We start from the raw sequence: 57,671 nt of genomic DNA, 5'->3' as shown, positions 1-57,671 counted from the left end.
CTCAGGCACAGCTACCGCGCGGGCGAGGCACATCTGGAAAGCGGACACGGCCCTCCGTGCTCCCACCCACGGTGCAAGCCGCCGACGCCCCGACCGCGGGCGGGCGCGGTGAAGCTCTCAGGTTGCGACGACAGATGGGGAGACCCGGGCCGCCGCATGCCCCCGTGCATGCCCGGCAGGTCCGTGCCCGTCCCCCGTCCGCCGCGCCCGACAGCCCGGCCCCACCGAGGAGCACCCCCATGACCGCCGGCCCCCGCCGCACCGCCCTGGACGCCGTCCACCGCGCCCTCGGCGCCACCATGACCGACTTCGCGGGCTGGGACATGCCGCTGCGCTACGGCAGCGAGCGCGACGAGCACAACGCCGTCCGCACCCGGGCCGGGCTCTTCGACCTCTCCCACATGGGCGAGATCACCGTCAGCGGCCCGCAGGCCGGCGAGGCGCTGGACCACGCCCTGGTCGGCTTCGTCTCCGCGCTCGGCCCGCACCGCGCCCGGTACACCATGATCTGCGCCGAGGACGGCGGCATCCTGGACGACCTGATCGTCTACCGCACCGGGGAGCAGGAGTTCCTCGTGGTGGCGAACGCCTCCAACGCCCAGGTCGTCCTGGACGCGCTCACCGCCCGCGCCGCCGGCTTCGACGCCGCCGTCCGCGACGACCGCGACGCGTACGCGCTCGTCGCCGTGCAGGGCCCGGAGGCCGCCGCGATCCTGGGCGCCCTCACCGACGCCGACCTGGCGGGGCTGAAGTACTACGCCTGCCTGCCCGCGACCGTGGCCGGCCGCGAGGTCCTGCTCGCCCGCACGGGCTACACGGGCGAGGACGGCTTCGAGGTCTTCGCCGCGCCCGCCGACGCGGAGCACCTGTGGCAGGCCCTCACCGAGGCCGGTGCCGGGCACGGGCTGGTCCCGTGCGGCCTGTCCTGCCGCGACACGCTGCGGCTGGAGGCCGGCATGCCGCTGTACGGGCACGAGCTGACCGCCGCCACCACCCCCTTCGACGCGGGCCTCGGCCGGGTCGTCCGCTTCGACAAGACGACCAACGGCGGGGACTTCGTCGGCCGCGCCGCCCTGGAGAAGGCCGCCGCCGACGCCGAGGCCGCCCCGCCGCGCCGCCTGGTCGGCCTGGTCTCCGCGGGCCGCCGGGTGCCGCGGGCCGGGTACGCCGTGGTGGACGCGGACGGCGCGCCGGTCGGCGAGGTCACCTCCGGCGCCCCCTCCCCCACCCTGGGGAAGCCGATCGCCATCGCCTACGTGGACGCCGCCCACGCCGCCCCGGGCTCCTCCGTCGCCGTCGACGTGCGCGGCACCCGCGAGCCGGTCGAGGTCGTGGCGCTGCCGTTCTACAAGCGCGCCCGCTGACGGCGGCCCGCACCCCCCGCCGCCGCCCGCGCGGACCCCGCCCCCTCCGGGCGGTGCCGCACCCGCAGGCGCGCCGCTGACCTGCCGCTTCGCCGGAGCCCCGGCCGACATGCGGCCCGTTTCGCCGTACCCGCATCCCATCCTGGAGAATTGCCGCCATGAGCAACCCGCAGCACCTGCAGTTCAGCAAGGAGCACGAGTGGCTGACCGCCCCGGAGGGCGGCGTGTCCACCGTCGGCATCACCGCGCACGCCGCCGACGCGCTCGGCGACGTGGTCTACGTCCAGCTTCCCGAGGTCGGCCAGGCCGTCACCGCCGGCGAGCCGTGCGGCGAGCTCGAGTCCACCAAGTCGGTCAGCGACCTGTACTCCCCCGCCAGCGGCGAGGTGACCGAGGTCAACCAGGCCGTGGTGGACGACCCCGCGCTCGTGAACTCCGGCCCGTTCGAGGACGGCTGGCTGTTCAAGGTCCGGCTCGACGGCGACCCCGAGGGCCTGCTGAGCGCCGACGAGTACACCGCCTTCACCGGCGGCTGAGCACTCGCCGGCCACCCCCGCAGCGGCCGCAGCCGGGCAGGACCCCTGCGCTGCGGCCGCCCCGGTCTCCCCGCCCGCCCTTTCACCGGAAGACCCCTGATGACGGTTCTCAACCAGTCCCTGCACGCCCTCGACCCCGAGGTCGCCGCCGCGGTCGACGCCGAGCTCACCCGCCAGCAGACCACCCTCGAGATGATCGCCTCCGAGAACTTCGCCCCGGTGGCGGTCATGGAGGCGCAGGGCTCGGTCCTCACCAACAAGTACGCCGAGGGCTACCCCGGCCGCCGCTACTACGGCGGCTGCGAGCACGTCGACACGGTCGAGCAGATCGCGATCGACCGCATCAAGGAGCTGTTCGGCGCCGAGGCCGCCAACGTGCAGCCGCACTCCGGCGCGCAGGCCAACGCCGCCGCGATGTTCGCCCTGCTCCAGCCGGGCGACACCATCCTGGGCCTGGACCTGGCGCACGGCGGCCACCTGACCCACGGCATGCGGCTCAACTTCTCCGGCAAGCTCTACAACGTGGTGGCGTACCACGTCGACGAGCAGACCAGCCTGGTCGACATGGACGAGGTGGAGCGCCTGGCGAAGGAGCACCGGCCGAAGCTGATCGTGGCCGGCTGGTCCGCGTACCCGCGGCAGCTGGACTTCGCCGCCTTCCGCCGGATCGCGGACGAGGTCGGCGCCTACCTGATGGTGGACATGGCCCACTTCGCCGGCCTGGTGGCCGCGGGTCTGCACCCCTCGCCGGTGCCCTACGCGGACGTGGTGACCACCACCACCCACAAGACCCTGGGCGGCCCGCGCGGCGGTGTGATCCTCTCCAAGGCCGAACTCGCCAAGAAGATCAACTCCGCGGTCTTCCCCGGCCAGCAGGGCGGCCCGCTGGAGCACGTGATCGCCGCCAAGGCGGTCGCCTTCAAGGTCGCGGCCTCGGAGGAGTTCAAGGAGCGCCAGCAGCGCACCCTGGAGGGCGCGGCGATCCTCGCCGAGCGCCTGGGCCGCGCCGACGCCGCCGAGGCGGGCGTGGCCGTCCTCTCCGGCGGCACCGACGTCCACCTGGTCCTCGTGGACCTGCGCAGCAGCGAGCTGGACGGCCGTCAGGCCGAGGACCGGCTCCACGAGGTCGGCATCACCGTCAACCGCAACGCGGTGCCCTTCGACCCGCGCCCGCCGATGGTCACCTCCGGCCTGCGGATCGGCACCCCGGCGCTGGCCACCCGCGGCTTCGGCGCCGAGGACTTCCGCGAGGTCGCCGACATCATCGCCGAGGCCCTCAAGCCGGGCTTCGACGAGGCGCGGGCCGAGGAGCTGAAGGCCCGCGTCGCCGCGCTGGCCGCGAAGCACCCCCTCTACCCGGGGCTCTGACCCGCAGCCCGGGCCGGGGACCCCGGCCCGGGCGGTCTCCGCGCGGGGCGGCGCGCGCCGCCCCGCGCGGAGGCCGCCGCCCCTCCGGGGCACCCGCCTTTTGGAGGGCCCGGCCCTCCGGGTGACACTGGGGGCGGGCGGACGCGACCCGTCCGCCCGCCCCGTTCGCTTTCCCCCGTCCGCGCGACCCCTCCCCCGGCACCCCCGGGGAGGACCGTGCGGACCCGAACCCGCCCCACACCGCCGTGGGGCCCCCGGGAGTCGGTTCCACCGTGGCCATCAGCGTCTTCGACCTCTTCTCCATCGGCATCGGCCCGTCCAGTTCCCACACGGTCGGCCCGATGCGCGCCGCCCGGATGTTCGCCCGGCGGCTGAAGTCCGAGGGGCTGCTGGTCCGCACCGCCTCCGTGCGCGCCGAGCTCTTCGGCTCGCTCGGCGCCACCGGCCACGGTCACGGCACGCCCAAGGCGGTGCTGCTCGGCCTGGAGGGCCACTCCCCGCGCACCGTGGACGTCGAGGCGGCCGGGCAGAGCGTGGAGCGGATCCGGGCGACCGGCCGCCTCAGCCTGCTGGGCGCCCACGAGATCGCCTTCGACCCGGACCGCCAGCTGATCCTGCACCGCCGCCGCTCACTGCCGTACCACGCCAACGGCATGACCCTGTGCGCGTACGACGAGGCCGGGGTGCCGGTGCTGGAGAAGACCTACTACTCGGTCGGCGGCGGCTTCGTCGTGGACGAGGACGCCATCGGCGCCGACCGGGTCAAGCCCGACGACACCGTGCTGCGCCACCCGTTCCGCACCGGCGAGGAGCTGCTGCACCTGACCCGCACCACCGGGCTGTCGATCTCCGCGCTGATGCTGGAGAACGAGAGGGCCTGGCGCAGCGAGGCCGAGATCCGGGCCGGGCTGCTGGAGATCTGGGGCGTGATGCAGGAGTGCGTGCGGGCCGGGATGACCCGCGAGGGCATCCTGCCGGGCGGGCTGAAGGTCCGCCGCCGGGCCGCCACCGCCGCCCGCGCGCTGCGCGCCGAGGGGATCGGCCCGGCCAACGCGATGGAGTGGGTCACCCTCTACGCGATGGCCGTCAACGAGGAGAACGCGGCGGGCGGCCGGGTCGTCACCGCGCCCACCAACGGCGCCGCCGGGATCGTGCCGGCCGTGCTGCACTACTACATGAACTTCGTCCCGGGGGCGGACGAGGACGGCGTGGTCCGCTTCATGCTGGCGGCGGGCGCCATCGGCATGCTCTTCAAGGAGAACGCCTCGATCTCCGGCGCCGAGGTCGGCTGCCAGGGCGAGGTCGGCTCGGCCTGCTCGATGGCGGCGGGCGGCCTGGCCGAGGTGCTGGGCGGCACCCCGGAGCAGGTGGAGAACGCGGCCGAGATCGGCATCGAGCACAACCTCGGGCTGACCTGCGACCCGGTGGGCGGACTGGTCCAGATCCCGTGCATCGAGCGCAACGGCATGGCGTCGGTGAAGGCCGTCACGGCGGCCCGGATGGCGCTGCGCGGCGACGGCCGCCACCACGTCTCCCTCGACAAGGCGATCAAGACCATGAAGGAGACCGGCGCCGACATGAAGGTCAAGTACAAGGAGACCTCGCGCGGCGGCCTCGCGGTCAACGTCATCGAGTGCTGACGGGGCGGGTGCCGACCGCGCGTTCCGGTCCGCCACGGCCGGTGCTCCTCCTTCGCCCGGCCGGGGCGCCCCGGCCGGGCGAAGGAGGAGCACCGGCGGGGGCGCACGCGACCGTGACGCCACCGGCGCCGGGACCACGCCCGCCCCACGGAGCCCCGGAGGCGTCCTCGCCCTCCGGGGCCGTGCCGGCCGGTCACCTGGGGCGGCGCCTGCGTGCTCTGCGCTTCCGGGACGCCGGCACGTCGGGGGCGGAGGCGGCCTCCCGGCCGAGGAACAGCATGGAGGCGAACTTCAGCACGTCGCTGCGCACTCCCTCGCCCTTCCGGGAGAACCACTCCAGGACGAGCAGCTTGAGCAGCACGGCGGCGGCCAGGACGGCGATGCCGACGGCGAGGGCCTGGAGCGGGGAAAGGCCGGCGACGTGGGCGGTGACGGAGCCGGTGCCGACGGCGGCACAGGTCTTTACGGACGTGGTGGGCATGTAACTCACTCCTGCGGGGAGGCTCGGCCCTTCCTGGGCCTGCGGGCCGGGTGCCCGTGGAACCCAGGGAACCGGGTAGTCCTCAGCCGCCCCATGGGCTTCGCCCTGAACTTGAACCCGTCCGGCAGGAAGGGTTGCTGACTTTGGTTCAGGTACGGTTCAGACAGCCCCTCCCGCTCCAGCGGGACATGCCCCGGGAGTGCGCCGCAGCAGGGCTCGCCGCCCCGTGGCGCGGAAGGTCCGGACGTGCCCGCGGAGGCGAGCGGTAAACCGGTCCGGACCGGGCAGGCCCGCGCCCGTCGCCCGGGTGTCCGGGAGCCTTGCTCCCGCGCAGGGGCCGGGCGCCTCGGATGCACCCGTCCCTGCCCGGTCCGCCGTACCGCGCTCTAGCATGAGGCCATGGGGGACGGGGTTCCGGAGCAGGACAGGCCGTACGTCAGCGCGCTCGGTGAACTGGTCGTGGAGAGCTCCGCCGGGGGGCGGACGCCGCTCGTCGGGGTGGGAGCGGCCATCCTGCTGCGGCTGCTCTTCATGCAGGGGCAACTGGTGTCCTGCGAGAGCATCAGGGACATGCTGCCGCGCCGGGGGTCCTCCGGCGCGGTGTACACCCATGTCGGCAAGGTGAACGCGGTCCTCAGGAGGCACGGGGTCGAGATCCCCAGGTCGGCTTCGAGCGGCTACCGGCTGCCGAAGGACCTCCTCCGCCTGGACGTGCTCGAATTCCCGGGCCGGGTCGCGGCCCTGGGAGGAGCACCGGACACCGGCGAGGTGGCCCGCCTGCTCGCGATGTGGCGCGGGGATCCGCTCCAGGTGCACCACCTGGTCGAGGACAGGCACTGGAACGCGGCGGTCAGGGCACGGCGGCAGCTGGTGGACGCCGTGTCGGCGCTGTTCCGGCAGGGTGTGGAGGTGGAGGGCTGGGCCGTGTTCGCGGACCGGTTCGGACACGACCCGGCCGTGGGGCGCGCGGACGCCCTTTACCCGGGGCGGAGGGCCAGGGCACGGCGGCGGCTGCTGATCGTCGAGGACGACGAGCAGATGTGCCGGCTGCTGGAGACCCTGTTCGGGGACTGCGACATCACCACGGTCAGAAACCTGGACGAGTACCACCGGCTCATGGCCGGCGATCCGCCCCAGTTCCACGGTGCCCTGGTCGACCGCCACCTGACCCCGCGCAACGACGACAACCACGGCTTCCACGCCCTGATGGACCTCCAGAAGCGCAGGATCCCGAGGATCCTCATCACCGCGTACTTCCTGAGCGGCGACGTCGAGCAGAACTACCGGCACCTCACCGAGCGCTTCGGGCTGTCCGGGATCTGCACGAAGGCCGACCGGACGGACGGCACCTTCGACAGCCTCCACGTCCGGGAGGCGGTCGACCGCATGCTGGGCCCGGGCTGATCTCAGCCGGCCGGGGCCCCGGTGACCGGCAGTTCGATGCGCACGTGGGCTCCGCGGAGCTCGTGCGAGCGCCCCAGGAACCGGAGGGTGCCGTTGTGGTCCACGATGAAGTTCCGCGCGAAGGCGACCCCCCGGCCGCTGCCCTTAGGCGCGGTCGGCGGAGGGCCGCCCACCAGCCCGTTGAGGAAGGGCAGCCAGCACTCGGCCACCCCCGGCCCGCTGTCCTCCACGTCGATCCGGGCGACGGGGCTGCCGGCTCCCCCGCGTCCGCGCGGCAGGAGGCCGAGGGTGACCCGGATCCTTCCGTCGGTCCCGACCTCACGGAGCGCGTTGTCGAGGAGGTTGCCCACAGCCATCTTGAGGAGCTGATGGCTGGCCCAGACGACCACCTCCCGGTCGGTGCCCGGGACGAAGTCGACGGCGACGCCGGGCGGCGCCTCGGCCAGCAGTCCCAGGCAGTGGCTCTCGAGTTCGGACCGCAGGTCCAGAGGCTCCTTGGTGTTCAGGTCGTCGTACAGGCGCTTGGGGTCCCGGGCCCGCGCCTCCGCCAGCTGGCTCTCCTCCACGGCCCGCAGTGCACCGTGCAGGTTGGCGCGCCCCCCCTCCGAGAGGTCGTCGCGCTCCAGCGTGCGCCTGATGGCGTCGGCCGCTCCGGCCAGCCGGTTGACCCTCGTGTGCGCGTACGACTCGCGCACCTCCAGCAGGCCGAGCACCGCGCTCTCCTCGCTCCGGTCCCGACGGTCGTAGAGCTCCCGCAGGTCCTGGTCGAGGAGGGACTCGACACGACGCGGGTCGGGGCCGGTGAGGAGGGCCGCCAGACCGGGCCCGTTCCAGCGGTACCGGCCGCTCCCCGGGTCCTGGCGCAGGAAGCCGGCGGCCGCGACCCGGGAGAGGGCGGCACCCAGTTCCATCGGCAGGCTTCCCGCCGTGGACGCGGACGGACCGAGGACCGCCGCGACGTCCTCGGGCGACAGGGCCAGGTCGGGCTCACCGCGGACGAGCAGCAGGACCGAGCGCAGTGCAGCGGCCGCCTCACGGTCGGAGCCGAGGAACGACTGCTCCACCACCGTGTCGTGGAAGGCCGCCTGGGCGTCGGGGTCGGCGCGCCACTCCTCCAGCGCCTCGGACGTCAGCTCGTAGGGCCGGTCGGTGTCCGGTATCAGCCCTGCCAGCGCGGCCCGCAGCGCCACAGGATGGCCGTCGGTGTCGTACAGGAGCATGTCGACGGCGGCATCGGTGGAACGGACGCCGAGCAGGTCCAGCCACCAGGCGAGGTCCTCGTGCTCCTCGTGCGGATGGGCGGCGGGACCGGAGCGGTCGTCCGGCAGCGGCTGCCGGCCGACGATGTCCACGACCCGCAGGCCCCGGCCCATGGACCGCAGCAGGTTGACCGTGCGGTGGCCTCGTGAGGTGGCCCGGCCGTGGCGGTCCGGGGCGGCGAGCTGGAGCACCGTACGGACGTCGAGAACCGCCACGCCCGGCGGGACGAGCTCCCGCTGCCGGGCCGTGGCCTGCATGCGCAGAACCAGCCAGGCCGCCGGCCGGTCCTTCTCCGGGACCTCGGGCGACCAGCCGTCCGGGCCCACGTACAGCCGGAGCTTGCGAGGCAGGGCGAGTTGCGGGATGCGCTGGTAGTCGGCGACACCCGAGAGCCAGGTGACGAATCCGCCTCCGTACTCCTCCACCTGGTGCCGGGCGGCGTCGGCTCCGAGATGGGTGTCGAGGGCGTTGGCGAAGCCGCGCACAGTCTCGGCCGACACGTTCAGGTGCAGCTCTGCGAGTGCCGCCACCAGCGCGGTGCCGGACTCGTCGTCCGGCAGCCACTGGCTGCCGAACTCCGGGCGGGCGCCCACCGAGCCGGCGTACCACGCCAAAACCTCGCGCACGGGCACGTCCGCCCACGGCCAGATCCGCTGGCCGGGCACGGTGAGCGGTCCGCCGACGGCATCCGGGGAGGGACCTGCGTCCAGCAGCCTTTCGGCGGCGGCGAGTTCACCCTGGCGCAGGCAGTTCCGTACGGCCTGCTCCCAGTCGGCGCAGGCCTGACCGGGCGCGTCGGTCCCGCCCGAGGTCCAGCCGTCCTCCTCCACCGCAGCGCAGAGCCGGTCATCCAGTTCGGCGACCCGGCGCCTCTCGGCCTGCTCCAGGCGCCCCTGCCAGTCGGCGAGGACCGCGTCGGCGTCCGCCGACCGGACCTCCAGCAGCGGCTCCAGCCCCTCCGGTGGTCGGTCGGCGAGGCCGGCGCGGACCGCCCGGCGGGCCAACCGGTCGAGACGGCGCCCGAGCCGGGCCCTGGCCTCGGCGACGGCCGCCTCGACGGCGCCCTCCGCGTCAACCCAGCCGGGCACCTGCCGGGCCGCTGCGAACTCGCCCCGCTCGATGAGCGCCGATGCCGCGTGCTCGGGGAGCCCCATCGGGCGAGCAAGTCCGTCGGCGACCGCGTCCGCCGCCGCGTCGGCTCCGAGCGCCGCATCCTCGCCCGTGCGGCTGAGCAGGGCCAGCAAGGACGGGTAGCGCCATCGCCCGGCCCAGTGGGCCACCAGGTCGCGGGGGACGGCGGGGACCTCGGGCTGCTCCTGCGCTGCGGTCATATGGATCCCCCCCAGGCGGCGATGTCGGACAGTCGGGCGAGCACGTCCCGGGCGAGCAGCGGCTCGGGGCCGTCCAGGTCCTCCGCCGCGGCAACCACCCGGGGCAGCAGCGAGGACAGCGCGCGGGCCACGGGAGCGTGCCCGGCAAGCCTGCGGGTGCCTGCCGGGCTGTCCGCGTTCAGGAGCGCCACAAGGTCGGCGGCGCCCTCGGCGACCTCGACGAGCCTGGCGACGAAGTTGAGACGCTGGTTGTTGGCCATCAGCCGAAGCTCGTGCGTGGCCCCCACCGAACGGGTGGCACGGTCCAGGACCCGGTCGACGTCGGAGGCCGGATGGGCGGCCAGCCACTGCCGTACGGCTTCGCCGTCCCTGGCGTCGATCGGGCCCTTGAGGCAGCCGAAGTCGCCGTCGGGGCCGAAGAGCCGGGCATGGGTGCGGGTGCCGGACTGGAAGCGGAAGGTGACCTGGGCCGCGCGGCCGTGGCGCCGGGACAGTTCCTCCCACGCCCGGTCGACCTCCGTCCGGTGCCGGGCGCGGTCCGCCTGGGCCCGGATCTCGGCCACGGGCACCGGGCCGAGGGCGCTGTCGCCCCAGTGGTCCCGGCCGAGCCGGGAGAGGGCCCTCCAGGGTTCGGCGAGGTACTGCTCCAGCAGGTCCAGGGCCTCCGCGGCGGCATCTCCCCGTTCCGCGGTCAGGATCTCCGCCACACACAGCGAGACCAGGGCGGCGGCCTCGGCACCGGCCCAGGGTCTGGACCGCTTCAGGCTGTCCTCGACGTCGAGGGCGGCCTCCAGCACCGCTTCGTCGAAGTGGGCGCCGCCGCGAGCGGCCGCCACCAGCGACAGCGGCAGGCGGGGGCGGGTGTGGTCCCCGGGGATGGCTGCACGCAGCACCACGGCCTCGACGAACATGCCGCGCTCCCAGCAGTCGCGCATCAGCCAGCGGCGCCAGGTCCGGGCCTCGGGGCTCCCGGCGAACCGTCCGCTCGCGTACGCGGCCGCCGGACGCAGCACCGGGCGGTAGGCGTCGTGCCGCCTCAGGGTGTCGAGCAGGGCCCACACGGCGTCGCCCCCCTGGGTTGCGAGCTGCTCGACGCAGTCACGGGCCAGTGCCGCAACGGCGGCCGGGTCTCCGGACGGGGCCTCCTCCGCCACGGTGTTGAGCAGGCGCTGGGCGCGGCCGGCCATGTCCGGTGCCGCCGCCTCGGCCTTGGCGGCCGTGGGCGGGCTGCTCTCCACCGAATCCGGCGCGTCGCGCTGCGGGGCACCGTGCACGGCATCGACCAGCTGGTCGGCTGTGCGCCGGTCGATCAGCCTGAGACCGATCTCGCTGGGACGCTTGTGGGAGAGACCGGGAGCCTGGCTGCCGAGGGAGAGCAGGTCGAAGCTGCCGACCAGCGCCTCGTCGTCGCTCACCATCAGACGGGCGTTGGTCGCCTGCTGGACGACCTGGAGACCACGGTCGGCGAAGGCCGCCTTCAGGCCGGCCAGCAGGCGGCGGGGGCCTTCGGCGACGCCGGTCGACTCGGTGGGCCGGCCGTGGGCGACGGTCACCCGGACACCCGCCCGGAGCAGCTTCTCCAGGGCCGCGGACGCGCGGAAGTCGAAGGCGTCCGGGCCGACCCGGGCACCCGACAGCAGCAGTCGGGAGCGGCTGTGGCGCAGTGCCTGCCACAGGGTCTCACGGTGCGCCCCGTCCACCTGGACCATGGCCCACGGCAGTGTGCGGGCCTCGAGCTGTCGGCGCAGGGCGGCCGCATACTCGACCCATGCCTGGCCCCACACCGCCGTCACCGCCGCAGAGGGCGGCGCGCCGTCGGCGGGCACGGCGGGTTCGGCGGGGAGCCCGGGAAGCAGGGGCTCCCAGGAGGAGGACCGCTCCTCCTCGGCCTCCCCCTGCCTCGCTGCGTCACCGGGCGGCTCCCCACCGGACGCGGTGCTCGCGCCTTCGGTACCCGCGGCCTCCGTGAAGTCGCTGTGCCGGATGTGGACCTTCTGGCCGACCGAGTAGTCGGGCACTGCGGTCCTGGCCCAGCGCAGGAGCCCTTCCACGGGATCGCAGGGGCCGGAAGTCGGGGCCTCGACCCGCACACCGACCTGCAGGGCGCGGTTCTGCCGGTCGCGGCCCTCCCTGCCGTGCCGGGGCGGTGGAGGGCTCAGGAAGCGGTGGCCCGTCACCAGCGCGGCCCGGTCGTCGCAGACCGCCAGGCAGGCATGGGTCCGGCTGGGACGGTAGGTCCATACGAGCTTGCCGCGGCCCGCCCGCCGCAGGTCGTTGAGGAGGTTGCGCACCTTCTCCGAGACCTCGTCCCCGTGCCTCTCCCCCCACAGCAGGACAACGTGGACGCCCCTGGCCAGCGCCTGGCGCAGGTGCTCGGAGAAGGCGTAGAGGGGCTCGTAGCCGACGGAGGGGCAGGCGAGGACGATCTGCCGGCGCGCGCGTTCGATCAGCTCGACGACGGTCTCGCGGTGGTCGTCCGGGTCGACCACGACGCGGGTGCGGACCTCGGAGGCGACCCGCAGCCGAAGCAGTTCCGTCACCTGGCGGCTCTGCCTGGCGAGTTCGTTGTGCCGGGCATGCTGTGTCCCGGGGGCGGATCCGGAGACCCCGGCCGCCGCCTCCTCCAGTCGCTCCAGGGCCGTCTCCAGGGACGGGGCCTCGACGAACTGGCTGTTGGCGGCACGGCGTACCTGGGTGGCGAAGGCGTTCTCCGGCAGGGTCTCCAGCAGCTCGGCGATCCGGCTGAGGGCGCGCAGCCGGCTCTCGGTGGGAAATGCCGGGTCGTCGGAGAAGAGGCGGATCTTCTGGGCGTCGTTGTCCCACCCCACGGTGATGCTCAGGGGCAGCCAGCGGTTCTGCGGCGGCGGACGGAGGTCGGCGGGGACGAGCTGGGCGGTGAGCACGCGCTGCTCCCGGCCCTGTGCGCCCTGGCGGCGCTCCTGGCGGCGCTCCTGGCGCAGGTGCTCGTGGAGGGCGTCGGCCAGCTCGGCCTGGGTGAACGTGTCGTCCGTGGCCCAGCGGTCGAGCACCGGGACGACGTGGTGGCCCTCCTGCGGTCGGGGGGAGCCGTTGACCGGCATGAGGGTGCCGGTCAGGGAGTCCACCATCAGGGGGTACTCGACGCTGTGGACCTCGGCGCCCTCCAGTTCGTGCAGCGTCCCCTGCGCCGCGCGGCGCCGGACGTGGTCCGCGGCCCGTACCACGCCCCGGGCGAGGTCCAGGGTGATGTAGTTCTTGTGCCACAGGTCGGAGATGATGTCGAGGGTGAGGCGCTGACCGAGGCCGAGGCTGCGGGCCAGTTCGTCGGCTCCGTAGACGGCCGGCTCGTCGAGGCCGTCGGCCTCGTGGAGCGTGAGCTTCTTCAGGACGATCTGTTCGATCGGGGAGACGAACCGGCCGTAGCCCAGCGTGACCCTGACCGGCACCACCACGCACCGCACACTGACCGTCAGGTTGCCCATCCGTGCTCCTCCCCCGTCCCCCGTGCGCCGATCGGACCTGCCGTGCCGCGGCGCTCAGTCACCGAACGCCCGCCCGGCCGGCAGGACCAGGCCGTACTGCCGGAACGCATCGCAGACCTGCGCCCAGAACTCCACCCCGCTGCCCGCGAAATGCTCGAGGTCGCCGACCATGACCAGAAGTCGCCGAGCGCGCGAGCACATCACGTTGACCAGATCGGGCTGGACCAGGTGGCCCAGGTTCTTCCACGGCTGGTCCTTCGCCTCGCTCCGGTTGCGGTCCCGGACCAGGGAGACGACGACCGCCTCGGCCTCCCGCCCCTGGTAGGCGTGGACGGTGTGGACGAAAGGGGCCAAATCGCTTCGGGCGCGCAGCAGATCGGTCTGCTGCCGGTACGGGGCGAGCACGGCCAGGGCGTCGTGGCCCCCGCCATCGCGACGCGGCTGGGGACGCGGGCTGAGCCGGGACACCAGCTCGGACACGACCTCGACCTCACCGCGGTTCTTCCAGGCGGGCTCGTCCTCGCAGCCGGTCAGGGCGTGCGTGTCCAGCCAGACGAGCGACGCGTCGCCCAGCCATTCCGGCGCACCGTAGCCGTGCGGCTCGTCGGCCTTCCCGGTGCGGATGAGCCCCTCGCCCCCGGGGTCCTCGGGATCAGGGTAGAAGACCCGGCTGATCAGGTTCCCGATGGGCCGGTTCATCCGGAACTGCGTGCTGAGCGTGCGTACGGGCCGGGACAGGGAGCCGTCGGCCCGGTCGGTGCCGGCGGCCGGCCGGTCGAAGAGGCTGCCGAACATGTTGAAGACGCGCAGGTACTCGGCACTGCGGGAACCGTGCAGGGCCAGAGCGGGGTCGGGGTGGTCGGCGGAGTCGTGCAGGAAGCGTTCGACGTCCTGTCTGCGGTGGGCCGGGAGCTGGTGGTGATCGCCGATCAGGGTCCATCGCAGGCCCTGGGCGAGGGGGATGGCGATCTCGGTGGGCCACGCCTTGGCAGCCTCCTCGATCAGCACCCAGTCGAACGGCTCCTCGTTGCCGGTGACCGACATGTGCTCCGGGTCGGCGGACGAGCAGGTCGCGAAGACGAGGTTGGCGGAGCGCCGGATGCGGTCCGTGAGTTCGGGCACGGCCCCCTTCGCCACCTTCTCCCACTCCTTGAGCAGCTGCAGCTCCCGGCTGTCCCGGCCGGCCTCCTTCTGCGCCCTGACGGCGTACTTCTGGAGGGCCTCGGAACGCGCCTCGGCGAGCTCTGCGGGACGGAAGGGGCGCAGGCGGTCGTCCACGCGGTCGGCGGAGGAACTCGTGGTGACACGCAGCGCGATGATGTCGCCCACGGTGAGCGCGTCGAGCGGACGGTTCTCCGGCGCGTCCTTCCCACCGGCCTCCCCCTGCTGCTCGTCCTCCGGGGCGAGCCGCTCCAGGATCCGGGCGGCCAGGTTGTCCAGGGCCCAGTTGGACTGGGCCGAGACCATCACCCGGGCAGCGGGCTCCTGCCGGAGGTAGGCGATGACCGCTCTCGCGGTCATCTCGGTCTTGCCGGTGCCGGGGGGCCCCTGGAGGGCGAAGAACGGCTGCGACACCAGCATGTCGGTCACCACCTCGCCCCCCACCAGGCCGGTGCCCGCGTCCTTCCAGCGCTCCGGAAGCCCCTTGATCGTCGTCGGGCTCTGGAGCTGCTGGAGGAGCACCTTGTTTCCCAGGAGCTTCCAGCGCGCGTGCAGCTGGCGGCGGTAGGCGACCCAGCTCCCGAGATCCCCCGCGGGACGGATCCAGCCCCGGTCCGGGGGCCTGCCGCTGTCGGAGTGCAGGCGGACCCGGATGGCCTGCTCGCCCAGCTGGTCGTCGAGGCTGACGAGGACCCGGCGGTCGCGATGGCGCCGGGGAGCACCGTTGCGGTCGTCCAGGACCTCGATGTCGCCCCCCTCCTCGGAGGCGAAGGAGGCGAAGAAGTCGCCGAGGGGCGGCCGGAGCGCCGGGTCCTCGCAGTAGTAGGTCAGCATGGCGTTGCGGTGCCTGCGGGCGTCGTCGCGCGCCGCGTCCAGCCGCAGCGTCAGGTAGCGGGCTCCGCTGTCCTCCTTGTCGACCTCGTAGGCGTACTCACGGGCCTGGAGTTCCACCTCCTGGTAGCTCAGCAGCCAGTCGAAGGCCTGCTCGTAGACCAGGTCGGTCGGCGAGTCGACCACCGCCCGCGCGATCGCATCGACGAGCGGGGTCCACTTGGGCCGGCCGGCCTGCGCCCTGGCGAACTCCGCCGGGTGGATGTTGTAGGCGACGGCCTCGACCGAGGGGATGGTGCGGTGGAAGCGGGTCCGGGCGACGTCGTCCAGAATCGAACGGCCTGCGGAGCTGTCGAGGGACACCGTGTACTTGATCACCAGGGTGTCCTCGCGGGGCGGGCCCAGCGCGGTGCCGAGCGCACTGAACGGCCGGTAGCGCTGGCAGAACCAGGCCGCCCGCGCCCCGATCAGGAGCAGCTGGGCCTCCCGCTTGGTCTGCTTGTCCCCCGGAACGACGTAGGGCACGGCCCCGTGGGGCGCGTGGACCAGGCGCGCCCCGCACAGGTCCTGCTCGATGAGCTCGGCGAGCTCCCGGTGCCCTTCCTCGGACTCCGGGTCATGGGTCAGCCATCCCCAGTGGTACAGCGTGTGGCGGGACTCGGCGGGGAGGAAGGCCATCAGGTAGGGCAGCTGGACATCCGAGACCTGGGCCCAGTGGCCCGATATCTCCTCGTAGTTGCTGCTGATCCGCTCCACGACCTCGTAGCTGGTGGGCCGTTCGCGGTGGTGGTGGGCGAGCATGTCGGTGAGGAGCGTCCGCAGGGGGCCGGGAAGGTCGGGGTGGCCGGCGAGGGCTTCCCGCAGCGCCGTGTGCCGGTTGCGCGCCCAGGCGAGCAGGTGGTCGCTTCCCGGGGCGGAGGGAGCCGCCGGACCGGGCCTCTCGGGGAGGAACCACTCGGCGACGGTGGCGCCCAGGCTGAAGACGTCGGAACTGGCGTGGTCGGCGGGCTCGGTCCCCTGGACCGGGAAGAGGTAGGCGAGCCTCTCCGGGGCGCAGTAGGCCAACGCCTCGGTGTCCTGCCCGAGCAGGAGGCGGGTGACCTGCTCGGCGGCGTGCTCGGTGTCCATCTCGGTCGCCCGCAGCAGGTTGCCGATGAGGGCGCTCATCTCGAAGCGGGAGAGTCGCAGCTGCAGGCGCTCGGGACCGACGGGCATGGAGGTGTCCTGGTGGACGTCGATGCTGCCGGGCCACAGGTTCCGGTGCACGATCTTCTGTCCGTGCAGTACGGACAGTGCGTCCGCAAGGAAGAAGAACTGCCTGACCGCCACCGCGTGCTGTCCCCGGAGGTCGTCCAGGAGGCCGCCGTCGGCAAGGCTGTCGACAGCGCCCTTGGTGACCACGTACGCGAATCCGTTGACATCGAAGCCCTTGGAACGGGTCGCCTCGGCATCCCGGTAGCCGCCGGTGACGATCTCCGGGAGTGCCGGGTGCCGCAGGGCCGCCGCGCGCAGCAGCACGCGGACCTCCTGTTCCCACAGGTGGCCCGCGACGTTGGAGAGTCCCTGGTAGAGCTGGAGCGTCACCGGGAACTGGCCGCCGTCGGTGAGGTCGTACCGGTGCAGCGCACCGGAGATCAGCTCGTGGCCGCACTCGGCGACGTTCCGTCCGGCGGGTGTGCCGTAGCGCCCCAGGGCGGTCTGGGGGTCGCAGAAGAAGTACTCGACCAGCCGGTCCGTCTCCGCCGCTTCCACTGCGCCTCCGCTCGCCCCCAGGTCCCCGCTCGCACTGCGGCTCGTCCATACATAGCGCAAACCGGCCCGGGAATCAGCCGGTTGGCACGGTGATGGCTCCTTCCGACACCAGGGCCGCCGTGCGCGGGGGCGGTCAGCCCGCGGTGCAGACCGGGGTGAGCGTGCCGGGCGGGCCGGTCACGTTCGCCTGGAAGCCCAGGTCGGTCGAGGCCCCGGGCGCCACCGACGCGTTGTAGTCGACGTTGGCGGCGGAGACGGACGCGCCGCTCTGCACGACCGTGGCGTTCCAGGAGTTGACGATCTTCTGGTCGCCGCCGAAGGTCCAGGTGACCTTCCAGCCCTTCGTCGGCGCGCTGCCGGTGTTCTTGACGGTGACGATGCCGATGAAGCCGCCGCTCCACTGGTTGTCCACGCGGAAGGACGCGGTGCAGCCGGAGTCGCCGCCGCCCGTGCTCCCCGCCTGGGTGGTGGCGGTGACGGCGGCGGACGCGGGCGAGGTGTTGCCGGCCGCGTCACGGGCCTTCACGGTGTAGGCGTAGGCGGTGGAGGCGGTCAGGCCGGTGTCCGTGTAGGAGGTGCCGGCGGTGCTGCCGACCTTGGCGCCGCCGCGGTAGACGTCGTAGCCGGCGACGCCGGTGTCGTCGGTGGCGGCCCCCCAGGAGAGCGAGACGCTGCTGCTCGTGGTGGCGGTGACGACCGGTGCGCCGGGCGCGGTGGGCGGCGTGGTGTCGGTGCCGCCCCCGCCGGTGCCGCTGTAGACGGACGCCTCCTTCGCGGTGGACCGGATGCCGTTGGCGCCGTTGAAGACCCGCTGGCCCCAGCTGGTCAGCCGGGAGGCGTCGAAGCCCGTCGCCATGTCGAGGTACTCGACCCCGCCGCCGTTGCCGCTCCACGACCAGCCCAGGTAGCCGAGCCCCAGCGACTGCGCGGTGGACATGATGGCGTCCTCGTCGGGGTCGCCGTCGGTGTGCTTCCAGCCGAACTCGCCGACCACGATGGGCAGTTTCGCCGAGACGAAGCGGTTGAGGTAGTCGCTCACCTTGGCGGCGGTGTTGAAGACGCCGTACATGTGCACCGAGAAGACCGTGTTGGCCTCGGGGTCGGCCGAGAAGACCGTGCGGGCGTTGTCGCGCATGGTGAAGGACCAGTCCTGGCCCCAGTTCGGCGCGTCGACCATGAGGGTGTGGTGGAAGCCGGCGGCGCGCATCTTCCGGATCGCGTCGGCGGTGTCGTTGGTCCAGGCGCCGGTGTTGGCGTTGCCGTAGGGCTCGTTGCCGATGTTGATGACGACGTAGCTCTCCTGGCCGTCCAGCGCGCTCTTCACACCGGCCCAGTAGTCGGCGGCCCGGCTCAGGGAGACGGCACCGCTGCTCTCGCCGTAGCCGGTGGTGTCGTGGACCTCCAGGACGCAGATCAGGCGGTCGGCCTTGCACCGGGAGACGATGTTGGCGACGTCGGCCGTGTCGTTCTTCGTGTAGAGGTCCCCGCTGGAGAGCACCACCCGGACGGTGTTGGCGCCGAGCGCCTTGATGTCGTCGAGGGCGTTGAGGTGGGTGGGGTACCAGGTGTGCGCGTGGCTGACGCCGCGCATGACGAAGTCGCTGCCGCCGGCCTCCACCAGACGGCCGTTGCTCACGTGGAGGCCGGTCGCGGCGTGCGCGGGCTGGGCGGCGGCGAGCATCGGGACGACGAGTGCGAAAAGCGCCGCCAGGGCACCCGCAATGCGTTTTCTCATGGGACGACTCCCCTGTCGGGAGGAATCTCGCGGATTCCGTTCGGGGGTCGCGGCACAGCACGGCGACCGGGCTCTGCCCCTGTTCCGGCCTGGGGCTTCGACACCGTGTCGACCGGCGACATCGTCGCCCGGGGCCGGGGCGCAGGGCGCCCTTCCGGCTGCCCGAATGGTCGACGGCATTCGGCGCGGGACTCAGCGTAAAGGCGCACCCGAACGATGACAACGGTGTGAACCGAACCGGTTTAGCAGATTCCCCGGGAGACTGCCCGGACCCTCCCCGCGGACACTGCACGGACGCCGCACGGGCCCTGCACGGACGCCGCGCCGGGAGGGGCGTACGCCGTGCGGGCAGGGCCGCACCGGGGGGCGGACGCACACTCCGGAGCCAAAGATCCGGCGCAAACAAGGCCTGCAGCCCGACAGGCTCACGAACACAAGGTGAATCGATATGCACACCTTTGAATGCCAGGCGTACGGTTTGCCCGACTGTCCCACCCTGTGGGACACTGGTACCCGTTGACCACGGCCTCCGCACGACCCGGCACGGCCGTCACGCACCGCACGGCACGCACCCCCTCTGGCCTGCGCGGTGAGCTGCAGGGCCCCCGCACCGCCTCATCACGGCGCACGGGGGCCCGCATGCGTTCCGGGCGCCTCCCGCCCCCCCGGCGGTCCTGCCTCCCGGGCGGTCCCTCGGCCCCTCAGCGCTCGCGCACCCGCAGCTCGAACCAGACGCTCTTGCCCCGCGACAGCAGGTCGGCGCCCCAGCGGTCGGACATCGCCTCCACCAGCTGCAGCCCCCGCCCGGAGTCCGCGTCGGCCTCCACCCGGATCAGGCACGGCAGCGCCCGCGACGGGTCCCGCACCTCGACGCGCAGGCAGCCCGGCCGGCGGGCGAACCGCACGCCCACCGTGCGGCCGCCGGTGTGCCGTACGGCGTTGGCGACCAGCTCGCCCACGAGCTGCTCGGCGGCCTCCCGCTGCTGCACCAGACCCCAGAGCTCCAGCACGGAGAGGGTCAGCCGCCGCGCCTCGCCGGCCGACTCCGCCGTCGCCGGCAGCCGCACCTCGTCGACGGCGGGGTGCGAGAGGCGGTCGAAGAAGGCGGCCTCCAGCGGGTCCGGGGCGAACTCGTCCGGGAACCCCGGGCTCGGGTGGTGCGTCCGCTCTGCTTCTCCCCGGCCCGACATGCGCCCATCATGGCCGCTGCGGCCCCCGGACGTGGCCACAACCGGGAAAGGATCATCAGTCGTACGATCGCGCCGCCCGCGCCGCGGCGGGGTCCGGCCACGGCGCGGGCAGCGGTCACGGGCGGCGCCCACGGGCGCCCGGCCACGGCGCGGACGGGGCGCGGGCGCGTCAGCGGAACTTCGCCTTGCCCGGGCCCTCCTCGACGAAGCTGCGCATCCCGATCTCGCGGTCCTCGGTGGCGAAGAGCCCCGCGAAGAGGCTCCGCTCGATCGCGAGCCCCGAGTCCAGGTCGGTCTCCAGGCCGCGGTCGACGGCCTCCTTGGCGGCGCGCAGCGCGAGCGCCGGGCCGGCGGCGAGCTTCGCGGCCCACGCGTGCGCGGTCGCGTACACCTCCTCGGCGGGGACCACCCGGTCGACGAGGCCGATGCGGAGCGCCTCGTCGGCCTTGACGTGCCGGCCGGTGAAGATCAGGTCCTTGGCCCGGGAGGGGCCGACGAGCCGGGCCAGCCGCTGGGTACCGCCCGCACCGGGGATCAGGCCGAGCAGGATCTCGGGCTGGCCGAGGCGGGCGTTGTCCGCCGCGACGCGGACGTCGGCGCACAGGGCGAGTTCGCAGCCGCCGCCCAGCGCGTAGCCGGTGACCGCGGCGACCACCGGCTTGGGGATGCGGGCCACGGCCGTGAAGGCCTCCTGGAGCGGGCCACCGCGCTCGGCCATGTCGGCGTACGACATGGCCTGCATCTCCTTGATGTCGGCGCCGGCCGCGAAGACCTTCTCCCCGCCCCAGAGCACGACCGCGCGCACGTCGGACCGGCGCGACGCCTCCTCGGCGGCCTCGCGGAGCTGGTCCTGCATGGCGGCGTCGAGGGCGTTCATCGGCGGGCGGTCCAGGCGGACGGTGCCGACGCCGTCCTCGACGTCGAGGTGGACGGAACGCGTCATTGCGGCCTCCGGGGTGGGTGGTGCGGAACGGGTCCGGTGCGGGCGGGGTACCGCCCGGGCCGACCCTAGCGCGTGGCCGCCCGGGGGCCGGGACGGAGGGCCGGGCACGGCGGCCCGGACACGGCCGAGGCCCGGCCCCGGGCACACGCGGTGCTCCGGGCCGGGCCTCGGCGGGCGGCCTGGCGGCTACGGGCCGGTCAGCTGCCGGCCGTCCACTGCGACCAGTCCATGTTCCAGCCGTTGATGCCGTTGAACGGGTCGACGGTCCTGTCGTGCGAGTGGACCACCTCGACCACGTCGCCGATCAGCGAGTGGGAGAAGAACCAGGCGCCCGGGGTCCCCGGGTCCTTCGCCCCCTTGGCGTCGCGCAGGCCCACGCAGCCGTGGCTGGTGTTCTCGGCGCCGAAGATGTCCGGCCTGCCCCAGTAGTTGCCGTGCACGAAGGTGCCGGAGGTGGTCAGCCGCATGGCGTGCGGCACGTCCTTGATGTCGTACTCGCCCTTGAAGCCGACCGAGTCGCCGTTCATGCGGGTCTCGGTGTACTTCTCGGAGATCACCATCCTGCCGTTGTAGGTGGTGTTCTGCGGCGACCCGGCGGAGATCGGGATGGTCCGGAGCACGGCGCCGTTCTTGCGGACCGTCATGGTGTGCTTCTCGGCGTCCACCAGGCTGACCTGCGAGCGGCCGATGGAGAACTTCACGTCCTTGGACTGCACGCCGTAGACGCCCGGGGAGCCCTGGACGCCGTTGAGCCGCAGGCCCAGGGTGACCTGGGTGCCGGGCGCCCAGTAGTCCTTGGGGCGGAAGTCCAGCCGCTGGCCGTCGACCCAGTGGCCGACCACGTCGACCGCGGGGTTCGCGGTCACCTTGATGTGGCCGAGGACGTCCTTGCGGTTGGCGATCGGCTTGTTGAACCGCAGCGAGACGATCATGCCGACGCCGTAGGTCTGCCCCTGCTCGGTGTTGAAGTAGCCGATGAAGGTGTTGGCGGGCGTCAGCGTGGTGAAGGTGGCGTTCTCCACCGCCTCCAGGTTCTTGGCGTCCTTGGCGTGCGCCTCGACCCGGTACTTGACGCCGGTGTTCAGGGAGTCGGCCGGCGTCCAGCTGCTGCCGTCGGCGGCGAGGGCGCCGGCGACGGCCGCGCCGGACTCCGAGGTGACCTTGACCGAGGTGAGCTTCCCCTTGGCGACGGTGACCTTGAGGGCGTCGCGGGTCGGGACGTTGGAGGCGCCGTCCTTGGGCGTGATGGAGATCACGGCGTCGGAGGTCTTCTGCGCGGCGGCCTTGTCGGCCTGGCTGGCGCCCTTGTCGGCGCCGCCCTTGCCCCCGGACGCGTCCGAGGACTTCGACCCGCCGGAGCTGCAGGCGGTGACGAGGGCCAGCAGGAGGCCGAGGAGCAGGGCGAGCGCACCCCGCGCGGCGCCCCGGTTCCTGCCTCGTACGGCGCTCGGGCGTATCGCGGCGGCTGCCGCCTGTTCCGGCTTCACGTGTGTGCTCCCCTCCCGGTTTCACCTCACTACACGCACAGGGGGGCGGGCCGGTTGCACCGGGCCGTGATCCTGCACGCGGCTGGACATCCGAGGATAACGGCAGGCAGCGGCGGCCCCGGAGCGAGGGCGCGGGCGGCCGCGGGGCGGGCGGGGCCCGGCAGGGGGGCGCGGTCAGCGGGGCTGGGGGCTCCACTGCGACCAGGCGAGGTTCCAGCCGTTGAGCCCGTTGGCCGGGTCGACCGTGCGGTCGTCGGAGCCCTCCACGCGGACGACGTCGCCGATCAGCGAGTGGGCGAAGAACCAGCCGGCCGGGGTGTCGGCGCCGCCGCCCTTGGTGTCGGCGAGGCCCACACAGCCGTGGCTGGTGTTCTCGGCACCGAAGACCGAGCGGGGGGCCCAGTAGTTGCCGTGCACGAAGGTGCCGGAGCCGGTCAGCCGCATGGCGTGCGGCACGTCGGGGATGTCGTACTCGCTGCCCAGGCCCACGGTCCGGGAGTTCATCCGGGTCACCGCGAACTTCTCGGACACCACCAGGTACCCGTTGTAGGTGGGGTGCTGCGGGCTGCCCGCCGAGATCGGCAGGGTGCGCAGCACGCCGCCGTCGCGGCGCACCGTCATGGTGCGGGCCCTGACGTCGACGGTGGAGACCTGCGAGCGGCCGACGGTGAACCGCACGTCCTTGCGCTGCACCCCGTACACGCCCGGCGCGACCCGCTGGTCGCGCAGGCGCAGCGACAGCAGCACCCGGGTGCCGGGCTTCCAGAAGTACTTGGGCCGGAAGTCCAGGCGGGTGCCGTCGAACCAGTGCAGCCGCACCGGGACGGGCGGGTCCGCGGTGACCCGCACCGCCCGCTCCACCGCGGCCCGGTCGGCGATCGGCCGGGTGAACCGCAGCGAGACGGGCATGCCGACGCCGACCGTCGAGCCGGCCTCGGGCGTGAAGAACGCGACGGCGGTGTGCTTCGGCACGAGGGTGGTGAAGGCGGCGTGCCGGGCGGCCTCCAGGCCCTCGGCGTCCCGGGCGGTCGCGTCCACCGTGTAGCGGGTGGAGAGCGCCAGCGGCGCGTCGGGCAGCCAGGCGGCGCCGCCCGGCTCCAGGTGGCCGGGGACGGTGTGCCCGCCGTCGTCCGCCAGCCGGACCGAGGTCAGCCGCCCCCGCTCGGCGGTGACGCGGACGGACCCGGTCGGCGCGACGTCGGAGGCGCCGTCGGTCGGCACGACCGTGACGGCGGCGCGGGAGACCCGCGGGGGCGCGGGGGTGGCGGCGACGGCGCCGTCCGAGGAGGGGCGCACGGGGTCGGCGGGTCGGCATCCCGCCAGTGCGGCCAGCACGAGCAGGACCCCGCCGACCGCGGCGAGGGCGGTGCGCCCGCCCCGCGCGGTGCTTCCCGGGTGCATCCCGGCGCCTCCCTGGACTCACTCGGACGGCCGATCCCGCAGGTGCCGACCGGGCCGGGCCCGGCGCCCGGCCAACCGTCCCAACGATCCGGCGCCCGCAAGGACACGGCCGCATCACCCAAAGCGGTGGAGCGGTCACGGAGGGTCGCTGACGGATTCCGTGCGTGACAGGCGCCCCCGATCTGGGGAAACAAGGAGTGACGGGGCACGGGACGCCCCGCGGTGGGAGGGTGCGCCATGGCGGCATGGCAGCAGGTCGGCGGCGGACCGGACGAGGGCCGTGCCCGCTCCGACCCACGCCCGGGGACCGAGCTGCGGCTCGTCCCGACCGGGCCGGTCGTGGCGCCGCCGGAGCCCGACCCGGGGCCGGAGCCCGCGTGGCCGGGCAGCTGGCAGCCGCTGGGCGCCCGGTACCGGACGGCGGCCGACGGCACCCCGGGCACCAACTTCGCCCTGTGGGCGGCGGGCGCCGAGGCCGTGGAGCTGTGCCTCTTCGACGACGACGGCGCCGAGACCCGCCACCCGCTCGCCGAGCAGACCTTCCAGACCTGGCACGGCTTCCTGCCGGGGGTCGCCCCGGGGCAGCGGTACGGCTTCCGGGTGCACGGCCGCTGGGACCCGTGGACCGGCGCCCGCTGGAACCCGGCCAAGCTGCTGCTGGACCCGTACGCCCGGGCCGTCGACGGCGTCGCGCGCACCCACGACGCCCAGTGCGGCTCGGTCCGCGACTGGCCGGAGGCCGACGTGGCCGACACGGTCCGCGACAACCGGGACTCGGCCCCGTACGTGCCCAAGGCCGTGGTGGTGCAGGACGACGACGACTGGCAGGACGACCGGCGGCCGAAGACGCCGTGGGCGGAGACGGTCCTCTACGAGGTGCACGTGCGCGGCTTCACCATGCGCCACCCCGGCGTGCCCGAGCACCTGCGGGGCACCTACGCCGGGCTGGGGCACCCCGCCGCCGTGGAGCACCTGGTGCGGCTCGGGGTGACCGCGGTGGAGCTGCTGCCGGTGCACCAGTTCGCCGACGAGGACCATCTGCAGCGCCGCGGCCTGCGCAACTACTGGGGGTACAACACCCTCGCCTTCTTCGCCCCGCACGGCGGCTACTCCTCCTCGGGCACCCGGGGGCAGCAGGTCGGCGAGTTCAAGCGGATGGTGCGGGCGCTGCACGCGGCCGGGATCGAGGTGATCCTGGACGTGGTCTACAACCACACCGCGGAGGGCGGGGCCGGCGGCCCCACGCTGTCCTTCCGCGGCATCGACAACGCCGCCTACTACCGGCTGCCGCCGCTGCACCGGCGCGGCTACGCCGACTACACCGGCTGCGGCAACACCCTGGACACCCGCCGGCCGCACGTGGTGCGGCTGATCACCGACTCGCTGCGCTACTGGGTCGCCGAGATGGGCGTGGACGGCTTCCGCTTCGACCTGGCGGCGGCGCTGACCCGCGGCAGCGACGGCGTGGACATGGACTCCCCGTTCCTCGCCGCCGTGTCCCAGGACCCGGTGCTCAGCCGGGTGAAGCTGATCGCCGAGCCGTGGGACGTCGCCCCCGGCGGCTACCAGGTGGGCGGCTTCCCGCCGCTGTGGGCCGAGTGGAACGACCGCTACCGGGACACCGTGCGGGACTTCTGGCGCGGCGCCCACCCCGACGTGCGGCAGCTCGGCTACCGGCTCTCCGGCTCCTCCGACCTGTACCAGCGCGGCGGCCGCCGCCCCTACGCCTCCGTCAACTTCGTCACCGCGCACGACGGCTTCACCCTGCGCGACCTGGTCTCCTACGACCGCAAGCACAACGAGGCCAACGGCGAGGACAACCGCGACGGCACCGACGACAACCGGTCGTGGAACTGCGGCCACGAGGGGGAGACCGCCGACCCGGGGGTGACCGCGCTGCGCCGCCGCCAGCTGCGCAACATGCTGGCCACCCTGCTGCTCTCCGCCGGCGTGCCGATGCTGGTCGCCGGCGACGAGATGGGCCGCACCCAGGGCGGCAACAACAACGCCTACTGCCAGGACAACGAGACCGGCTGGGTCGACTGGTCGCTCCTGGACGACCCCGGCTGGCGGGCGCTCGCCGACCTGGCCGGGCGGCTGGTCCGGCTGCGCCGGGAGCACCCGGTGCTGCGGCAGCGGGCGTTCTTCTCCGGGCGGCCCGGGCACCCCGGCGGCCTGCGGGACCTGGCCTGGTTCACGCCCGCCGGACGGGAGATGACCGAGGCGGACTGGTACGAGCACACCGGGACGCTGGGGATGTTCCTGTCCGGCAGCGACATGGCCGAGCGCGACCCGGCGGGGCGGCCGGTGCGGGACGACAGCTTCCTGCTGCTGCTGAACGCATCCCACCGCGACGTGCCCTTCGCCCTGCCCGGCCGGCCCTGGGCCGGCGGCTGGCGCACGGTGGCGGACACCGCCGCGGAGGAGCAGGCGCAGGCCCCCGGCGAGGTGCTCGCCGCGGGCGCGGAACGCGTGCTGGAGGGCCGGTCGCTGCTGCTCCTGCGCGCGGATGAGCCCTCGTCATAACCTCAGCCTCAGGTCATCCTTAAGGGAGTCTAGGGTGCCTTGAACCACTCTGCGGCAACGGGCGTACTGGACCCATGCAGCAGACAGCCACGGCAACAACGACCATCACGGCCCACAGCGACTCGGAGTGGGTGCGAGCCCTGTACGCGCGGTACGGACGCTCTGTCCTCGGACACGTCCTGCGGCTGCTGCACGGCGACTACCAGCGGGCGGAGGACCTGGTGCAGGAGACGTTCCTGCGGGCGTGGCAGCACCGGGCCACCCTCGACCCCGAGCGCGCCGGGCCGTGGCTGCACACGGTGGCCCACAACCTGGTGGTGTCCGCCTTCCGCCGGACGCAGGCGCGTCCGCCGGAGAGCCCGCTCGGCGAGGAGGAGCCTCCCGGGCGCGGCGAGGACGAGCTGGACCGGATGCTGGAGAGCTGGCAGATGGCGGAGGCCCTGCGGGGGCTGCGGCCGGACCACCGGGCGGTCCTGGTCCAGGTGTACTACCTGCGGCGTACGGTGGCGGAGGCCGCCCAGCACCTGGGCATACCCGCGGGGACGGTCAAGTCGCGCTGCTACTACGCGCTGCGCGCACTGCGGAACGTGCTGGAGGAACGAGGGGTGACAGCACCATGACGTGCCAGGAGAGCGTCTCTCTGGGCGCCTACATGCTCGGAGCGCTCGACGGCCGGGAGCGCGCCGCGCTCGAACGGCACCTCGACGGATGCCCGCGCTGCCGGGACGAGCTGGTCCAGCTCGCACCGCTGCCGGGGCTGCTGCGGCGCACGCCGTTCGAGGAGATGGCGGAGACCGCCGAGGACGCGGAGGCGTTCCACCGGCTCGCGGCGGTGCCCCGGACGGCCGGGCCGCCCGCGGAGCCGGCGCCCCCGTCGCCGGGCGGCGGCGGGACCTTCCTCCCCTCGGCACGCGGCGGACCGCCGTCGCACCGCGCCGCCCCCCACCACGAGCCGGCGCCGGTCTCGCACCGCCGGGACCACAGGGCGAGGCGGCTGCTGACCGCCGCCTCCGTCGCGGTGGCGGCCTGCGCCACCGGCGCCGCCGTCTACCTCGGGGTGACGCGCGGCGACACCGCGGCCGCGCAGCCGGCGGCCGCCACCCTGCACGCGACCGACCCCGCCAGCCGGGTCGGCGCCACGGCGGGCCTGGTCCGCAAGGCGTGGGGCACCCAGGTGGAGCTGCGGCTCGACGGGCTGCCGCAGGGCATCCGCTGCTCCATGGTGGTGCACACCCGGGACGGGCGCACCGAGACCGGCGGCACCTGGGGGTCGGGCTACGCCGACACCACCTCCGTGCCCGCCTCCACCTCGGCCCGGCCGGAGGACATCAGCAGCATCGACATCGTGTCCGACTCCGGGCACCGGCTGGTGCGGCTGACACAGGGCCAGGGGGCCCGGCGGGACGGGTAGCCGTCCCCGGCCGGCAGGCCGCAGCAGGCCGCAGCAGGCGGCACGCCCAGCACGCCCAGCACCCCCAGCACGCAGCACGCAGCACGGGACACACCGGGATGGCGGAGCCGTCCCGGCCTTTCGCATGCCGGTCCTCCGCGGGTCCGGCACCCCTCCTCCCGTGCCGGGACACGCCGGGCCGCGGGCGCGCCGCGGCCCCCTCCCGGGCGGAGCGGCCGGAAAACCGGGTGTGCTTGTCGGTGGTGAGTCGTACGCTCGCGAACGATGTCCGAAGACCCGGCCGCAGCCGCCACCCCGTCCCCTGCTCCGGCGCCCGCACCCGCGCCGAAGCGCTCCGCCGTGCGCTCCCTGCTCCGCCTGTGGCCCTACGTGCGGCCGGTGCGCTGGTTCCTGGCGGGCTCCACCACGGCCGCCCTGGTCGCCTCCAGCGCGGCGCTCCTGGTGCCGCTGGTCCTGCGGCGGATCGTGGACGGCCCGATCGCCCACCACGACACCGCAGGGCTCTGGCCGCTCGCCGGCCTGCTCCTGCTGCTGGGCATGGCCGAGGCCGGGCTGTTCGGCGTCCGGCGCTGGCTGATCGCCCGTCCGCTGGCGCGGGTCGAGCGGGCCATGCGGGGCGACCTGCACGCCCGGCTCCAGCGCCTCCCCGTCTCCTTCCACGACCGCTGGGCCTCAGGGCAGCTGCTGTCGCGCGCCACCTCGGACCTCTTCACGCTGCGGCTCTTCCTGGCCTTCCCGCTGGTCTTCCTGATCGTCAACACGGCGACCTTCCTGACCGGCGTGGCCATCATGTTCTCGCTGGACTGGCGGCTCGGGCTGATCCTCGTGCTGCCCGCCGCCCCGCTGGTGCTGCTCTGCTCGTACTTCGAGGCCCGGTACAGCAGGGCCGCCCGCCGGGCCCAGGACCAGATCGGCGACCTCGCCACGGTCGTCGAGGAGTCGGTCCTCGGGATCCGCATCCTCAAGGCCTTCGGCCGCCACCGCACCATGGCCCGGCGCTTCCGGGAGCAGGCGTCCGAGCTGCGCTCCACCGAGCTGCACAAGGCGCGGCTGCTGGCCGACCTGTGGGCGGTCGTCGTCGGCCTGCCCGAGGTCGCGCTCGGCGCGGCCCTGTGCACGGGGTGCGTGCTGGTCGCCCACGGCCACCTCAGCGCGGGGACCCTGGTCGCCTTCCTCTCCACCGCGCTGGCGCTGCGCTGGCCGGTGGAGTCCCTGGGCTGGCTGCTGGCGTACAGCAACGAGGCGGCGACCGCGGCCGACCGGTTCTTCGAGGTCATGGACACCCCCGAGGCCGAGGAGCAGGACGCGTCCGCCGCGGGCCGGGCCCGGGCGGACCGGCCGCAGGCGGACCGGGCCTCCGGCGGCGCCGTGCCGGACGGCATCCGCTTCACCGGCGTCCGGTTCCGCTACCCCGACGCACCGCCGGACTCCCCCGACCTGCTGCGCGGCGTCGACCTGCACGTCCGGCCCGGCGAGACGATGGCCCTGGTGGGCGCCACCGGCAGCGGCAAGACCACCCTCACCGCCCTGATCCCCCGCCTGTACGACGCCACCGCCGGATCGATCACGCTGGACGGCACCGACGTCCGCGACCTGTCCCGGCGGCAGGTGCGCGAACGGGTCGCCACCGCCTTCGAGGAGCCCACGCTCTTCTCCGCCTCGGTGCGGGAGAACGTCCTGATGGGCGCCCCCGGCGCCGGGCAGGAGGCGCTGGACCGGGCACTGGACACCGCCCAGGCCCACTTCACCCGCCGGCTGCCCGACGGGCTGGACACCCAGGTCGGCGAGCAGGGCCTCAGCCTCTCCGGCGGCCAGCGCCAGCGGCTGGCCCTGGCCCGCGCCGTCGTCGGCCGACCCGCCTTCCTGGTGCTCGACGACCCGCTGTCCGCGCTGGACGTGCACACCGAGGCCCTGGTGGAGGAGGCCCTGCGCCACGTCCTCGCCGACACCACGGCACTGGTGGTGGCGCACCGGCCGAGCACCGTGCTGCTCGCCGACCGGGTGGCGCTGCTGGCCGACGGCCGGATCGCCGCGGTCGGCACGCACCAGGAGCTGCTGGGGTCCTGTCCCGCCTACCGGGAGCTGATGTCCGGCGAACCGGCCGGCCGGGAGCACACCGCGGACGGCACCGGTGGGGCGGACGGCACGGAGAGCACGGTGGGCACGGAGCCCGCGGACCGCACCGGCAGGACGGACACCGTCCGGGAAAGGAGCACGGCCCGATGACCTCGACCACCGAGACGGAGCCGGACGCCCTGCGGGACGGCCCCGGCCCGGAGCCCGCGGGCACCGGGACCGCGGCCCCGGCCCACGCCGACGGCACCTCCGAGGACACCCCCGACGGCATCGCCGCCGACGACGCCGGGCCCCCGCACGGGGAGGACGAGGACATCCCCGTCCCGCCGGGCGCCCCCCGCGCGCTGCTGCGCAGCCTGATGGGCCCCCACCGGCGGCGGATCGCCGTCGCCATGCTGCTGATCCTGGTCCAGCAGGCCGCCCTCCAGGCCGGGCCGCTGCTGGTGTCGGTCGCCATCGACCGGGCCATCCCCGCGCTGCGCCGCAGCGACTCCGGCCCGCTGGTGGCCGTCACCGCCGCCTACCTGGGCTGCGCCCTGCTGGGCACCCTGCTCCAGCGGGCCTTCATCCGGCTCTCCGGCCGCATCAACCAGGACGTCCTGCTGGACCTGCGCGGCCGCATCTTCCGGCACGCCCAGCGGCTCAGCCTGGACTTCCACGAGCGCTACACCTCCGGCCGGATCATCTCCCGCGCCACCAGCGACGTGGACGCCCTGCGGGAGCTCCTCAACGAGGGCCTGCAGGAGCTGCTCTCGGTCGCCCTGTCGGTCACCTACATCTCGGTGCTGCTGCTGGTGATGGACTGGCGCCTGGGCCTCGCCTCCCTGGCGTCCTTCGTGCCCGTGTACCTGCTCACCCGGTCCTTCCGGCGCCGGTCCCGCACGGTGTACCGGCGCTCCCGCACCGCCGTGGCGACGGTGATCGTCCGCTTCACCGAGACCATGAACGGCATCCGGCCGGTGCAGGCGTTCCGCCGGGAGCAGGCCAACGACGAGGCGTTCGGCGTCGTCAACGCCGAGTACGCGACGGCCAACGCGGACGGACTGCTCGCGATGGCCCGCTTCGTCGCCTCCTCCCGCGCCACCGCCAACGCGTGGATCACGGCCGTGGTGCTGTGGGGCGCGTACCTGGTCGCCGACGGGAGCCTGCGGCTGGGCGTGCTGGCCGCCTTCGTGCTGTACCTGCGACGGCTGTTCGACCCCATCGACCACCTGGCCATGTTCCTCAACAGCTACCAGTCGGCGTCCGCGGCCCTGGAGAAGATCGCCGGCCTGCTGGCCCACGAGCCGACCGTCGCCGAGCCCGCCGAGCCCGAGCGGCTGCCGGAGCGGCCGGAGGCGTCGGCCAAGGGGCTCGAGGTGGCCTTCGAGGGCGTCTCCTTCGCCTACCGGAACGGCAAGGAGGTGCTGCCCCGCTTCGACCTGGTGCTGCCCGCCGGGCAGACGGTCGCCGTGGTCGGCGCGACCGGCGCGGGCAAGTCCACGCTCGCCAAGCTGCTGGCCCGCTTCCACGACCCCACGGACGGCCGGATCACCCTGGACGGCGTGGACCTGCGCCGGCTCTCCACCCCCGACCTGCGCCGCGGCGTGGTGATGGTGACCCAGGAGTCCTTCCTCTTCTCCGGGACGGTCGCCGACAACATCGCCGTCGGCCGGCCCGGGGCCACCCGCGAGGAGGTGGAGGAGGCCGCCCGGGCCATCGGAGCGTACGACTTCGTCGCCGCGCTGCCGGAGGGCTTCGACACCGACGTGCGCAAGCGCGGCGGACGGATCTCGGCGGGCCAGCGGCAGCTGGTCGCCTTCGCCCGCGCGCTGCTCGCCGACCCGGCCGTCCTCATCCTCGACGAGGCCACCTCGTCGCTGGACGTGCCCGGCGAGCGGGCCGTCCAGGAGGCCATGCGCACCGTGCTGGCGGGCCGCACGGCGGTGATCATCGCCCACCGGCTCTCCACCGTGGAGATCGCCGACCGGGTGCTGGTCATGGAGCAGGGCCGCGTCGTCGAGGACGGCACCCCCGCCGACCTGATCGGCTCCGCCGGCCGCTTCGCCGACCTCCACCAGGCCTGGCGGGACAGCCTGGTCTGACCCGCCCGGGTCCGGCCGGTCCGGTCCAGGAGGACCGGACCGGCCGGAGGACGGGCGCGTACCGGCCGGAGGGCGCGGGGAGGGGCGACCGGACGGGTCACCGGCCCCGGCACGGCAGGCTGCCTGACGCCAGGTCAGCCGAACGCGGCGGTGATCCGGGACGCCCCGTCACCCGCCGGGACCGGAACGACCGGCCCGCCCTGGCCGCCGCCGTACCCGCCTGTGCCCCCGCCGTCCCCGCCGCCGTGCCCGTCCGTGACGAACCGCAGGCTGCGCAGCAGGTCCACGACCACCGGGCAGTAGACCTCCCAGTCCTGCACGCTGGGCGTGGTGAAGGTGACGACCAGCAGGCTCCGCCGGGCCGGGTCGGCCGCCGCCGGCACCGGGATCCACGCCTGCAGCGTGGCCACGGTCACCGGCTCGTCCTCACCGGACTCGGTCAACTCCGCAGGGATCACCATGCCGGGTGCGGCCTCGACGGTGATCGCCGCCGGGCCGCACGGCAGGTCGTACCGCTGGACCTTGCGGTTCTCCGACCCGGGTCCGCCCCCCCGGATGCGAAGGACACCCTCGACGGCGACCTCCGGGTCGGTGCAGTCCGCTTCCGTATGGGCCAGGAAGAGAGAGGAGGCCGAGGGATGGTCTCCGACCCTGCCGAGCGCGGTGGAGGCATGGAAGATTCCCAGTTCCCTCATGAGCCGCGAGGACTGCTCATAGTCGGTCAGCAGTCCCTTGAGCACGAAGGCCGGAATGTCCTCGACCCGTTCGGCGCCGATGCGGTGGACGAGTGCGGTGCGGACCTCGTCGGGATCCGCACCGATCGCCAGGTCGTGGAAGTCCGGCGGAAGGTCGAAAACGACCTGATAGTCGGGCATGCCGTCACCGGCCTTTCTCTGCGGCGTTCAGCGCAGTGTCGCGGGCGGCGGGCCAGGTGGGGAGCCTGCCCCGACGGATGCGTCTCCGATGCCCAGCCTGGCTCTGGCCCTGGCAGCACCGGCCGCATGACGACGCGGGACGAAGACCGTGCCGATGAGGGTGCAGACGAAGAGAGCAGCAACGACGACGGCCCACACCAGCCAGAAACCGGGGCCGCGCCCCCAGGCGGCGACGGCGCCACCGCCCGCAACCATCGCCAGGACACCCCAGAAGTAGCGGGAGTTTCCCCTGTCGACCATGACGAGCGAGAGGAGGTCGGCACGCTCCTCCCGGGTCGGCAGGGCGACCTTCGCTCCAGGGTGCCAGCCAGGCGGCGTCCAGCCCCACGGTGCACCCATGGACCAGGAGACCGGCGGGGGAAACGTCGGATCGAGGTGCGGAGCGCGCATCCAGGCGGCCCTCCGCCGGGCAGAGGCTGAATCATCGCGGACGAAGTGGAACAGCGCCCCGTTCTTGAGGGGAGACAGCCCTTCGTAGCGGTAGCCGTACAGGTAGGACATCCACAGAAGCTCAGGGCCGTCCATCGTGTACTGCGAGGAGTCCACGCGGGGGCGGCCGTCGAAGAGCGCGGCGATCCGGTCGAGGTTCATCACTTCCCCCGCTGATCCGCAGCAGCGGCGTCCTTCTTGCTGCCGTCGTGCCAGGCGTTCTGGAAGCCGACCAGGAGGCCTCCCGCGAGAGGGGAGCCGAGAACCGTGGTGACGGCGTACTCGTCATGCTGGCGCTTGCCCTTCGGCTGGAAGTAGCCGAGGGTGTGAGGGTCTCCGACCATGTCCTTCAAGGACATGGTGTTGAGGAGGAATCCCGTTCCGCCTGTGACCAGTTCCCCCTGGGCTGCTGCGCGGACGACCCGGGGTGCCGCCATCCCGACTCGTCCCGCAACCGCGATGCCGTCGCCGAACCCGAAGGACAGGGCACCGAACGTGTCCTGGGCGAGAGTGCTGCCGGACACGTCCGCCCCACCCGCCTTGGCCGCCGCATGGAAGCCCAGAGCGCCCAGGCCGAGCACACCTGACGTCGCATTGAGCATGAGTCCGACGGGCTCCACAGGAGGGAAGGCACAGCCGACAAGGTCGATCGCGGTGCCGACCACGCCCACCAGCGTGCTGGCGGTGGAAAGCATGTCCCCCACCGCCGCGATGGCGTTGGCGTGGTTCTTGACGAAGTCGGCGACGGACCTGGCCATCCGCAGCTGGAGGGTGACGAGGTCCTTGATGCCGTCGGCGAGGCGGTCGAAGAGGCCGGGGCCGTCGGGGGCGCCCTCTGCGGCGCGACGGATCGCGGCGGCGCAGCGGTCGGCGAGGTCCTTGTGCTGGCCGGCGAGGTCCATGGCCTGCGCCCGGATCTCGCCGAGCGCCTGGGAGGCGGCCTCCAGCTCGCGGTTGGCGGCGTCCAGCCGGGACTGGGCGGCGGCGAGGTCGGCGTCGTTGTCGAAGACGTGGCCGGCCAGGTCCAGGTCGGGGTTGTCCTCCGCCCGCTTCATCCGCGCGTGGGCCTGCTCGGCCTCGTGCTCGTAGGCGCGGGCCTTGGACTGCATGCCGTCGAGGTCGGCGCGCCAGCCGTCGAGCTGCCGGGCGGCCTCCTCGAAGGACCGGCGGGCGGCGTCGAGCTGGGCGGGCAGCGGCGCGACGCGGGCGCTGAAGCCCCGGGCGGCGTCGCCCTGCCAGTCGGTGCCGCCGCCGGTGACCCGGCGGAGGGTCTGGTGGGCGGCCTCCAGGTGCCGGGCCGACGAGGTCAGCTGCATGACCAGGGCGTCGACGTTGCCGGGGTTGCCCGGTGCGGGGTCGAAGCCGAGTGCGGGGAAGTCGGGGTCGAGCGTGAAGCCGGTCATCTGCGGATCCCCCTCAGACCGTGCGGATGTCGTCGCGGCGGACGAACTCCGCGGAGCCGTCGCCGTGGTCGATCGGTACCGTGTCCGGCCCCTGGGGCCGCCAGTCGCCGGGCCGGAGCCGGTACGGCATGGTCTGCACGTCCCCGGGGCCCGCGCCCTGGCCGTGCCCCTGGTCCTGGCCGTGCCCCCGGCCCTGGTCGGGGAGCAGCGCCGGTCCGCCGTCCAGCGACCGCGGGTCCGGCGGCAGGTGCTGCCCGCCGCCGTGCTCGATCCGGCCCGGCCCCGGCCGCGGCCCCGGCCCCGCGCCGCCGTCGAGGGCGCTGCGGAACATGCCGCTCAGGGCGTCCTCCGTCGCACGGTAGGCCTTGGCGGTGGCCTCCAGGCCCTGGGTGACGGCCTCGGCGGTCTCCCGGATCTGCTGGAGCCCGTAGCCCCATGTGTCCTGGAAGTCGTCGCAGGCGTGGTCCAGGTTCTTGCTGCCGGTGGTCCTCGGACCGGTGGTCTCCATGGAGTGCCGGGCGGCGGTCATCGCCGCGACGCTCTCCTTCAACTCCCTGGCCAGCGCGTCCAACTGCTGGACGTCCACGCTGAACGATCCCGACACCCGTTCCCCCTCGGTGTGGTCGGCGGCAGGCCCGGCGCCGTGGACGGGCCGGGAAAAACGCGTGCCATCCTAACCACAGGCGCACGGGCGCCCCCCGCCCGAGTGGGGACGGGGGGCGCTCGGGAGGGGGTGCGTCAGCGCAGCAGGCCGGCGTCCATGCCCGCCGACTCCGGCGGGACGGCGACGAGCCCGAGCTCGGCGGTGGAGGCCAGCAGGGGGTGCGAGGGAAGCACCCGAACGGTGTACCCGAAGGGGCCGGTGCGGGCGAGTTCCAGCGGTCCCTCGTAGAGCCAGCGGCCGTCGAGGCCGGGCCTGCCGGAGGGCTTGAGCGAGACGACGGCCGCGTCGGTGATGCGGTCGCTGTCGTCGACCCGGCCGGCGACCACCTGGACGTCCACGTCCGACGGCTCCAGCGCGCCGAGCGCGACCTGGACCCGCAGCGCGAGGGTGGAGCCGAGTTCGGGGGCGTCGGCGGGTCCCCCGGCCTCCACGTGCTCCACCCGGACCGCCGACCAGGCCTCCCGCACGCGGGACTTCCAGCCGGCGAGCTCGCGGGCGCCGGAGTACGCCTCCCCGTCGGGGACCGTCCCGGCGAGGCGCCGCTGGGCGGCCGCGGCGGGGGCGTAGAGCCGGTCGACGTACTCGCGGACCATGCGCCCGGCGAGCACCTTGGGGCCGAGGTGGACCAGGGTGTGGCGGACCATCTCGATCCAGCGGTGCGGCAGCCCGCCGGGCCCGCGGTCGTAGAAGCGGGCGGCGACCTGGTGCTCGATCAGGTCGTACAGCGCCGAGGCCTCCAGGTCGTCCCGGCGGTCGGCGTCGATGCCCTGGCCGCCGGTCATGCCGGCGCCGTGGACGTTGCCGCCCACGCCGGTGCCCTCGGCGGTGGGGATCGCCCAGCCGTTGGACCCGTCGAACCACTCGTCCCACCAGCCGTCGAGCACCGAGAGGTTGAGGCAGCCGTTGAGGGCGGCCTTCATCCCGGAGGTGCCGCAGGCCTCCAGCGGGCGGAGGGGGTTGTTGAGCCAGACGTCGCAGCCGGGGTAGAGGTGCTGCGCCATGGCCATGTCGTAGTCGGGCAGGAAGACGATGCGGTGGCGCACCGCGGGGTCGTCGGAGAAGCGGACCATCTCCTGGATGAGCCGCTTGCCGCCGTCGTCGGCCGGGTGGGCCTTGCCGGCGATGACGATCTGCACCGGCCGCTCGGGGTGGAGCAGCAGGCGGCGCAGCCGCTCGGGGTCGCGCAGCATCAGGGTGAGCCGCTTGTAGGAGGGCACCCGGCGGGCGAAGCCGATGGTGAGGACGTCGGGGTCGAGCGCGGACTCGGTCCAGCCGAGTTCGGCGTCGCCGGCGCCGCGCTGCCGCCAGGAGGTGCGCAGCCGGCGGCGGGCCTCGTCGACGAGCTGGGCGCGCAGGGCGCGGCGCAGCTCCCAGATGTCGGCGTCGGCGATGGCCTCGACGCCGTGCCAGCGCTTGGCCTCGCCGGTGATCATGGCGTTCTCGGCGTGGGCGGCGCCGATCTCGCGGGCGCCCAGCCGGACCACGGCGGGGTCGATCCAGGTGGGGGCGTGGACGCCGTTGGTGATGGAGGTGATGGGCACCTCCGGGGCGTCGAAGCCCGGCCACAGGCCGTTGAACATCCGGCGGCTGACCTCGCCGTGGAGGGTGGAGACGCCGTTGGCGCGCTGGGCCAGGCGCAGGCCCATCGCGGCCATGTTGAACAGGCGGGGGTCGCCCCCCTCCCAGGACTCGGCGCCGAGCGCGAGGACCCGGTCGGCGGGGACGCCGGGCAGGGCCGCGTCGCCGCCGAAGTGGCGGGCGACCAGGTCGCGGTCGAACCGGTCGATGCCCGCCGGGACGGGCGTGTGGGTGGTGAAGACGGTGCCGGCGCGGACCGCCTCCAGGGCGGCGTCGAAGTCGAGGCCGGTGCCGTGGGCGAGTTCGCTGATGCGCTCCACGCCGAGGAAGCCGGCGTGGCCCTCGTTGGTGTGGAAGACCTCGGGCTCGGGGTGGCCGGTGAGGCGGCAGAAGGTGCGGACGGCGCGGACGCCGCCGATGCCGAGCAGCATCTCCTGGAGCAGCCGGTGCTCGCTGCCGCCGCCGTAGAGGCGGTCGGTGACGTCGCGCTCGGCGGCGGAGTTCTCCTCGATGTCGGAGTCGAGGAGCAGCAGCGGCACGCGTCCCACCTGGGCCTTCCAGATGTGGGCGTGCAGCCGACGGCCGCCGGGCAGGGTGAGGACGACGCGGCAGGGGCTGCCGTCGGGCTCGCGGAGGAGGCTGACGGCGAGTTCGTTGGGGTCGAGCAGCGGGTAGCGCTCCTGCTGCCAGCCGTCCCGGGAGAGGGACTGGCGGAAGTACCCGTGCCGGTAGAACAGGCCGACGCCGACGATGGGCACGCCGAGGTCGCTGGCGGCCTTGAGGTGGTCGCCGGCGAGGATGCCGAGGCCGCCGGAGTACTGCGGCAGGGCGGCGGCGATCCCGTACTCGGGGGAGAAGTAGGCGACGGCGGCGGGGAGCGGCTCGCCGTCGGTGCCGGGCGGGGCGCCCTGGTACCAGCGGGGGCCGGTGAGGTAGTCGTGGAGCTCGTCGGCGGTGTCGTGGAGGCGGCGCAGGAAGCGCCGGTCGGCGGCGAGGGCCGCCAGCCTGGCCGCGGGGACCTCGCCGAGGAGGCGGACCGGGTCCTCGCCGGTGGCCTCCCAGACCTCAGGGTCCACGGAGCGGAAGAGTTCCCGGGTCTCCGGGTGCCAGGACCACCGCAGGTTGAGAGCGAGGTCGTGCAGCGGCTGGAGTTGCTCGGGCAGGACGGTGCGGACTGTGAATCTGCGGATTGCCTTCACCCTCGGAAGCCTAGCCGCGGGGGTGGCGCGCGGGCAGCGTCAACTCGTCGTCCGGGGGCCGTTCGGCCCAGCGTCGGAGATCACTGCGGGCGCGGGGCCGCACGCGGCGGCGCAGGGGGCGCGCGGTCTGCTCCGTCCGCGCGCCGGGCGCGCGGGGGTCCGCCCGGAGCGTCCGGCTGCGGCCGAGACACGCCGCAGACAGGACCAAACTGCTGCGTGGCGGCGGACGCCGGTGCGAGGATGCGTGCGGGGCGAAGGCTCCCCGCGGAGGTCCGGCCGGACGCCGGTTCCGTCGGGGCTCCGTGCCCGGATGTCCCTGTTTCCCGTTTCCCCTGTTCCTCCCCCTCGCTCCCGCCCGGATCCGCTTCCGCGTCGACATGATCACCGGTGGCTGATGTCTGCGTGTCCTCGCTCCGTGCGCGCTCGTTCTCGAGTCGGGTACGGCTGCCCGTCCGGACCACCCTCCGGGACGGCTGTCGGGGCGCTCCCGACCGGAGCGTGCGCCGGAGTGCGTCCGGCCCCCGCCGGGGGCGCGCGGCCGGGGGCCCGGCCGCCGACAGGTTGCCGGACGGAGAGGCGGGGGAAGGCTCTCCGGGACCGCAACCGCATCCGGTCCTTCGTCCCGAAACCAGTCCTCCCGGTACTCCTCCCGGCCCCGCCGCCCCGTTCCGGACGCGGTGGGCCCCGCGGTGGGAGCTGCCGCCGATCGCGGGCAGGAGCTTCGCCATGCACGACGAGAAGCGGACACCGTCCGTCCCCACGACCCCGCCGGAGACCTCCGGCCGCACCACCGGACGGGTTCCGCAGGCCGACCAGACCCCCGCGGTGCCGGCGCAGCAGGCGCCTCCGTCCGGGGGGACGGTTCCGGCCCTGAAGGCCGCGGAGACGGCGGGCGCCCCGGTGGGCGCCGCCGGGACGCGGAAGACGGCGACGGCGACGGCTGCGGAGAAGACACCGGTGGCGAAGAAGACGGCTGCGAAGAAGACCCCCTCCGAGAAGACCTCTGCGGGGGAGGCCCCCGCGGGGAGGGCCGCCGCGAAGCAGGCGGCGGTGAGGAAGACGGCGGTGAGGAAGACGGCCGAGAAGGCCCCGGCGAAGAAGGCCCCGGCGAAGCGGCCCGCGGCGAAGAAGGCCCCCGCCCGGCGCCCCGCCGCCCCGGCGGTGGCACAGGCGGCGGCCCCGGCGGGCGGCACAGCGGACGGCGGCACCATGGTGGGGCGCATCCCCGTCCTGGACGTGCGGCCGCTGGTCGACTGCGGCCGCCGCCCCGCCAAGGCGGTGGCGGGCGAGACCTTCCCCGTGACGGCCACGGTGTTCCGCGAGGGCCACGACGCGGTCAACGCGAACGTGGTGCTGCGCGGCCCCAACGGCCAGGCCGGGCCCTGGACGCCCATGCGCGAGCTCGCCCCCGGCACCGACCGGTGGGGCGCCGACGTGACGCCCACCGGCGAGGGCCTGTGGACGTACGCGGTGGAGGCGTGGAGCGACCCGGTGGAGACCTGGCGGCACCACGCCAAGGTGAAGATCCCCGTGGGGATGGACACCGAGCTGGTGCTGGAGGAGGGCGCCCTGCTGCTGGAGCGGGCCGCCGCGGGCGTGCCCGAGGACGACGGCCGGGCCGCGGTGCTCGCCGCCGTCACCGCGCTGCGCGACTCCGGGCTGCCCCCGATGACCCGGCTGGCCGCGGCGGTCTCCGCCGAGGTCGCCGCCGTCCTGGTCCGCCACCCGCTGCGGGAGCTGGTGACCTCCTCGCGGCCGCTGCCGCTGCAGGTGGACCGCCCGCGGGCGCTGTTCGGCTCCTGGTACGAGTTCTTCCCGCGCTCCGAGGGCGCGGTCGTCGACCCGGCCGGGCTGGAGCCGCCGCGCAGCGGCACGCTGCGCACCGCCGCGGAGCGGCTGCCGGCCGTCGCGGAGATGGGCTTCGACGTCGTGTACCTGCCGCCGATCCACCCGATCGGCCGGGCGTTCCGCAAGGGCCCCAACAACACGCTGACCGCGGGCCCGCACGACGTGGGCTCGCCATGGGCGATCGGCTCGCCCGAGGGCGGCCACGACGCGGTCCACCCGGACCTGGGCACGATCGAGGACTTCGACGCCTTCACCGCCCGCGCCCGGGAGCTGGGCATGGAGGTGGCGCTGGACTTCGCGCTCCAGTGCTCGCCGGACCACCCGTGGGTGGAGAAGCACCCGGAGTGGTTCCGGCACCGCGCCGACGGCTCCATCGCCTACGCGGAGAACCCCCCGAAGAAGTACCAGGACATCTACCCGATCGACTTCGACCGGGACTTCGACGGCCTGGTCCGCGAGACGCTGCGGGTGCTGCGCTTCTGGATGGACCACGGCGTGCGCATCTTCCGCGTGGACAACCCGCACACCAAGCCGGTGCTCTTCTGGGAGCGGGTGCTGGCCGACATCGCCCGCACCGACCCGGACGTGCTCTTCCTCGCCGAGGCGTTCACCCGCCCCGCGATGATGCACACCCTGGGCAAGATCGGCTTCCACCAGTCGTACACCTACTTCACCTGGCGCAACGGCAAGCAGGAGCTGACGGAGTACCTGACCGAGCTGAGCGGGGAGGCGGCCTCCTACATGCGGCCGAACTTCTTCGTGAACACCCCGGACATCCTGCACGCCGTGCTGCAGCACGGCGGCCCGGCGGCCTTCGCGCTGCGGGCGGTGCTGGGCGCCGCCCTCTCGCCCTCCTGGGGGGTGTACGCGGGCTACGAGCTGTACGAGGGGACCGCCGTGCGGCCGGGGTCGGAGGAGTACCTGGACTCGGAGAAGTACCAGCTGCGGCCGCGCGACTGGGCCGCCGCCGAGGCCGAGGGCCGCACCCTGGCCCCGCTGATCACCGCGCTCAACCGGCTGCGCCGGCGCCACCCGGCGCTGCGCGAGCTGCGCAACATCCGCTTCCACCACGCGGACAACGACTCCGTGCTGGCCTTCTCCAAGCGCACCACGGGCGCCGGGGTCGGCGGCGCCGGGGCCCCGTCCGACCACGACGACGCCGTGCTGGTGGTGGTCAACCTCGACCCCCACCACGCGCAGGAGGCGACCGTCTCCCTGGACCTGCCCGCACTCGGGCTGGAGTGGCACGACCACCTGACGGTGCGCGACGAGCTCACCGGTGCCACGTATCGCTGGGGTCAGCACAACTACGTCCGGCTCGACCCGTCCCAGCAGCCGGCGCACATCCTCACGGTTCGGAGGACCGCAGAGTGATCGTCAACGAGCCCGTTCCCGACACGTTCGAGGACACCCCCCAGAAGGACCGCGACCCGGACTGGTTCAAGCGGGCGGTGTTCTACGAAGTCCTCGTCCGCTCCTTCCAGGACAGCAACGGAGACGGCGTCGGGGACCTCAAGGGGCTCACCGCGAAACTGGACTACCTGCAGTGGCTGGGCGTGGACTGCCTCTGGCTGCCGCCGTTCTTCGCCTCGCCGCTGCGCGACGGCGGGTACGACGTCTCGGACTACACCGCGGTGCTGCCCGAGTTCGGCGACCTGGCCGACTTCGTGGAGTTCGTGGACGCCGCCCACCAGCGGGGCATGCGGGTGATCATCGACTTCGTCATGAACCACACGAGCGACCAGCACCCGTGGTTCCAGGAGTCCCGCAAGAACCCGGACGGGCCGTACGGCGACTACTACATGTGGGCCGACGACGACAAGCAGTTCCCGGACGCGCGGATCATCTTCGTCGACACCGAGACGTCGAACTGGACGTACGACCCGGTCCGCAAGCAGTACTTCTGGCACCGCTTCTTCTCCCACCAGCCGGACCTGAACTTCGACTCCCCGGCGGTCCAGGAGGAGATGATCGCGGCCCTGAAGTTCTGGCTGGACCTGGGCATCGACGGCTTCCGGCTGGACGCGGTCCCGTACCTGTACGCCCGCGAGGGCACCAACTGCGAGAACCTGCCCGAGACGCACTCCTTCCTCAGGCGGGTGCGGGCGGAGATCGACGCCGCCTACCCCGACACGGTGCTGCTGGCCGAGGCCAACCAGTGGCCGGAGGACGTCGTCGACTACTTCGGCGACTTCGAGGGCGGCGGCGACGAGTGCCACATGGCGTTCCACTTCCCGGTGATGCCGCGGATCTTCATGGCGGTCCGCCGCGAGTCGCGCTACCCGGTCTCGGAGATCCTGGCCAAGACGCCGAAGATCCCCGCGGGCTGCCAGTGGGGCATCTTCCTGCGCAACCACGACGAGCTGACCCTGGAGATGGTCACCGACGAGGAGCGCGACTACATGTACGCGGAGTACGCGAAGGACCCGCGGATGCGGGCCAACGTGGGCATCCGCCGCCGGCTCGCGCCGCTGCTGGACAACGACCGCAACCAGATCGAGCTCTTCACCGCGCTGCTGATGTCGCTCCCCGGCTCGCCCGTCCTCTACTACGGCGACGAGATCGGCATGGGCGACAACATCTGGCTGGGCGACCGCGACGGGGTGCGCACCCCGATGCAGTGGACACCCGATCGAAACGCCGGTTTCTCGTCCTGCGACCCGGGCAGGCTCAACCTGCCGACCATCATGGATCCGGTCTACGGCTTCCAGGTGACCAACGTCGAGGCGCAGATGAGCAACACCAGCTCGCTGCTCCACTGGACCCGCCGGATGATCGAGATCCGCAAGCTCAACCCGGCCTTCGGGCTGGGCAGCTACGCCGAGCTGCCGTCCAGCAACCCGGCGGTGCTGGCCTTCGTGCGCGAGTACGGGGACGACCTGGTCATGTGCGTGAACAACTTCTCCAGGTTCGCGCAGCCGACCGAGCTCGACCTCCGCGAGTACGCGGGCCGGCACCCCGTGGAGCTGATCGGCGGCGTGCGCTTCCCGGCGATCGGCGAGCTGCCGTACCTGCTGACCCTGGCGGGGCACGGGTTCTACTGGTTCCGACTGCGCCGGCCCGACGCACTCTGACCCGGCGGACCCCGGACCGCGGGGCCTCCCGGCGCGGCGACGGGCCGTGCCGGGAGGGCCCACCGCACCACCGTACGGAGACATACCAGGAACCCACCACACCCGCCCAAGGCGTGACATGCGGTCCCGGACCGCGTGCCGGAGCCGCCGCGCCGCTGAAATCCGGAAGACTGGCAAATCCGGCTAACCCACCCGAGCCGGGCATACCGTCTCATCCGGGGAAAGGGAGCCATGTCGGACACCTCCCGGTCTCGAGCCACCGTCAACAGCGGACCGCGCAGCGGCCCCGCGGCCCGTCCAGGCACCCGTGCCGGAACCGACGCCCTGGTCGAAGCAGCACTGCCGCTGCTGCAGTCCTGGCTGCCCGGTCAGCGCTGGTTCGCCGGCAAGGGGCGGCCGGTCACCGGGATCACACCGATCGGCGCCACCCTCCTGCTGGAGGGCGACCCCGCCCTCGTCCACCTGCTGCTGCGGGTCGAACAGCGCACGGGCGGCGACGACCAGTCCACCGCGGACGTCTACCAGCTGCTGCTGGCCGCCGGCGCCGAACTGCCGGGGCGGCTCGGCGGCGCCGTCATCGGCCGCCTCTCCGGAGGCCCCTACGACGGCACCGTCGTCTACGACGGGGCCCACGACACCGACCTCACCCGCTGGCTGCTCACCCGGTTCGCCGAGCCGGGCGACGTGGGCCCGCTGGCGTTCCGGCGGCTGCCCGGCGCGCAGATCCCGGCCGGACTCGTCGGCCGGGCCGTCACCGCCGAGCAGAGCAACACCTCGCTGGTCTACGGCAACGCCCTGATCCTCAAGCTCTTCCGGCGGGTCAGCCCCGGCGTCAACCCCGACCTGGAGCTGTCGCTGGCCCTCGCCCGGGCCGGGTCCACCCGCATCCCCCGCCCGGCCGCCTGGTTCGAGACGCGGCTGGCCGGCAGCGGCGACTCCGACCCGGCCACCCTGGGCCTGCTCCAGCAGTTCCTGGCGGGCGCCCGCGACGGCTGGGAGCTGGCCCTGGAGCACGTGCAGCGGCTGTGCACCGAGCCGGAGTGGTCCAGCGGCCGCGACGGGCGGCCCGCCGACCACGTCAGCGGCAACTTCTCCGCCGAGGCGTTCCTGCTGGGCCGGGCCACCGCCGAGGTCCACCTGGCCCTCGCCCGCACCCTGCCCGTCGGCGTCCTCGACCGGGCGCAGACCGACCAGCTGGCCGCCGCCATGGCCCGGCGGCTGGACGCGGCCACCGTGGCCGTGCCCGACCTGCTGCCCTACCGGCCCGCCCTCCAGGACGCCTTCCGGGCCCTGGCCGACCCGGGCCGCGACGGGCGCCCGCTGCGCATCCAGCGCATCCACGGCGACCTGCACCTCGGCCAGTCCATGCGGACCGCCGACGGCTGGGTGCTGCTGGACTTCGAGGGCGAGCCCGCCAAGACCCTCGCCGAGCGGCGCCGGCTGCGGCCCGCCGTGCAGGACGTGGCGGCGATGCTGCGCTCCTTCGACTACGCGGCCGCCCACCTGCTCGCCGAGCAGCCCGCGACCGTGCCCGACCCGCGCGGCGGCGGCCGCCAGTCCGCCGACCGCGACCACCTGGCGCGGCTGGCCACCGCCTGGGCGGTCCGCAACCGGGCGGCCTTCTGCGCCGGGTACGCGGCGGGCGGCGGCGAGGACCCGCGCACCGACCCGGCGCTGATGCGGGCCTTCGAGATCGACAAGGCCGTGTACGAGGTCGTGTACGAGGCCCGGCACCGGCCCGACTGGCTGCCCATCCCGATGTCCGCCGTCCGCCGCCTCGCCGCGGGCGCCGCCCCGGCGTGACGGCAGCGGGCCGGTTCCCCGGAGCCGGCCCGCCCGCGGACCCGACACCCCACGCCCGACCGGCGGGCCGCCCCGGCGGCCCGCGCCCCGTGACCCGAACCCCCGCGACACCGACCCGCGCGACCCGAACCCCCGCGACCCGAACCCCGCGACACCGACCCGCGCGACCCGAACCCCGCGACACCGACCCGCCCGAGGAGGCATCGGCCGTGACCGCGTCCGACCCGACCCGCCCGACTTCGCAGCTCCAGCGGCAGCAGCCGTCCGTGGTGGCGCCCCGACCCGATACGGAGTCCGCTCCCGCCGGGGACGCGCCCGCCGGGCCGTCCGCCGCCGGCGGCGGACGGGAGTCGGAGCCGATCCGGCTGCCGGAGGCGCCGCTCTCCCCCGGCGAGATCGACCGGCTGGTCTCCGGCGCCCACCACGACCCCCACGGCGTCCTCGGGGCGCACCCGGTGCAGGGCGGGGTGGCGGTCCGGGCGCTGCGGCCCATGGCCGAGCGGGTCGTGGTGGAGACGACCATCGGCCGCGCGGAACTGGTCCACCAGCGGGACGGCCTGTTCACCGGCATGCTGCCGGTGGACCTCGTCCCGGACTACCGGCTGCGGGTGACCTACGGCGGCACCGAGCACGTCCAGGAGGACGGCTACCGCTTCCTGCCCAGCCTCGGCGAGATCGACCTGCACCTCATCCGCGAGGGCCGGCACGAGCAGCTGTGGGAGGCCCTCGGCTCGCACGTCCGCAGCTACGAGAGCGCGTTCGGCACCGTCACCGGCACGACCTTCGCCGTGTGGGCGCCCAACGCGGTGGGCGTGCGGCTCGTCGGCGACTTCAACGGGTGGAACGGCTGCTGCCACCCCATGCGCTCGCTGGGCGCCTCCGGCGTGTGGGAGCTCTTCGTGCCCGGCATGGGCGAGGGCACCCGGTACAAGTACGAGATCCGCACCCGCGACGGCCGGCTGATCCAGAAGGCCGACCCGCTGGCGCAGTCCGCCGAGTGCCCGCCGGGCACCGCGTCGGTCGTGCACACCTCGCGGTACACGTGGGGCGACGGGGAGTGGATGGCCGCCCGGGAGGCCGGGCAGCACCACCGGGAGCCCATGTCGGTCTACGAGGTGCACCTGCCGTCCTGGCGGCCGGGGCTCTCCTACCGGGAGCTCGCCGAGGCGCTGCCGGAGTACGTGAAGGAGCTGGGCTTCACCCACGTGGAGTTCCTGCCGGTGATGGAGCACCCCTTCGGCGGCTCGTGGGGCTACCAGGTCTCCTACTACTACGCGCCGACCGCCCGGATGGGCGGGCCCGACGACTTCAGGTTCCTGGTGGACGCCCTGCACCGGGCGGGCATCGGCGTGATCGTCGACTGGGTGCCGGCGCACTTCCCCAAGGACGACTTCGCGCTGGCCCGCTACGACGGCGAGCCGCTGTACGAGCCCGCCGACCCGCTGCGGGCCGAGCACCCCGACTGGGGGACCCTGGAGTTCGACTACGGCCGCACCGAGGTCCGCAACTTCCTGGTCGCCAACGCCGTCTTCTGGTGCCAGGAGTACCACGTGGACGGGCTGCGGGTGGACGCGGTGGCCTCCATGCTCTACCTCGACTACTCGCGCGAGCACGGGCAGTGGACCCCCAACCAGTACGGGGGCAGGGAGAACCTGGACGCCGTCGCCTTCCTCCAGGAGATGAACGCGACCGTCTACCGGCGCTGCCCCGGCGCGGTCACCATCGCCGAGGAGTCCACCGCCTGGGACGGCGTCACCCGGCCCACCCACGCCGTCGGCCCGGGCGGCACCGGCGGCCTCGGCTTCGGCCTGAAGTGGAACATGGGCTGGATGCACGACTCCCTGGAGTACATGTCCAAGGACCCGGTGCACCGCAGGTACCACCACAACGAGATGACCTTCTCGATGGTGTACGCCTACTCGGAGAACTACATCCTGCCGATCTCGCACGACGAGGTGGTGCACGGCAAGGGCTCGCTCGTCTCCAAGATGCCCGGCGACTGGTGGCAGCAGCGGGCCAACCTGCGGGCCTACCTCGCCTTCATGTGGGCGCACCCGGGCAAGCAGCTGCTCTTCATGGGGCAGGAGTTCGCGCAGGGCTCCGAGTTCGACCACGACGCCGGGCCGCAGTGGTGGGTGCTGGACGAGAAGTGGCCGGCCGCCGAGGACCACAGGGGCGTGCAGCGGCTGGTGGCCGCCCTCAACCGGGTCTACCGGGACACCCCGGCCCTGTGGGAGCGGGACACCGACCCGGCGGGCTTCTCCTGGCTGGACGGCGGCGCGGCCGAGGACAACGTCTTCTCCTTCGTCCGCCACGACACCGCCGGGAACCCGCTGGTGATGGTCAGCAACCTCTCCCCCGTCGTCCGGCGGGGCTACCGGGTGGGGCTGCCGCACGCCCCCGCCGGGTCGCACGGGCTGTGGACCGAGGTGCTCAACACCGACGCGGCCGTCTACGGCGGCAGCGGGGTCGGCAACCCGGACCCGGTCAAGGCCGAGGCCGACAGCCGGCACGGGCGCGACGTCAGCGCCGAGCTGGTCCTGCCGCCGCTGGCGACGATCTGGCTCCGGCCCGCCTGAGCCGCCTGTGCCGGGACCGGTCCGTCCGGTCCCGGCGCGGGGAGCCGCCCGGCCCGCTGTCCGTCCGGTGGCGGGCCGGACGTGCACCGGGGATGCGCCGGGGGTGCGCCGGGCGGGGTCCCCGCGGCCGGGACGCCCCGGCAGTCCGGCCGGCACGGGTCAGGACCGGGACGGGGGGAACAGCTCGCGGCCCAGGGCGGCCGCCTCCAGCTGGGAGTTGACCTCCAGTTTGACGAGGATCGACCGGATCTGGCTGCGCACGGTGGAGAGCGCGACCCAGGACTCCTCGGCGATGGCCCGGGCCCGGCGGCCCTCCGCGAGGGCGCGCAGCACCGCCGCCTCGCGCGGGGTCAGGCGCTCCAGCAGGCGGGACCGGTCGGCGGCCCCCGCCGCGGGCCGGTCGGCGACGGTGCGGCGGTGCAGGTCGACCAGCTCGGCGCGCTCGGCGGGGGCGAGCACCGGGAAGCCCGCCGCGGCGTCGAGCGCGGTGCGGACCAGGTCCTCGAAGGGGGCGGACTTGGCGACCCAGCCCACCGCGCCGCGGCAGACCGCGGCGGCGATCCGGGCGCGGTCGGTGGTGCCGGTGACCACCAGCACCGTCCAGCCCGCCGCGCAGAGCGGGGCCACCAGTTCGACGCCGTCCAGTTCGGTGCCGTCGTCGCCGCGCCCGAGGTCGAGGTCCAGGAGGGCGAGGCCCGGGGGCAGCCCGGCCGCCTCGTCGAGCAGGGCGGCGAGGGTGCGGCCGACGGCGGTGCAGGCGTCCAGCCCGTGTCCGCGCAGGGCGAGGACCAGGCTGGTGCCGACGAGTCGGTGGTCGTCGATGACGAGTACGGTCACGGTCTTCCCCGGAGAGGGCGGAGGGGCGGTTCGTCGTGCGGGAGGAGGGGCCGGCGCGGGCGGGACGGGGCCGCGGGGCGGACGGCGCCCGGACCGGTGGCCCCGGGGCCGGGTCCATGGGGCGGACCCGGCGGGTGGAACCGGCGGGTGGGACCGGCGGGTGGCGGACCGGCGGCGGGACGGATCCGTCCGGCCGGGGGGAGGTCAGGCGGCGGACACCCGGGCGTCCGGCTCCCCGGCGGCGGGCAGTTCCACCACCGCCGTGCAGCCGGGCCGCAGCGGGTCGCGGGGCAGGAGACGGACCGCGCCGCCGTGCTCCGCGAGCAGCCGGGAGCTGACGTACAGGCCGAGCCCGCTGCCGCCCGCACCGGTGTCGCGCACCCCGCGCCGCATCACCCGCCGCTCGGCGCCCGGGGCCAGCCCCGGGCCGTCGTCGGCGACCTCCACCAGGACCGCGCCGCCCTCCCTCCGGGCCGCCACCCGCACCCGGGCGCCGGGGGCGTGGCGCTCGCAGTTCGCCAGGAGGTTGCTGGCCACCTGGGCGAGGACGGAGGCGGGAACGGTGGTGCGCAGCCCCGGCTCGGCCGCCAGCTCGACGTCGGCGCCCACCGTGCGGCGCAGCACCACCAGCCGGCGCAGCACCGGCTCCACCTCGTGGCCGTCCGGGTCGTCGGACGGGCGGCTGCCGTCGCGGGCCAGCAGCTCCCGGAGGCGCTCCAGCTCGGCCTGGACGGCGGCGCCCAGCTCGGCCTGCTCGCCGGGGCCCAGCCGGGCGCCCGCGGCCCGCAGCAGGTAGGCGGCGCCGGACAGGCCGGCCAGGACGTTGCGCATCTCGTGGTCGCGCTCGGCGGCCTGCCGGGCCCGGCGGTCGGAGGCACGCAGGCGCCCCTCGACCCGGTCGGCCTGGTGGAGGAAGTCGGCGGTCAGCGCCGCCAGCACGACGAGCAGGCCCAGCAGCCGGAGCGCGGCGGAGACCAGGTCCGGCGCCCAGACCGGGTGGCCCGCCAGCACCCTCCCCAGCTGGGCGGCCGCGGCCACGGAGAGCCCGAGGCCGAGCCGGGTGCGCAGCCGGTCGCCGCGGCGGAGCCCGGTGCCGAGGTGCGCCAGCGAGACGGCGAGCCAGGCCGCCGCCAGCGCCAGGGCGGGCGGCCGGTCGCCGGACGAGGACTGCAGCGGCGGCAGGAGGGATGGTCCGAGCAGGCCGCCGGCCGCGGTCGCGGCCACCGCGGCCAGGACTCCGCGCAGGCCCCGGGCCCAGCGGAGCGGGCGGGTGCGGAGCGCGGCGGCCAGCAGCAGGACGAAGCAGACCGAGGCGGTGAAGCGGATGGCGGCCAGCCAGCGCAGCGCCTCGTCGGACCCGGTGTCGACCACCGAGGCGGGCATCAGGACGAGGCTGTGCAGGAGCAGCGCCGCCGCGACGACCGGGTGCGGCCGGCCGCCCCCGCCGGCCAGCCGCGGGGTCAGCGCGGCGACGCCGACCGCGGCCGCGCCGGTGCCGGCGGCGGCGAGGACGAGCAGGAGGTGGGTCTGCCGCAGCGGGAGCAGGCGGTCGGCGGGACCGGCGGCGAGCAGCAGGGCGGCGGCCGTGGCGGCGGCCACCGCCGCGGTGTCGCCGGTCGCGCCCCAGCGGGCCGGTCCGCGGCGCAGGACGGCCCGGAGCCGGGGCCGGGACCGCCGCGGGGCGCGGTGGATCCGGCGGGCGGAGGTCTGGTGTCCTGCTGTCATACGCATCCCCCAGCTGCCGACGCGGTCCCCGGCCCGGCCCGGACGCGCAGGTGGCAGGCAGGAGCGCGGCCCGCAGGCGGGCAGATCGACGCGGTGCAACCGTTCGGCACCGCAGCGTGACGGATCGTAGTCCAGGCCGCTGACAGACGGCGCCGAACCGGCGTATTCCCCCCTCCGACCGGAACTCCCGCTATCGTCCGCGCCCCCCGGTGCCTCCCTGCGCACCGGACCGGCCGGCGCCGTCCGCGGCACCGCCGGCCGGGGCACCATCCGCCGGGGCAGCACTGCCCGGGGCAGGGCCGCCCGGGGGCACGGCCCGGTGCCTGCCGGTGCCCCCGCTCCCGCCGGTCGTCCGTCCGCCCCCTGTCCGCCCGGCGCCGGCCTGTCCGGTGTCCGCCGGCCGGCCGGTCCCCGCCGGTCCGGCGGCGTCCGGGTGCGCGCCCTGCGGGGCTGGGCCGCTCCGGGCGGCGGGGCCGGGGGCCGGGGACCGGTCCGGGGAGCCGGCCGCACCGGGAGCGGCGGCCGCAGGCGCGGCCGCCTCGGAGCGGGGGGTTTCGGCGTGGGGGGTTTCGGCGTGGGGGGTTTCGGGGTCGGGGATCTCGGGGTCGGGGGCCGTGTCGACGCGGACGGTGCCGGAGTCCGCGGTGTCGGTGAGCCAGGCGCCGGTGGTGCCCCAGAGCGGTGTGGAGGCGGCGGTCCCGGCCGCGCCGAAGAGGACCGCGGCGGCGAGGCGGCGCAGCAGCGGGCTCGGTGCGGCGGCGGGGGCGGGCCGCCTGCGGTGGCGCCCGCGGTCAGGCACCGCCGTCCCACTCCACCGTGCCGTGCCCGCGCCTGCGGCCGGGCTCCGGGCCTGCGCCCCCCTCCTGCGGCGCCCCGGCGCCCCCCTCCGCCGGGCGGAGCGCCCAGGCGAGCGTCCGCGCCCCCCAGACGCCGAGGGCGAGGCCGCCGACGACGAGTGCGCCGGCCCCGGAGAGCAGCCGCTGCCGCCAGAGGCCGATCTGCGGCAGGTGGAACCAGACCCGGCCCCGGACGTCGGACGCGTCACGGCGGCCGGGGTCGTCGACGCGGTTGGCGTCGCCCTTCGTGGTGAACGACAGCCCGACGCGGCTGCTGTGGACCGCCACCACCCGGTGGGTGACCAGCTGCTCCCCGCCGGACGGGGAGCGGCCGGACCGGAAGGTGACCACGTCGCCGCGTCTGATGGATCCGGGCTGCACCGGGCGGTCCACCACCACGGACCCGGGCGGGATCGCCGGGTCCATGCTCCCGGTGAGGACGGTCAGCACCGAGCCGTGCACGGCCAGCGGGAGCACGGTCAGCGCCAGGGCCAGGGCGACGGCCCCCGCCGCGGCGAGCAGGACCAGGACCTGGGCCGCGACGCGCAGGGCGCCCCCGGGGCCCCGCGGCGCCCTGCCCCGGCCGCGCGGCGAGCCGGTGGTGCGGGAGGGGCCGCCGCGGCCCCGCCCGCGGCGGCCCCGGCGCCCCCCGGAGGCCCTGCCCGGCACCGGGGGGCCGGCCGCGGGACGGCGGTGCGATCCCCTCGCCCGGGGAGCCGTGGTCGCCACAGTTGATCTCCCGCCCGTGCCTTCCCCTTCCGCGCGGCCCGTGGTCGGCCGGCGGCGTGTGCGTCGCGACCGGGGGCCCTGACACCAGTCGCCCTTCCGATCCTTCCGCGGGGGCTGGTCCGGCGCATCGTCAAAAGTGGGGATAGGCGCTTACTGCGCTTTGGTGATGTGGCGGGGGCGGCCCCTCGGCAGTCTTGTCGTCAGATGCCGCACCGGCAGGGAGGTGCGGGCGGAACGCACGTGGCGTGCAGCGGCGGACCACCGCGCGGACGTGGACGGACATGAGGACGGTCGGGACGGGATGAGCGTGTTCAGGAGCAGCAGGAAGGTCGCCGCGCTCGCCGGATCGGTATCCCTGGCCGCCGCCGCCGTGGCCGTCACCGGAGGGACCTACGCGTGGTTCACCGACACCCAGAACACCGGCTCCACCACCGTCCAGACCGGCACCCTCACCCTCGGGTCAGCGTCCACCACCTCGGCGCCGTCGGCGACGGACCTCGTCCCGGGCAGTCCGCTGCCGACGCTCAGCGCGGTGTTCAGCGGCGGCGGCTCGCTGAGCGGCAAGGTGCGCCTCGCCCTGCACCGGGACGGCGTCGGGTCCGGCGAGGAGGCGGTCCGGGACGCGGACCTCAAGTACTTCCACCTGCACGTCGCCATCGAGCGGCGCAGCAGCACGGGCCGCGACCTCGGCGACAAGGAGTTCGACATCGACCTCGACGACGCGTTCGCCCACAGCCTGGGGCCCAACGGCCCGCAGTCGGGTGACGTGCCGTACACGCGGACCGACGGCGACTACGCCGGGTTCGCGGAGTACTTCAGGCTCGATCCGGGGGACCAGCAGCGGGTGACGGTCACCGGGCGCATCGACGAGCAGGCCGGCAACAGCATCCAGGGCAAGTCCCTGGCCTACAGCCTGACGGCCACGCTGATCCAGCTCCAGGCACCCGACGCGACGGTGGCCGGGTAGCGGGGCGGAGGCAGCAGCAGACCTGGTGCAGGGTCCGGCCGTACGGCCGGGGGGCCGCGGGCGGTTGGGGAACCGTCCGGCGGGCGCCGGACCCGGTACCGAGGATCCCGCGCACGGCAGGGGAGGCCGCGCGGGGGAAGGAGTCCCGCCGGGGGGATCCGGGGGGAGAGGGACTCCGAGGGGGGAGACTCGCCGAGGGGGAACCGAGGGGGCGAGACGTGGGCGGCCGCCCGGAGGAGACTCCGGGCGGCCGTCGGCGTTGCGGCGGGACGCAGGGACACCAGGACGGGTGTGGCGCGGGCGGGGACAGCGCGGGGTGGGTGCCGACGGGGGCGGTGCGGCGCCGCCCGGCACGAGCCGGTGGTTAGGGGCGTGGTCCGGCAAGGGTGTGGTCCTGCAGGGCCGGTCGGAGGGGCGGGCCGGGCCCGCCGCGGCCGGGGCCACCCCTCCGACCGGCCCTGGGCCCTCGGCCCAGGACGTCGACGTCGGCACGGGCGCTCCCGGTCGCTCCCGGTCGCTCCCGTCCGCTCCCGACGCCCGCCGGTCCCGGCCGCCCACGGCCGCCCCCGTCGGCCCGGCGTCCCGGGCCGACCGTCCCGCCGGGCCCGGGACCACCCGTGCCCGGCGTCCGGCTCGGGTACGCGGGTATGGTCGACAGGTGTCCCGGAACGTGCCCGACGGCACGTCCCCGGCGGCACCGCGGGATCGCGGGACCGCAGCGCGGGCCCGGCCCGGCAGGCCCAGGGAACGGAGTGGAACGCGTGGCGCGCAGCGTGTACGTGACCGGTATCGGCCGCGGGGACGGCCGGCAGGTGGTCGAGCTGGGGGTCATGGAGCTGCTGACCCGCCACGTGGACCGGGTCGGGGTGTTCCGTCCGCTGGTCCACGCCGCGGCCCCGGGCGGCCCGGGCTCCGACCACGTGGTGGAGCTGCTGCGCGGCCGGTACCGGATCGACCTCCCCCTGGAGGACCTCTACGGCCTCAGCTACGAGGAGGCCACGGCGCTGCAGGCGGAGCGCGGGGTGGACGAGCTGGTGTCCGTCCTGGTGGACAGGTTCAGGACACTGGAGCGCAAGTGCCAGGCGATGCTGGTGCTCGGCACCGACTTCGCCGACACCAGCATCCCGGACGAGCTGTCCTTCAACGCGCGGCTGGCGAACGAGTTCGGCGCCTGGGTGCTGCCCGTGGTCGGCGGCCTGCGGGAGGGGCCCGACGCCGTGGTCGCCGAGGTCCGCAACGCCTACCGCGCCTACTCCGACCTGGGATGCAACATCCTGGCGATGGTCGCCAACCGGGTGACGCCCGCGGACAAGCAGCAGATCGCCCGCCGCCTGGCGGGGCGGCCGTCCGTGCCGTCCTACATCCTCCCGGAGGACCAGGCGCTCGCCGCGCCCACCGTCACCCAGGTCGTGCAGGCCACCGGCGCGGAGGTGCTGCTCGGCGACCCGGCCGGCCTGGCCCGCGACGTGCGGGGCTTCGTCTTCGGCGGGGCCACGCTGCCGACCTTCCTGGCCGCCCTCACCGAGGGGGCCCTGGTGGTCACCCCCGGGGACCGCGCCGACCTGCTGATCGGCACCCTGGCCGCGCACGCCGCCGGCGCCCCGTCGATCTCCGGCGTGCTGCTCACCCTCGGCATCCGCCCCGACGCGGCGGTGATGGCGCTGGCCGGCCGGCTGGCCCCGGGCACGCCGGTGCTGGTGGCGCCTGCGGGCAGCTGGCCGACCGCGGCCTCGCTGTCGGGCCTGGAGGGCCGCCTGACCGCGGCGAGCCCCCGCAAGGCGGAGACCGCCCTCGGCCTCTTCGAGCTGCACGTGGACACCGCCGAGCTGCTGGACCGGATCGAGCTGAGCCGCTCGGAGCGGGTCACCCCGATGATGTTCGAGCACGTGCTGCTGGAGCGGGCCCGCGGGGACCGCCGCCACGTGGTGCTGCCCGAGGGCACCGAGGAGCGGGTGCTGCGCGCCGCCGAGGTGCTGCTGCGCCGCAACATCTGCGACCTCACCCTGCTCGGCGACGAGGACGCGGTGCGCCGCCGCGCCGCCGACCTCGGCGTGGACCTGGGCCTGGACCGGGAGTCCTCCGGCGCGGTCGCCCGCATCGTGGACCCGGTGTCCTCCCCGCTGCGGGACCGCTTCGCCGAGGTGTACGCGAAGCTGCGGGCGCACCGGGGCGTCAGCGTGGAGCTGGCCTACGACGTGGTGGCCGACGTCAGCTACTTCGGGACCCTGATGGTGCAGGAGGGCCTGGCCGACGGCATGGTCTCAGGCGCGGTGCACTCCACCGCGGCCACCATCCGGCCCGCCTTCGAGGTCATCAAGACGGCGCCGGGCGCCGCCATCGTCTCGTCGGTCTTCTTCATGTGCCTGGCCGACCGGGTGCTGGTCTACGGCGACTGCGCGGTCAACCCGGACCCGGACGCCCGGCAGCTCGCCGACATCGCGATCCAGTCGGCGGGGACCGCCGCCCAGTTCGGGGTGGAGCCGCGGATCGCGATGCTCTCCTACTCCACGGGCACCTCCGGCTCGGGCGCGGACGTGGACAAGGTCCGCGAGGCGACGGAGCTGGTCCGCGCTCAGCGCCCGGACCTGCTGGTGGAGGGGCCGATCCAGTACGACGCCGCCGTGGACCCGGGGGTGGCCGCCACCAAGCTGCCGGGGTCGAAGGTGGCGGGCCGGGCGACCGTCCTGGTCTTCCCGGACCTGAACACCGGCAACAACACCTACAAGGCCGTGCAGCGCTCGGCCGGGGCCGTCGCGGTGGGCCCGGTGCTGCAGGGGCTGCGCAAGCCGGTCAACGACCTGTCACGCGGCGCCCTGGTGCAGGACATCGTCAACACCGTCGCCATCACCGCCGTCCAGGCCCAGGGCCGGGACGGGCGTTGACCGGCGGCCGGCCGGCAGCGGCACGGCCGTCCCGACCAGCCGAGGAGCGAACCCAGTGAGTCCAGTCCCCGCCGACGGAGCCGCCGAGAGCACGGCCGCCACGGCCCCCGTCACCTCCTCCGCCGCGGCCCCCGCGGCGGCGCGCGCGGCCGCCCCCGGGCCGGCAGGAGCACCGCGGGCGGACGGGGACGCGTCCGCCGGGGGCGTCCGCGGGCCGGACGGCGCCGCCACCCGGGTGCTGGTCCTGAACTCCGGCTCGTCGTCGGTCAAGTACCAGCTGCTGGACATGGCGGACGGCCGGCGGCTGGCCGGCGGCCTGGCCGAGCGGATCGGCGAGTCCGGGGGCGGCGGACGCATCGTCCACACGTCCGGCGACGGGGGGCGGCGCGAGCGGACCCTGCCCTTCCCGGACCACGCCGCGGCGCTGGGGGCGGTCGGCGAGGAGCTGCGCGCCGACGGCCTGGGCCTGGACTCCCCCGGCCTGGCCGCGGTGGGCCACCGGGTGGTGCACGGCGGCACCCGCTTCACCGAGCCGACGCTGGTCACCGACGAGGTGCTGGAGGAGGTCCGCGCCCTGACCCCGCTGGCCCCGCTGCACAACCCGGCGAACGTCACCGGCATCGAGACCGCCCGCGCGCTGCGCCCCGACCTGCCGCAGGTGGCGGTCTTCGACACCGCGTTCCACGCCACCCTGCCGGAGGCCGCGGCCCGCTACGCGGTGGACCGGGCGGTGGCCGACCGGTTCTCGGTGCGCCGGTACGGCTTCCACGGCACGTCGCACCAGTACGTGTCGCGGGCCGCGGCCGGGCTGCTGGGGCGGGAGCCGTCCGAGGTGAACGTGATCGTGCTGCACCTGGGCAACGGCGCGTCGGCGTCGGCGGTGGCGGGCGGCGTCTGCGTGGAGACGTCGATGGGCATGACACCGCTGGAGGGCCTGGTCATGGGCACCCGCTCGGGCGACCTGGACCCGGCGGTGGTGTTCCACCTGAGCCGGGTCGGCGGGCTGACGATGGACGAGGTCGACGACCTGCTCAACCGCCGCAGCGGGCTGGTGGGGCTCTGCGGGGACAACGACATGCGGGAGATCGTCCGCCGCCGGGAGGAGGGCGACCGGGAGGCCGCGGTCGCCTTCGACGTGTACGTCCACCGGCTGCGGAAGTACATCGGCGCCTACACGGCCGTGCTGGGCCGGGTGGACGCCCTGGTCTTCACCGCGGGGGTGGGCGAGAACTCCGCCCCGGTGCGGGCGGCCGCGACGGCGGGCCTGGAGGGGCTGGGCATCACGGTGGACCCGGAGCTGAACGCCGGGCGGGGCGGGGGCGCCCGGCTGGTCTCGCCGCCCGGCGCGCGGGTCCCGGTGGCGGTGGTGCCGACGGACGAGGAGTTCGAGATCGCCCGGCAGGCCTTCGCCCTGGTGGGCCGGTCCCCGCGGTGAGGAGGCCGTGCGGCGGCCGGGGCGTCCCGCGGCCCGGGTCCTCCCGGTGGTCCGGTCCTCGCGGCGTCCCGGCCCCCGGGGGGAGGCGCGCGGGAGGAGGTCCGGGGCCGTCGCACGCCCGCACGCCGCGCGGTGGTCGGGCCTCCGCACCGCCCGGCGGGTGACCGCCCGTCCGGCCCGCGGCCCCACCCGTGGTCCCGCCCGCCGTCCCACCAGTCGTCCCACCAGTCGTCCCGCATTCCGGAACGGTTCGCAGGCGATCGCAGCCGAAAGCGACCGGAATGCACCTATAGCACGAACGGATAGAATGATCCATATGCGCCGAGCGAAAATTGTCTGCACCCTGGGTCCGGCAACGGACAGCTACGAACAGCTGAAGGCCATCGCCGAGGCCGGCATGAACGTGGCCCGCCTCAACATGAGCCACGGCTCCCACGCCGAGCACGAGGGCCGGTACCGCAGGGTCCGCCAGGTCTCGGAGGACACCGGCCGCGCCATCGGCGTGCTGGCCGACCTCCAGGGCCCCAAGATCCGCCTCGCCACCTTCGCCGAGGGCCCCGTCACCGTGGAGAGCGGCGACGAGTTCACCATCACCACCGAGGACGTCCCCGGCGACCAGCACATCTGCGGAACCACCTACAAGGGCCTGCCGGGTGACGTGCGGAAGGGCGACCCCGTCCTCATCAACGACGGCGCGGTCGCGCTGGAGGTCGTCAGCGTCGACGGCCCCCGCGTGCGGACCGTCGTCGTCGAGGGCGGCGTCCTGTCGAACAACAAGGGCATCAACCTCCCGGGCGCGGCCGTCAACGTCCCCGCCCTGTCGGAGAAGGACGTCGAGGACCTGCGCTTCGCGCTGCGCCTCGGCGTCGACATGGTGGCTCTCTCCTTCGTCCGCAACGCCGCGGACATCGAGCGGGTCCACGCGGTGATGGACGAGGAGGGCCGCCGGGTCCCCGTCATCGCCAAGATCGAGAAGCCGCAGGCCGTCGAGGCCATGCGGGAGATCGTCCTCGCCTTCGACGCGGTCATGGTCGCCCGCGGCGACCTGGCGGTGGAGTACCCGCTGGAGAAGGTGCCGCTGGTCCAGAAGCAGCTGATCACCCTCTGCCGCCAGAACGCCAAGCCGGTCATCGTGGCGACCCAGATGATGGAGTCGATGATCCACGCCTCCCGGCCGACCCGCGCCGAGGCCTCGGACGTCGCCAACGCCATCCTGGACGGCACCGACGCGGTGATGCTCTCCGCCGAGAGCAGCGTCGGCAAGTACCCGGTGGAGACGGTCCGGACGATGGGCCGGATCATCGAG

Annotated in this window: 35 protein-coding genes and 1 riboswitch (2 of these 36 only partly in view); of the genes, 18 read left to right on the top strand and 17 right to left on the bottom strand. The window is 74.6% G+C overall.

The genetic code is table 11. The annotated features are described in order from the left end of the window. Positions 1–27, top strand: a riboswitch (glycine riboswitch); it begins 91 nt to the left of the window's first position. A gap of 212 nt (positions 28–239) precedes the next feature. From gcvT to LO771_RS11595, 4 genes are all read left to right on the top strand, one after another. After that, the gene (gene gcvT / locus LO771_RS11610; RefSeq protein WP_230650869.1) at positions 240–1,364 is read left to right on the top strand and encodes a glycine cleavage system aminomethyltransferase GcvT; all 1,125 of its coding nucleotides are present in this window, start codon (positions 240–242) and stop codon (positions 1,362–1,364) included. A 158-nt stretch (positions 1,365–1,522) separates the two neighbouring features. Beyond that, positions 1,523–1,900 (top strand): glycine cleavage system protein GcvH, encoded by a 378-nt coding sequence (gcvH, locus tag LO771_RS11605; RefSeq protein ID WP_230650866.1) that lies wholly within the window; start codon positions 1,523–1,525, stop codon positions 1,898–1,900. Positions 1,901–1,999: 99 nt separating this feature from the next. Continuing rightward, complete coding sequence (glyA, locus tag LO771_RS11600; RefSeq protein WP_230650864.1) at positions 2,000–3,268, top strand: serine hydroxymethyltransferase; 1,269 nt, start codon at positions 2,000–2,002, stop codon at positions 3,266–3,268. A 272-nt stretch (positions 3,269–3,540) separates the two neighbouring features. Continuing rightward, the gene (locus tag LO771_RS11595; RefSeq protein WP_230650861.1) at positions 3,541–4,908 is read left to right on the top strand and encodes an L-serine ammonia-lyase; all 1,368 of its coding nucleotides are present in this window, start codon (positions 3,541–3,543) and stop codon (positions 4,906–4,908) included. A 193-nt stretch (positions 4,909–5,101) separates the two neighbouring features. Here the strand turns inward: LO771_RS11595 and LO771_RS11590 are convergent, their stop codons facing one another. Further along, positions 5,102–5,389 carry a hypothetical protein gene (locus LO771_RS11590; protein ID WP_230650857.1) on the bottom strand — a complete coding sequence of 96 codons (288 nt, stop codon included), beginning with the start codon at positions 5,387–5,389 and terminating at the stop codon, positions 5,102–5,104. Positions 5,390–5,788: 399 nt separating this feature from the next. Between LO771_RS11590 and LO771_RS11585 the strand changes: the two genes are divergently transcribed. Then, on the top strand, positions 5,789–6,793 hold the full coding sequence (locus LO771_RS11585) for a hypothetical protein (RefSeq protein ID WP_230650855.1): 1,005 nt from the start codon (positions 5,789–5,791) through the stop codon (positions 6,791–6,793). A gap of 2 nt (positions 6,794–6,795) precedes the next feature. On the opposite strand, the gene LO771_RS11580 is transcribed toward LO771_RS11585, so the two are convergent. From LO771_RS11580 to LO771_RS11545, 8 genes are all read right to left on the bottom strand, one after another. After that, a complete protein-coding gene (locus LO771_RS11580; protein ID WP_230650851.1) occupies positions 6,796–9,384 on the bottom strand; it encodes a sensor histidine kinase in 2,589 nt (862 codons plus the stop codon). Next, positions 9,381–12,845, bottom strand: coding sequence for a hypothetical protein (locus tag LO771_RS11575; RefSeq protein WP_230650848.1), 3,465 nt, complete (start codon positions 12,843–12,845; stop codon positions 9,381–9,383). Before LO771_RS11575 ends, LO771_RS11580 begins: the two co-directional genes overlap by 4 nt. A 54-nt stretch (positions 12,846–12,899) precedes the next feature. Next, positions 12,900–16,589 carry an AAA domain-containing protein gene (locus LO771_RS31315; protein ID WP_230650845.1) on the bottom strand — a complete coding sequence of 1,230 codons (3,690 nt, stop codon included), beginning with the start codon at positions 16,587–16,589 and terminating at the stop codon, positions 12,900–12,902. 133 nt (positions 16,590–16,722) lie between these two features. Further along, a complete protein-coding gene (locus LO771_RS11565) occupies positions 16,723–18,324 on the bottom strand; it encodes a cellulase family glycosylhydrolase (protein ID WP_230650842.1) in 1,602 nt (533 codons plus the stop codon). A 701-nt stretch (positions 18,325–19,025) separates the two neighbouring features. Beyond that, positions 19,026–19,514, bottom strand: coding sequence for an ATP-binding protein (locus tag LO771_RS11560; protein ID WP_230650838.1), 489 nt, complete (start codon positions 19,512–19,514; stop codon positions 19,026–19,028). 169 nt (positions 19,515–19,683) lie between these two features. Continuing rightward, positions 19,684–20,457, bottom strand: a complete 774-nt coding sequence (locus tag LO771_RS11555; protein WP_230650835.1) for an enoyl-CoA hydratase/isomerase family protein — start codon at positions 20,455–20,457, stop codon at positions 19,684–19,686. Positions 20,458–20,654: 197 nt separating this feature from the next. Continuing rightward, a complete protein-coding gene (locus LO771_RS11550; protein WP_230650832.1) occupies positions 20,655–21,944 on the bottom strand; it encodes an Ig-like domain-containing protein in 1,290 nt (429 codons plus the stop codon). Between the two features lie 174 nt (positions 21,945–22,118). Beyond that, a complete protein-coding gene (locus LO771_RS11545) occupies positions 22,119–23,345 on the bottom strand; it encodes an Ig-like domain-containing protein (protein WP_230650831.1) in 1,227 nt (408 codons plus the stop codon). 237 nt (positions 23,346–23,582) lie between these two features. On the opposite strand from LO771_RS11545, the gene glgX reads away from it, so the two are divergent. From glgX to LO771_RS11520, 5 genes are all read left to right on the top strand, one after another. After that, positions 23,583–25,871: a glycogen debranching protein GlgX gene (glgX, locus tag LO771_RS11540; protein ID WP_230650830.1), complete on the top strand. Its 2,289-nt coding sequence runs from the start codon at positions 23,583–23,585 to the stop codon at positions 25,869–25,871. Between the two features lie 74 nt (positions 25,872–25,945). Next, a complete protein-coding gene (locus LO771_RS11535; RefSeq protein WP_230650828.1) occupies positions 25,946–26,491 on the top strand; it encodes a sigma-70 family RNA polymerase sigma factor in 546 nt (181 codons plus the stop codon). Then, the gene (locus LO771_RS11530; protein ID WP_230650825.1) at positions 26,488–27,282 is read left to right on the top strand and encodes an anti-sigma factor; all 795 of its coding nucleotides are present in this window, start codon (positions 26,488–26,490) and stop codon (positions 27,280–27,282) included. Before LO771_RS11535 ends, LO771_RS11530 begins: the two co-directional genes overlap by 4 nt. A gap of 264 nt (positions 27,283–27,546) precedes the next feature. Further along, positions 27,547–29,508, top strand: coding sequence for an ABC transporter ATP-binding protein (locus LO771_RS11525; RefSeq protein WP_230650822.1), 1,962 nt, complete (start codon positions 27,547–27,549; stop codon positions 29,506–29,508). Next, positions 29,505–31,442, top strand: coding sequence for an ABC transporter ATP-binding protein (locus LO771_RS11520; protein ID WP_230650819.1), 1,938 nt, complete (start codon positions 29,505–29,507; stop codon positions 31,440–31,442). Before LO771_RS11525 ends, LO771_RS11520 begins: the two co-directional genes overlap by 4 nt. Before the next feature lie 134 nt (positions 31,443–31,576). On the opposite strand, the gene LO771_RS11515 is transcribed toward LO771_RS11520, so the two are convergent. The 5 genes from LO771_RS11515 to glgP form a co-directional block, all read right to left on the bottom strand. After that, complete coding sequence (locus tag LO771_RS11515) at positions 31,577–32,317, bottom strand: hypothetical protein (RefSeq protein ID WP_230650816.1); 741 nt, start codon at positions 32,315–32,317, stop codon at positions 31,577–31,579. A 27-nt stretch (positions 32,318–32,344) separates the two neighbouring features. Next, the gene (locus LO771_RS11510; RefSeq protein ID WP_230650813.1) at positions 32,345–32,971 is read right to left on the bottom strand and encodes a hypothetical protein; all 627 of its coding nucleotides are present in this window, start codon (positions 32,969–32,971) and stop codon (positions 32,345–32,347) included. Continuing rightward, the gene (locus LO771_RS11505; protein WP_230650811.1) at positions 32,968–34,209 is read right to left on the bottom strand and encodes a putative T7SS-secreted protein; all 1,242 of its coding nucleotides are present in this window, start codon (positions 34,207–34,209) and stop codon (positions 32,968–32,970) included. The genes LO771_RS11510 and LO771_RS11505 overlap by 4 nt, the downstream gene beginning before the upstream one ends. Before the next feature lie 13 nt (positions 34,210–34,222). Then, a complete protein-coding gene (locus LO771_RS11500; RefSeq protein WP_230650809.1) occupies positions 34,223–34,813 on the bottom strand; it encodes a type VII secretion target in 591 nt (196 codons plus the stop codon). 134 nt (positions 34,814–34,947) lie between these two features. Next, the gene (gene glgP, locus LO771_RS11495; protein WP_230650806.1) at positions 34,948–37,650 is read right to left on the bottom strand and encodes an alpha-glucan family phosphorylase; all 2,703 of its coding nucleotides are present in this window, start codon (positions 37,648–37,650) and stop codon (positions 34,948–34,950) included. A gap of 1,209 nt (positions 37,651–38,859) precedes the next feature. On the opposite strand from glgP, the gene LO771_RS11490 reads away from it, so the two are divergent. The 4 genes from LO771_RS11490 to glgB all read left to right on the top strand — a co-directional run bounded on the left by LO771_RS11490 (position 38,860) and on the right by glgB (position 46,954). Then, positions 38,860–40,872, top strand: a complete 2,013-nt coding sequence (locus LO771_RS11490) for an alpha-1,4-glucan--maltose-1-phosphate maltosyltransferase (RefSeq protein WP_230651041.1) — start codon at positions 38,860–38,862, stop codon at positions 40,870–40,872. After that, the gene (gene treS / locus LO771_RS11485; RefSeq protein WP_230650803.1) at positions 40,869–42,572 is read left to right on the top strand and encodes a maltose alpha-D-glucosyltransferase; all 1,704 of its coding nucleotides are present in this window, start codon (positions 40,869–40,871) and stop codon (positions 42,570–42,572) included. Before LO771_RS11490 ends, treS begins: the two co-directional genes overlap by 4 nt. A gap of 231 nt (positions 42,573–42,803) precedes the next feature. Continuing rightward, positions 42,804–44,375 (top strand): maltokinase, encoded by a 1,572-nt coding sequence (locus LO771_RS11480; protein WP_230650798.1) that lies wholly within the window; start codon positions 42,804–42,806, stop codon positions 44,373–44,375. Positions 44,376–44,584: 209 nt separating this feature from the next. Then, on the top strand, positions 44,585–46,954 hold the full coding sequence (gene glgB / locus LO771_RS11475; protein WP_308188875.1) for a 1,4-alpha-glucan branching protein GlgB: 2,370 nt from the start codon (positions 44,585–44,587) through the stop codon (positions 46,952–46,954). A 159-nt stretch (positions 46,955–47,113) separates the two neighbouring features. On the opposite strand, the gene LO771_RS31310 is transcribed toward glgB, so the two are convergent. The 3 genes from LO771_RS31310 to LO771_RS11460 form a co-directional block, all read right to left on the bottom strand. Continuing rightward, complete coding sequence (locus LO771_RS31310; RefSeq protein WP_230650792.1) at positions 47,114–47,791, bottom strand: response regulator transcription factor; 678 nt, start codon at positions 47,789–47,791, stop codon at positions 47,114–47,116. 204 nt (positions 47,792–47,995) lie between these two features. Then, positions 47,996–49,516, bottom strand: a complete 1,521-nt coding sequence (locus tag LO771_RS11465; RefSeq protein WP_230650789.1) for a sensor histidine kinase KdpD — start codon at positions 49,514–49,516, stop codon at positions 47,996–47,998. Positions 49,517–50,307: 791 nt separating this feature from the next. Beyond that, positions 50,308–51,021, bottom strand: coding sequence for a signal peptidase I (locus LO771_RS11460; protein WP_230650786.1), 714 nt, complete (start codon positions 51,019–51,021; stop codon positions 50,308–50,310). A 361-nt stretch (positions 51,022–51,382) separates the two neighbouring features. On the opposite strand from LO771_RS11460, the gene LO771_RS11455 reads away from it, so the two are divergent. From LO771_RS11455 to pyk, 4 genes are all read left to right on the top strand, one after another. Then, on the top strand, positions 51,383–52,048 hold the full coding sequence (locus LO771_RS11455) for a TasA family protein (RefSeq protein ID WP_230650784.1): 666 nt from the start codon (positions 51,383–51,385) through the stop codon (positions 52,046–52,048). A 761-nt stretch (positions 52,049–52,809) separates the two neighbouring features. Next, complete coding sequence (pta, locus tag LO771_RS11450; protein ID WP_230650781.1) at positions 52,810–54,930, top strand: phosphate acetyltransferase; 2,121 nt, start codon at positions 52,810–52,812, stop codon at positions 54,928–54,930. Positions 54,931–55,165: 235 nt separating this feature from the next. Next, the gene (locus LO771_RS11445; RefSeq protein WP_230651038.1) at positions 55,166–56,365 is read left to right on the top strand and encodes an acetate kinase; all 1,200 of its coding nucleotides are present in this window, start codon (positions 55,166–55,168) and stop codon (positions 56,363–56,365) included. A 316-nt stretch (positions 56,366–56,681) separates the two neighbouring features. Beyond that, positions 56,682–57,671: the 5' portion of a pyruvate kinase gene (gene pyk, locus LO771_RS11440; protein WP_230650778.1), read on the top strand. Its footprint extends 441 nt past the window's final position; only the first 990 of its 1,431 coding nucleotides appear in the window; it begins with the start codon at positions 56,682–56,684; its stop codon lies off the right edge, out of view.

Source organism: Streptacidiphilus sp. ASG 303 (genome assembly GCF_020991365.1).
Lineage (GTDB): Bacteria > Actinomycetota > Actinomycetes > Streptomycetales > Streptomycetaceae > Peterkaempfera.
The sequence above is the reverse complement of the archived record's forward strand: the minus strand, read 5'-3'. Positions and strand labels throughout refer to the sequence as shown.

Bases quoted from the DNA above. Each gene is read 5' to 3' on its own strand.
- gcvT (WP_230650869.1), top strand. From the start codon at position 240: ATGACCGCCGGCCCCCGCCGCACCGCCCTGGACGCCGTCCACCGCGCC.
- gcvH (WP_230650866.1), top strand. From the start codon at position 1,523: ATGAGCAACCCGCAGCACCTGCAGTTCAGCAAGGAGCACGAGTGGCTG.
- glyA (WP_230650864.1), top strand. From the start codon at position 2,000: ATGACGGTTCTCAACCAGTCCCTGCACGCCCTCGACCCCGAGGTCGCC.
- LO771_RS11590 (WP_230650857.1), bottom strand. From the start codon at position 5,389: ATGCCCACCACGTCCGTAAAGACCTGTGCCGCCGTCGGCACCGGCTCC.
- LO771_RS11585 (WP_230650855.1), top strand. From the start codon at position 5,789: ATGGGGGACGGGGTTCCGGAGCAGGACAGGCCGTACGTCAGCGCGCTC.
- LO771_RS11580 (WP_230650851.1), bottom strand. From the start codon at position 9,384: ATGACCGCAGCGCAGGAGCAGCCCGAGGTCCCCGCCGTCCCCCGCGAC.
- LO771_RS11575 (WP_230650848.1), bottom strand. From the start codon at position 12,845: ATGGGCAACCTGACGGTCAGTGTGCGGTGCGTGGTGGTGCCGGTCAGG.
- LO771_RS11565 (WP_230650842.1), bottom strand. From the start codon at position 18,324: ATGAGAAAACGCATTGCGGGTGCCCTGGCGGCGCTTTTCGCACTCGTC.
- LO771_RS11560 (WP_230650838.1), bottom strand. From the start codon at position 19,514: ATGTCGGGCCGGGGAGAAGCAGAGCGGACGCACCACCCGAGCCCGGGG.
- LO771_RS11555 (WP_230650835.1), bottom strand. From the start codon at position 20,457: ATGACGCGTTCCGTCCACCTCGACGTCGAGGACGGCGTCGGCACCGTC.
- LO771_RS11545 (WP_230650831.1), bottom strand. From the start codon at position 23,345: ATGCACCCGGGAAGCACCGCGCGGGGCGGGCGCACCGCCCTCGCCGCG.
- glgX (WP_230650830.1), top strand. From the start codon at position 23,583: ATGGCGGCATGGCAGCAGGTCGGCGGCGGACCGGACGAGGGCCGTGCC.
- LO771_RS11535 (WP_230650828.1), top strand. From the start codon at position 25,946: ATGCAGCAGACAGCCACGGCAACAACGACCATCACGGCCCACAGCGAC.
- LO771_RS11530 (WP_230650825.1), top strand. From the start codon at position 26,488: ATGACGTGCCAGGAGAGCGTCTCTCTGGGCGCCTACATGCTCGGAGCG.
- LO771_RS11525 (WP_230650822.1), top strand. From the start codon at position 27,547: ATGTCCGAAGACCCGGCCGCAGCCGCCACCCCGTCCCCTGCTCCGGCG.
- LO771_RS11520 (WP_230650819.1), top strand. From the start codon at position 29,505: ATGACCTCGACCACCGAGACGGAGCCGGACGCCCTGCGGGACGGCCCC.
- LO771_RS11515 (WP_230650816.1), bottom strand. From the start codon at position 32,317: ATGCCCGACTATCAGGTCGTTTTCGACCTTCCGCCGGACTTCCACGAC.
- LO771_RS11505 (WP_230650811.1), bottom strand. From the start codon at position 34,209: ATGACCGGCTTCACGCTCGACCCCGACTTCCCCGCACTCGGCTTCGAC.
- LO771_RS11490 (WP_230651041.1), top strand. From the start codon at position 38,860: ATGGTGGGGCGCATCCCCGTCCTGGACGTGCGGCCGCTGGTCGACTGC.
- LO771_RS11480 (WP_230650798.1), top strand. From the start codon at position 42,804: ATGTCGGACACCTCCCGGTCTCGAGCCACCGTCAACAGCGGACCGCGC.
- LO771_RS11465 (WP_230650789.1), bottom strand. From the start codon at position 49,516: ATGACAGCAGGACACCAGACCTCCGCCCGCCGGATCCACCGCGCCCCG.
- LO771_RS11455 (WP_230650784.1), top strand. From the start codon at position 51,383: ATGAGCGTGTTCAGGAGCAGCAGGAAGGTCGCCGCGCTCGCCGGATCG.